The following is a 54740-nucleotide window of genomic DNA, read 5'->3' on the forward strand; positions in this document are numbered from 1 at the left end:
CGAAGTTCGACCTCAAGGCCTACCACGACGCCGTGCTGCTCTCGGGGGCCATGCCGCTGACGGTGCTGGAACGCCACGTCGCCGACTGGGCCGCGTCGCAGGCCTAGCCGCCCGGCGCCTCAGAACCACCCTGCCGCCTTCAGCGCCGCGGCCTGGCCGCGGCTGATCGGGACCATCAGTCCGCATTTCAGCCGCGCCTCGCCCCGGCCGCGCAGCCATTTCACCTCGTCGATGGCCTCGGCGGCCACCCACCAGGAGCGGTGGGTCCGGAAGCCGGGCGCTGCCGCCAGCTCGGCCAGGGCGTCGCTGAAGCGCGCGGTGACGAGTTCCTCCCCCGCGTCCGTATGGACCCGCAGGTAGTGGTCCTCGGCCTCGACGGCGATCAGCGTCGCCGCCCGGCGCCTCGCCGACAGGCGCTGACGGAAGGCGGCGAGGGGGTCGATCTCCGGCTCGGGCGCCGCGGCTGGCGCTACGGCCGTCTGCGCCCACGCGAGCTGGCGGAAGAGCATGGTGGCGAAGCAGACGACGAACACCTGGAACCAGGGTTCGGCCACGTTGCCCAAGTGCAGCCGCATCCCCCCCAGCCAGTGGTTGGTCAGCCCGACCAGCACCGTCACGAAGGGCGTCATCAGCATGCTGGCCAGGGTGACGCGCAGCCAGAAGTGGCCGATCCGCCGCCGCAGTGGATCGTCGATCGCGACCCCGATCATGCCGCCGCCGACCATGCAGATCTGCCAGTAGACCAGCCGCTCGAGCAGACTGCGTTCCGACGATCCGAACGGCCCCAAGAGGGCCATCACCACGCCGATCGCCACCCACAGGGCCACGTCGGCCGCCAGCCGGCGCATCCAGGGTTCCGTCAGTCTCGGCATTGGTGGTCCGGTCGGCAGAGTCGTTCGCGCAAGTCTGCCACGATTGGCGAACCGTCCGCATCCGTTCGCGAAGCCCTGGCGCCGTTCGCGCAAACGCCCCTGGCGTAGGGGCATGCCGCCCGGCGATCTGGCCCGGACGCCACGGAGCCTTCCCGCATGAACAATCGCCTGTCCTTCGCGCTCTGGAGCCTCGCCGCCGTTCTCAGCGTGGGCGTGGCGATCTTCTCGTATCGCTTCATTCCGCGCGTCGGGCCGATGTCGCCCGAGATCCTGGGAAACCTCTACGCCAATCCCTGGCTCACCCTGCATGCGGCCGGGGCCGGTACGGCGCTGCTGACGGGTCCCTTCCAATTCCTGCCGGCCCTACGCCGTCGGCGGAGCGTGCATCGCTGGGTTGGCCGCACCTACGCCACGAGCTGCCTCGTCGGCGGCGCGGCGGGCTTCGCCCTGGCGTTCGGCACCACGGCCGGTCCCGTTGCGGGCCTCGGCTTCGGCCTCCTGGCGCCGGCCTGGATCTACACCACGACCCAGGGCTGGCGCACCGCCCGCGCCGGCCGCTTCGACGAGCACCGCCGCTGGATGATCCGCTCGTTCGCGCTGACCTTCGCGGCTGTCACCCTGCGCCTCTACCTGCCGCTCGGGGTGATCGCCGGCCTGACGTTCGAGCAGATCTACGTCGCCACCGCCTGGATCTCGTGGATCCCCAACCTGCTTGTCGCCGAGCTCTATCTGCTGCGCGAACGGAGCCGCCTGCAGCCGGCGTAGTCTTCGCGACTGCTGACATGCCCCTGTCAGCAGTCCGGGCGTTGAATGCCCGGACAACCTCGAAGGAGCCCCCCGATGTCCGACGACCTCGTCTTCTACACCAACCCCATGTCGCGCGGCCGGATCATCCGCTGGATGCTGGAGGAAGTGGGCCGGCCCTATCGCGCGGAGGTGCTGGCCTGGGGCGCGCACAAGTCGCCGGAGTTCCTGGCGATCAATCCGATGGGCAAGGTGCCGACCATCGTCCACGGCGGCACGGTGGTGACGGAGTGCGCGGCGATCTGCGCCTACCTCGCCGATGTCTTCCCGGAGAAGGGCCTGGCGCCGCCACACGGCAGCCGGCTGCGCGGTCCGTACTACCGGTGGCTCTTCTTCGGCGCCGGTCCCATCGAGCAGGCCGTGGGCGCCAAGTCCATGGGCTGGGAGGCCCCGGCCGACCGCGAGATGATGCTGGGCTTCGGCAACATCGACACCGTGTTCGACACGTTGGAGAAGGCGCTGAAAGGACGAGACTATCTGGTCGGTGACAGCTTTACCGCCGCCGACCTCTACATCGCTTCGCACCTGGGCTGGGGCATGCAGTTCGGCACGATCGACAAGCGGCCGGTCTTCGAGACCTACGTCCAGCGGATGGACTCTCGTCCCGCTGCCGTACGGGCCGCGGAGATCGACGACGCGCTGATCCCTGCCGACCAGCGGCCGCCCGTGCCGGCCTAGCGAGCCGCAGGCTGAATGAGGTCCCAGCGGTTCCCGTAGAGGTCTTCGAACACCGCCACAGTCCCATATGGCTCGTGGCGCGGGGCCTCCAGGAACCGGACGCCGGCCGCGACCATCCTCCCCTGGTCGCGGCCGAAGTCGTCGGTCTCCAGGAACAGGAAGACCCGCCCGTCGGCCTGCCGGCCCACCGCCTCGACCTGATTGCCCGTGGCCAGCGCCAGCAGCAGGCCCGCGTCCGAGCCCGGCGGCCGAACCACGACCCAGCGCTTTGCCCCGCCCATGTCGGTGTCCTCGGAGAGATCGAAGCCGACCTTTCGGACGTAGAAGTCGATCGCCTCGTCGTAGTCGCGGACGAGGAGGGCGGTGAGGGAGAGTCGCTGGGACATTCTTGCTGGGTATCCTGCGGGATCACCCCGGCGAAGCCCGTTCTCCTCGCGTATCAGGCTTGGCTGTTTCCCCTCAGGCGTGCGCGCCCTTGTAGGTGAACGCCGATCAGCCAATAAGGCGGACTGAGGCGCGTCCGGGGGGACGCTCGCAAGTCGGCGAAGGGGCTGTTGTGTTCAAGATCCAATCGATGAAGGTCGGGCCCAAGGCCCTGGCGGGCGCGGCGGCGGCCGTGGCGGCCACGGTTCTAGGCGCGGCGATGCCCGCTTCGGCCGCGCAGAACATCTACGTCGAGTATGCGACGATGAACACGACGTTCCGCGCCAATATCTCTGGCGTCGGTCAGGTCTATTCGAACGGCGTGACATTCCGGGTGAACGACTACGGAACGGCGGCGCAGTACAATGCCAACGATTACTACATCTATGGCTTCTGCATCGACATCTTCCATAACATCTCGATCAACCAGACGCTGAACTACACCTATACGTCCACCTACGGCGATCCTGGTCAGCCGCTCTACACCAACTATGGCCCCGTCGCCCCGGCGAACCAGCTCAGCAACGCGCAGATCGATGCGCTCACCAATCTGGTGGATACGGGCTGGCTGCTGCACCAAGCTCAGCCGAACGACTATGACACCGCGATGCGGACGGCGGCGATCCAGGCGGCCATCTGGCAGGTGGCCAACCCGAACCGCACGATCTCGGTGCTGAGCAACAACCTGAACGCATCGCAGTTCGCGACGTATCAGGGCTACTTCAACGCCTATAAGACGGGGAACTACACCAGCCTGGCCGACGCCAACGACCGCGTCTACACGATCACCGACCAGGCGCGGAACCCGCAGCACCAGACCTTCGCCATCGGCTGGCCGATCGAGAACACGGCGGTGCCGGAGCCGGGCACATGGGCCCTCCTGATCGCCGGGTTCGGTGCGGCCGGCACGGCCCTGCGGCGCCAGCGTCGGGCGGTCCTGGCCGGCTGATCCACCACGCCGACGCACAGTTGGCGCGGCACGAACACAGGGGTTCCGGACGCTGGTCCGGAACCCCTTTTCGTTATTGAGCAGCCCTGGAACCCTGAGCCGCCTCCTCGGCAAGGCGCCCATGGAGTTCGCTCATGTGGTCGAAGTCGGCCTCGAAGGCGCCCAGGCCCTGGGTAAGCCCGCGCAACTCCGCGATCAGGTCCTGGCGCTCGCTCTGTGGCAGGTAGGCCTCGATGCGCTCCCAGCCTCGCCAATCCTCGCGCGGGCCCAGGCCCAGGATCTGTCCACGACGGGCCGTGAGCGCCGAGGTGACGTGGCTCGCGCTGGGAGACGGCGAATAGACCGTCAGCTTCTCGATCGGCTCCAGCAGGACCGTGCCCAGCGCCTTCAACGCCTCGTCTATGGCCAGCCGCCCCACGGTCCTGAAGGCCATTTCGGAGGAGTCGACGCTGTGTGTCATCCCATCGACCAGCGTGACCTCTAGGTCGGTGACGGGGAAGCCGAGCGGCCCCTTCTGCAGGCCGTCGCGGACGCCCATCTCCACGGCCGGCACCCATTGCCTCGGCACCGCGCCGCCTACCACCTTCGACTGGAACACGAAGCCCGACCCGCGGGGCAGGGGGCGGACCTCGATGCTCACATCTGCGAACTGGCCATGGCCGCCGGATTGCTTCTTGTGTCTCGCCCTGTGCGTGGTCCCGCGACCGATCGTTTCCCGGTAGGGGGTCTTCGGCTGGACGGTGTCGATCTCGACGCCGAACCGTCGCTTCAGTCGCTCGAGCGCGAGCCGCACGTGGCCCTCACCCTGGCCGGCCAGCAACACCTGCCGCTGCTCGGCGTCGTGGGTGAGCGACAGGCCAGGATCCTCCTCGACCAGCTTGCCAAGGGCGCCCGAGAGGCGAACGTCGTCATTGCGGTTCCGGGCCATCAGGGCGACGGCGAACAGCGGCCGGCGCGGCCTGGCGGCGGCCTTGACCGCCTGGGGCTGGCCGGTGGTGGAGAGGATCTGGCCGGCGGCGGCGGCCTCGACCTTCCCGATGGCGCATATGTCGCCCACCGACGCTTCCGAGATTTTCTTCAGCGCCGCCCCCTGCACTTGCGAGAGCCCGCCCGCGCGGCTCTTCGCGCCGTCGGGGAGGGTGAGTTCCGCGCCATCCGTGAGTTTCGCGCCGAAGACCCGCGCATAGGCGAGCTTCCCCGACTGGCCGGCATAGGCCGTTTTCAGCACATATGCGCCCCGGGTGACGCCGAGGCGGTCCGCGGCCTTTGACGCCGCCGGCGTCTCGTGGCGAAGGGCTTTCAGCAGCCGGCGGACGCCGAAACCGTTCTGGGCCGAGCCGAAGAACACCGGCACGATGGCTCCATCGTTCAGCTCCTTCACCAGGTCGGCGAAGACGGCGTCACGGCTGGGCGTCACGTCCGACAGAAGCTGTTCCATCAGCTCGTCGTCGAAATCGGCCATTTGCTCCAGCATGTGGAACCGGGCCTGCGCCTCTTCCTGCTGCAGCTCGCCGGGGATTTCGACCTGCTCCGACGGCTTGCCTGGCCGATAGACGAAGCACCGCTCCAGCGCGAGGTCGATGTAGCCGGCGACGCGGTCGCCCTTCCACGTGGGGATCTGGCGGGCCACGAGGGGAGCGGACGAGACGGGCGCCAGGGCGTCCAGCAGGTCCTGGAGGCCGCCCCGGGCCTGGTCCATCTTGTTGATGAACAGGGCGTGCGGCACGCCCAACCGCTCCAGCTCCCGAAGGGTTGGTTGCAGCAGCGCGGCCTTCGCCGGGTCCGGTTCGGCGACAACGATGGCGAGGTCCATGGCCGGCAGGGCAGGATCGATCTCGGCGCAGAACTCCAGCGATCCGGGGCAGTCGACGACCACGTAGCGATCGCCCAGGAATTCGAACCCGGCGAGGTTCAGCTCGACGGAATGGCCGCGCGCCCGGGCTTCCGGGCTGGAGTCCCCGACCTCTCCGGGGCGGACGGCCTGGCCGGTGGCCGCCTCCAGCAGGGCTTCCATTAGGGCGGTCTTGCCGGCGCTGGTGGGGCCGACGAGCGCTAGCGCCCGAACCGACCCCGCATCTCGGATTGCCATGGAGTTTCTCCCATCACCGCTGGCGCTCAAGGCGCCCGAGATCGGGAGAGACGAGCGCCGGAAGCGCGGTTATGGGCGGCCAGAGACCGGATACAGGGCCGGTCGACGCCGCCCTTCTGACAGAACCCTACGCCCGGGTGCGGGGACCGGGATGCTCAAGAAGTCGTGAGCGTCGAGCGAAGGTTCAGCCCCAGGGCGCCTGGCGGTCATGGGCCGTCCGGATCGACAGCGCGCCCTCACGGAAGCGCCGGCCGACCGCGGCGTCGAGGGTGGGGGTCGGCTTCTCGGTGGCGCGTCCGTAGAGCCAGCCCTGAGCGTAGTGGACCCCGGCCTTGCGGACCGCCTCCTCGGCCTCGGGCGTCTCCACCATCTCGGCGAGGGTGCGGACCTTCAGCTCGCCGCACATGTTCACGAGGTGCTTCACGAACGTCGCCTCCCGACCGCCGTGCTGCAGGTCGCGGATGTAGCGGCCGTCGATCTTCAGGAGGTCGAGGGTGAGTTGCTGCAGGTAGGCGAGCGACGCCGCGCCGGCGCCGAAATCGTCCAGGCACACCTCGCAGCCCGCCGCGCGCAGGGCCTGAATATGACGGTCGGCCAGCCCGAGGTCTTCGACGGCGGCGCTCTCGGTGAGCTCGAACATGAGCCGCCCCTTGATCGACGGACTCTTTCGGAGGAGATCCACGACCCGGCTGACATAGGCTTCGCTCATCACGCTGCGGCCGGATACGTTCACCGCCAGGGTCAGGGTCGGATCGCTCGCCAGCACCTTCAGCGTCTCTTCGAGCACCGCCACGTCGAGCGGCTCGATCAGGTCCAATTCCTCAGCCATGCGGATCGTCGGGAAGGGACTGCCCTGGGCGCCGAAGCGGACCAGAACCTCGTGGTGGTGCAGAGCGCCGTCGCTGAGGTTGACGACCGGCTGATAGGCGAGACTGAAGCGCCGCTGTCGGATGGCGGCTCCCAGCGCGCCGGCATTGCTCAAGGTGGATTGCAGGGCCTGCTCCAGCGCGTTCGAGAGGCTGCTGGGCAGAGGCTTCTTCAAGCCCTCGCGGAGCACCTGGTTCAAGGCGAAGCGCAGCGCCTGCGCGACCTGCTTGGGCCGCACGGATCCCGTCAGCGGCATGGCGGCGGACGTGGGCGCGATCTTCTCCAGTCCGACGTCGCTTAGGACCCGGCTGATCCGCGAGATCAGCGCCGCGGCGGGCTCATCGGCGGCCCGGACCAGGGCGTACCGATCCGGTCCGACCTCGGTGGCGGCTTCTCCCCGGTAAGCCTGCGCCCTGAGGGCGCCGGCGAGCAGCGCATCCACGCGCGCGGCGTCAGGCGATCCCGCCTTCTGTTGCGAAAGGCCCACGACGTCCACGAAGGCCAGTTCGAGCTCCTGGGTCGCGCCCGCCAGCAGCTCGGCGGCCCGGGCCTCGAAGTCTTCGCGGCTCTGCAGCCCGGCGGCCCCACGCTGCGCGGCCTTCGACAGCGCGCAGGAGATCGCGCCCTTGTTCTGGGGCAGGCGGATGGCCGTGAGATTGGCGGACCGTTCCTCGTCGCCCGCGACCTTCAGCACGACCGGCCCGGCTCGGGCGCCATCGTCGAGTCCGCGGAACATCGCCTCGACCATCGGGTGGTCGTCGACATCGAAGAGCGACTGCCAGGTTCGGCCGGCCAGAGCCCGGTCCGGCGCGCCAAGCACCGACTCGCCGGCTCCCAGCGCGAACGTGACCTTCCCATCGTCTCCGATCTCCAGCAGGAGGTCGGCGGCGGCGAAGCCAAAGCCCAGAAACCGATGCGGCGACAAAGAACGTTTCTCCCTGCGGGCCAATCTGCGCCGGCCGCCCTTAAAAACCCGTGTCACTCTAACGGCTTGGCCGGCTCGGATACCCATTTCGAGCTTGCGGCCCAGTCGGGAGCGCGAGTGGGTTGACGGCATGCCGGGCGCGTCATTCGATCGTCGCCCCGGGGGAGGTAGAATCAGCCGATGATCGCCATCATTCTCGCCGTCGCCGCCGTCTCCTCGGCCTGCGACCTGGAGGCGCCGTCGGGCCGGTCGGACTGCACGCGCGCCGCAGTCGATGCGCTGCCGATGAACGCCATTCAGGCTGTCGGCACCCACAACAGCTACAAGATGGCCATCGCGCCGAACGAGATGGCGCTGCTGCGGGCCGCCAATCCGAAGGCCGCGGACTCGCTGGACTACGCCCACCCGCCCCTTCGCGAGCAACTCGACGCCGGGGCGCGCCAGCTCGAGCTGGATCTGGTCAACGATCCGACCGGCGGCGCGTTCGCTACACCCCTCGGGCGCCGCATGGCCGGCGCGGCGGCGGTTCCCTACGACACGGCTGCGCTGGCGCGGCCCGGGCTCAAGGTGCTCCACGTTCCCGACGTCGACTATCGATCGACCTGCCAGACCTTCGTCGCATGTCTCGATGATCTCCGCGCCTGGTCGCGCGCCCACAGGGATCATCTGCCGATCCTGATCCTCCTCAATCTGAAGGAAGAGGGGGTGAAACTGCCCGGCGCCGTGACGCCGCCCGCGTTCGACGCAACCGCCATGGACGCCATCGACACCGAAATCCGTTCGGTCTTCCGAGAGGGCGAGTTGATCACACCCGACCAGGTGCAGGGCCGCTACGCGACGCTGCGCGAGGCGGTGGCGGCCGGTGGCTGGCCGAGCCTGAAGGCTGCCCGAGGGCGGATCATGTTCGCCTGCGATTGCACGCCCGAGCAGGTGGCCCGCTACCGGGGGGATCGGCGGTCGCTCGAGGGGCGGGTGGCCTTTGTGAACACCGAGGAGGGCTCGCCGGCGGCCGCATACATCACCCTGAATGAGCCGGCGGAGCAGGCCCAGCGGATCGCGGCGGCGGTGAGGGCGGGGCTGATCGTTCGAACCCGAGCGGACGCGGATACGGTCGAGGCGCGGTCGAACGACACGGGCCGGCAGGAGGCCGCCTTCGCCTCCGGCGCGCAATACGTATCAACCGATTACATGCGGCCGGACCTCCGCTTCGGGGGCTATTCCGTGAGCCTGCCTGGCGGCGGTGTGGCTCGGCGTTCCCCGTCCGGCAGGCCAATGTGGCGCGCGGGCAACTAGAGCGTAGCGTCCCCCTTGCGGGTAGCCGACGGTGCGAGGGGCGGGGCGGTCGCCGGTGAGGCCACGGCCGGCCGAGCGGCCGTGTCCGCGGATGGCGCGGCCTCGGCCACCGAGACCTCCGGGACGCCGTCCTTGCCGCCGCCGAAGAGGCCCTTGGCCAGTTTCTTGCCGAGGAAGCCGCCGGCGAACTTCCCCACGGGCCCCGCTACGGCGGCTCCAGCCGCGCCGCCGGCGACACCGCCGACCACCGTGCCGACCTTTTCGCCCAGGCCTTCCTTCTCAGGCTTTTCCACCAGCACCGGCGCGACCAACGTCGGCGCCTCGGTCGCGACAGGTTCGGCGGCGCTCTGAACCGGAGCAGGCGGCGGCTTGGCCGTCAGGGGAGCGGGGGCAGGGGCCGTGGGTTCGATCGCCGGCAGGGGCGCCAAGCCAGGCGAGTCCTGCGCCAAAGCGGCCGCAGGCGCGGCGACTGCGCTGCACAGCAGGAGGGGCAACAGGATACGCATTGGTGACGCTCCTCGAGGTCCGTCCTCGATCAAGCGTCCTCAACGCCCCGCACGCACGCGGGTTGCCCCGAAAGAAACAAGGGCCCGCCGAAGCGGGCCCTCCAGGTCTCTTAGCCGGTGACCTTCAGGTTGGTCGCCGAGGTCTTGCCGCTGCGGCGATCCTGTTCGAGGTCGAAGTTGACCGTCTGGCCTTCATTCAGGCCAGACAGGCCGGCCTGCTCGACCGCGGAGATGTGGACGAAGATGTCCTGGCCGCCGCCATCAGGCTTGATGAAGCCGAAGCCCTTGGTGGGGTTGAACCACTTCACCTGGCCGGAGCCGGAGCCCGCGACCGTACCGCGGGGGCGATCGCCGCCGCCGCCGCCGAAGCCACGGTCGCGACCGCCGCCGAAGCCGCCGCCGCCGCCATAGCCACCACCGCCGCCGCCGTAGCCGCCGCCACCGCCGCCGTAGCCACCGCCACCGCCGTAGCCGCCGCGATCACCACGCTCGAAGCCGCCGCCGCCGCTGCGACGCGGCTGAGGGACGCCTTGCTCGGTGACGACGATCTGGGTCGCCGCCAGCTTGCCGGAGCGACGATCCTGCTCCAGCTCGTATTCCACCTTGTCGCCTTCACCCAGGGCGTCGAGCCCCGCCTGGTTCAGGGCCGAGATGTGAACGAAGACGTCCGCGCCGCCGTCGTCCGGTTGGATGAATCCAAACCCCTTAGCCGTGTTGAACCACTTAACCGTGCCGCTCGCCATTTCGTCGTAACCCAACCGAGAATCGAAGTGTACGTCGCCCACAGGCCGACGCCCGGCCAATCTGCCTGACGAGCCGTGAACGAAGTTGTAGCGAGGGAATTCGAGCAAGACTAGCGCTCGTGACACGGGAACCCGTTCGGACTATGGGAGCGCCCCTTCGACGGCATGCGCGGCAGGACTCCCCGTGAACAGCATCTGCGTCTTCTGCGGCTCGTCTCCCGGCGCCGATCCGAGGTTCATGGACGAGGCGATCCGCTGCGGAACCCTCATCGCCGAGGCGGGCCTGACGCTGGTGTACGGCGGCGGCAAGGTGGGACTGATGGGCGCTGTGGCGGATGCGGCGCTGGCGGCCGGCGGCCGGGTGACGGGCGTGATGCCGCAGGATCTGGTGAACCAGGAGATCGCTCACCGCGGCTTGACCGACTTGCGTGTGGTGAACTCAATGCACGAGCGCAAGCTGGCCATGGCCGAGCTCTCCGACGCGTTCCTTTGCCTGCCGGGCGGCCCCGGAACTTTCGAGGAGATCTTCGAGCAGTGGACGTGGGCGCTGCTCGGCATCCACGCCAAGCCCTGCGGCTTCGTGAACGTCGCCGGCTACTACGATCTGATGCGTCGGACCATCCAGCACATGGCCGACAATGGGTTCATCGCCCAGCCCTACGTCGACATGCTCGTGTATGCGGACGGCACGGCGGAAGCGCTGGAGCGCTTCCGGGGCTATGTCGCGCCGCCGCCGAAGTGGTCGACCAACAAGCCCTGATCAGATGTCGAGGCGGTAGACCCGCTTGGCCGTCTGGGAGAACAGCGCCGACTTTTCCTCCGCCGAGGCGCCCGCGGCCAGCCGCTTGAAGGCGTTCCAGAGCGTGGCGTAGTCGCAGCTGCCCATGTCGACGGGGAAGTTCGATTCGAACATGCAGCGGTCTGGGCCGAAAGCCTCGATGCAGGTCTCGATATAGGGCCGCCACTCGTTGGCGAGCTGTTCGGACGACGCCCGGGGTTCGGCGAGGAATGAGGGGAAGTTGCAGAACGCCATGGCCAGCCCCCCCAGCTTCACCATCACGTTGGGAGATTTCGCGAGCTCCCTGATGTCGGCTCGCCACAGCGGGAACCGCTCGGCCCGCGTTCCCTCGTAGCTCGCACGGCCGAGTGGCGTTCCGACGTGGTCGAGAACGATGGTCGTCTCGGGGAACGCCTGCGCCAGGTCGATGACGTCCGCCAGCTGCGGCTCCAGCAGCCAGGCGTCGAAGGACAGCCCCAGCGGAGCGAGGTGCTTGAAGCCCGCCCGGAAGTCGGCGCGTCGGTAGAGGCCGGCCTCGACGCGGTGAAGGGGGCCCAGCACTTCCGTGTCGGCGTCCCAGGAGGCGCTGTTGCGGATCCCGCGGAAACGGCCGCCGCCGGCCGCGATATGGGCCTCCAGCACCGGCTTGACCGCGTCTCCCATCAGCAGGTCGGTGCGGCCGACGATGCCGGCGCACGCGCGGAATGAGCCATAGAGGCCGCTGGCGCTCATGGCCGCGACACCGTTCACGAACTCGGTCTCGCCGACAGGGCGCAGCTCGACGGGCCCGTCGGCCTTGTAGAAGGCTCCGCACTCGACGAAGACCGTGGCGACCACGTTGTGCCCGGATCCGGTGTCCGCCATCAGCTCGTCGAGCAGATAGCGTTTCGCAGGCTCGATGGCCGTCATGAATGGATGCTCTTCCCCGCCCGGGCTGACGTAGCTGCGCCGGTCCCACAGGTGATGATGCGGGTCGACGATCGGCAGCTCAGGATCGAGAATGGCTTCCGGCATGACATTTCCTCTTGTCGTTGACGACAAGCTAGCGGCCTGACGGTGCGGCGCTCAACCCAGCTATCGCGAATGGCCCCATGCGCCGGAGAGGGCGTTCTCGCCCCGGGGCGCGCCAAGTCGCGCTTGGTCGCCGATGGTCCAGCCCGTCGGGCACGCGCCCTGCCGCACGAAGCGACGGACCTGACGCGCGCCGAGGCCTGAGCCGTCAAGGGCCGTTACGGCGATGGTGGCGGTGAAGTTCCGCTCGGGATCGCCGGTCCGGTTGACCGTGACGCCGTAACGCCGGCCCGCGATCTGGCAGCGCACGGCGTACAGGCCCTGCCGCTCGACGCCGCCCCTGAGGTTGACGCATGGCTGGCCGTTCACTTCCGGCCCGACCCGGCCAAAGCCTTCGCGCACCGTGCGGTCGGCGCAGACTTGGAGCACGCCCGAGACCCGGCCATAGTGATCGTAGCTCTCGATCTTCCAGAGCGCTGGCGGATCGACCAACTGCTGATGGGCGGCGATCCGGCGCTCCCGAGGTTCCCCGTCGCATCCGGTCAGGACGAGAAGCAGGAGCAGGGCGGGCGCAAGCCCTCGCGCCCGCGTCGGCGGGTTGCCCATGACAGGCTCCTTCCTTGGGTCGTCAGGGCCGGATGGCCTCGACGGGCGGCGCAACCACGACCCCGCCCTCGGTCCGCGCCGCGGCCTGGCCTGGCCGCGGCTTCAGGAGGCCGATCCGCACCTCGAGCGGATGCTGGCCGCGGGCCGGCCAGTAACAGCCGAAGGGCAGTGGCAGGGGCGCGAGCTGGCTCTTGAGCAAGGTCCGGGCATAGAGCGCGCGGGCGTGCGGGCGCCTGATGATCACGGCAGCGTCGCAGGCCAGCTCCTGATCCAGCCGCATCACGAACGCGCCGAGGTGAGCGAGCGGGTTGAACCAGCACAGGCACTGGAAGAACGCGGCGACGGCCGCCGAGCGCGGGTCCTTGCGCGCCACGTGGGCGCGCTCGTGGGCGCGGATCAGTTCGCGCTCCTCGGCAGTGTATCGGCCGTCGTCGGAGGGCAGCACGATCCGCGGCGAGATCAGGCCGACGACCGCAGGTCCGGCCCGCCCTGCGCGGACCTCGGCCTGGAAGCGGGCCTGCGCGATCGCGAGGCGTAGCGCCATCACGAGCGCACCCGCCGCCCAGGTGGCCGCAACCGGTGTCAGGTCGGGCAGTCGCAGCGCAAGGCCCGCCGCGGCGGACCGGCTTTCGGAGTCGCCGGGGATCAGCGCAATCAGGAAAACCAGCGCGAAGGACAGCGGCGGCGCGATCCAGAGATCGGAGACGGCGGCCGCTCCGAACACGCGCCGCGTCACTCCGCGGACAGCCAGAACGACGATCACGGCTCCAGCCGCCGCGAGGTTCGCCCCAATGAAGGCGACGGTGAGCGCCGAGGCCGGCGTCAGCCCCAGGGCCGCGTGCAGCAAGTCAGCCATCGCCTGCAATCTCCCCCAGTGTGACGCGGCTTCGAAGATTTCGCCGATTTGCCCGCCGCAGTCAGATTACAATTGTAAGATTATATGTCAATCGCCAGCCGCCGTCCTAGCGGTCGGCCTGCCGGGGTGCGTCGATGAGCAGGACCGACATGGTGGGGCCCCCGGCATTGACGCGCCAATGCTCCACGAGGGCGGCGGGACGAGGCACGGGCGGCTGCGCGCGCCAGCCGGCGTAGGCGCACAGGGCCAGGGTGGTGGCGATGAGCAGCGGTCCAACCAGTCCATCGTGGACACGGGCGTCGCGCATCATGCCGATCCGCACCTCCAGCGGATGCAGGCCCCTCGATGGCCAGTAGCAGCCGAAGGGCAGGGCCTGACTGGCGAGCTGGGTCTTGAGCAGCGTGCGGGCGTAGAGGGCGCGAGCCGACGGCCGGCAGCGGAGCACCGCCGCGTCGCAGGCCAGTTCCTGGTCCAGACGCATCACATGCGCGGCGACGTGCGCCAGGGGATTGAACCAGCAGAGCGCCTGCAGCAGCGACGCCAGGGCGCCGGCCCTCGGGTCCTGGCGGCTTACGTGCGCCCGCTCATGGGCGCGGATCAGCGCCCGCTCCTCGTCATCGTAGGTCCCGTCGTCGGCGGGCATCACTATGCGTGGGGAGATCACGCCCACCACCGCCGGACCGCCACACCCGGCGTGCATCGACGCCATGAACCGGAGCTGCGCCCGTACCAGCAGCGTGACGACCACCGCGGCGCCAAGGGTCCAGGCGAGCAACGCGGGCGCGGAAACGGGGTCGACTGCGGCGGCCAGAGCGTTGCGGGCCGCGGCGCCATCTTCCGTCCGCGGCGGCAGCAGGGTCGCAAACGCGGCCAGTGGCGGCGCGCACCACAGCCAATAGGCCACCTCCGGCCCGAAAAGCCGTCGGATCGGCAGGCGCAGGAGGAGGACCGCGAGGATCGCCGCGGCCCCAACGAGGTTCGCGCGCAGGATCGCCGACAGGACCTCAGTCGTCATCGGGCTCGAACTCCGCGATGAGCTTCTTCAGGCGCTCCACCTCGTCCGCCGACAGCGCCCGGTGACGGGCGTAGTGCGCCACGAGGGGCGCGACCTGGCCGCCGAACAGTCGGTCCAGCAGGCCCTGGCTTTCTCCGGTGACGTAGTCCTCGCGGGTGACCAGGGGGCGATAGAGCGCGCGGCCGCCGGTGCGCTCGGACGCGAGGGCCTTCTTCTTGAGCAGCCGGTTGATCAGCGTCTTGACCGTGGCCTCGCCCCAGCCCTGGGCCGGCCCGACCGTCTGCACCAGCTCCTCGGCCGTCAGCGGCCCCCGGTCCCAGAGGGCTTCCATGATCTGGCTCTCGGCGCCGGAGATCTTCGACATCTTACACCCGTAGCTCTCTGCGGACGTTACGCCTGTAATCCCAGAGGTCAAGCGCAACAGCGTGGACGTTCCAGCGACACCGTGGCTAGCGTGTGGCGAGGGGGCGGAAAATGACCGAGTCGACGACGGGTGCGGCGCCTGCGGCAGCGCGCCATGGCTCCATCGGCGTCTTCGGCGCGGCCGCCATCGTGATGGGCTCCATGGTGGGCTCGGGCGTCTATCTCTTGCCCGCGACCATGGGGGCGATCGGCTCCATTTCGATCCTCGGCTGGCTGGTGGCCACCCTGGCTGCGCTGGCGATCGCCGGGGTCTTCGTCGGCCTGGGGCGCATCGTCTCCGACGCGGAAGGCCTGCCGGGCTATGTCGAGGCGGGGCTCGGCCGGTTGGCCGGGGTGCAGTCCGCGGTGCTCTACTGGACGTCGCTATGGGTCGGCACGGTTGCGATCGCGGTGGCGGCGACGGGCGCCCTGGGCTTCCTGATCCCGGGACTATCGTCTCCATCCGCCCGCCTCGCCGTCACGGTGGCGGTCATCTGGGTGGCGGTGGCGCTGAGCTGGATCGGTCCCCGAGTCGTGGCGCGGACCGAGGCGCTCACCCTCGCGCTGGGCCTGCTGCCGGTGGTGCTCGCCGCGACGGCCGGCTGGTGGTTCTTCCGGGCGGACGTATTCCTCGCGTCGTGGAATCCGACGGGTCAGGACCTTGGCGAGGCGGTCGGCGCTTCGGCGCTGAACGCGTTCTGGGCGTTCCTGGGCATGGAGTGCGCGGCGGCGACGGCGGGCGTCGTCCGTGACCCGACGCGAAACGTGCCGCGCGCGACCCTGCTGGGCGTCGGCGGCGCCGCTGTCCTCTACATCTCGGCCACGACCGTCATGATGGGGATCCTGCCGGCACGGGAGCTGGCGGCCTCGACGGCGCCGTTCGCGGATGTCGCCCGCGCGACGCTGGGCGCGGCGCTGGGCGCGGCGATCGCGCTGTGCACCTTCCTCCGCACCGCCGGCGGGGTCACCGGCTGGACGCTGGTCATGGCCGAGACGTCCCGCGGCGCCGCGGACCAGGGCCTTTTCTGGCGCGCGTTCCGCACCCGTCCGGGCGAGCGGACCTCACCCGCCAGCCTGCTCGGGGCGGGCGGCCTGATGACGGTGGTGGCGGTCGTAACCGCCAGCCCGGACCTGGGCCAGCAGTTCACGACGATCATCAACGCCGTCTCGCTCCTGTGCCTCTACACCTACATCCTTGCGGCGGGGTCGCTGCTGCGGCTGAGCCGAAGGCTGTCGATGCGGGGACGGATCGCCGCCGTCGCCGTGGCGCTCCTCGCCATCGCCTTCAGCCTGGCGCTCATCGCCCAAGGGAAGCCGGTGGAGCTGGGCCTGTCTCTGTTGCCGGTCGTCGCGGCGGGGCTGCTTCACGCGCGCCTGCGGCGGGGCTAGGTTCCGGACGGATCAGCGGAGGAACGGATGCTGCCCGTCGAACTCTACCGGGGCGAGGACGCCCTGCGCCGCGACCGTGAGGCCGTCCTTCGGCGAAGCTGGCAATTCGTGGGCCACGTGCAGATGCTGGCCGGCGCCGGCGACTACATCGCCGACGTCGTCGGTGGCGCGCCGGTGGTGGTGGTCCGCAAGACGGACGGTGAGCTCTCGGCCTTCCACAACGTCTGCCGCCACCGGGCCGGCGCGCTGGTGGCCGACGGCCAGGGCAACTGCGGTGAGGCGTTCACCTGCCGCTATCACGGCTGGCGCTATGCGCTGGATGGGCGGCTGCGCAGCGCGGTCGACTTCGGCAAGGCCGCCGGCTTCGATCCGCGGCAGTACGGGCTGTTTCCCATCCGGGTGGAGACGTGGCGCGGGCTGGTCTTCGTGAACCTGGACCTGGCCGCCGAGCCGCTGTCCGATCTGGTGGCCCCGCTCGCCGCGCGCTGGCCCGAGGACCAGTCGGCGCTGCCGCTCGTCGAGAAGCGGACCCATCAGATCGCCTGCAACTGGAAGACCTACGTCGAGAACTATCTTGAGGGCTACCACATCGAGCGGGTGCATCCCGAGTTCGACAGCGACGTGGTGGTGGCCGAGTACCGGACCGAGGTGGTCGGCGAGGTGGTCTTCGCGGCCGCGCCGCCGCGGGACGCCAGCGTCTATGGCGGGGTCTGGGGATGGCTGTGGCCGAACCTGGGAGTCAACGTCTACCGGCACGGCTACATGATGGAACGGATGACGGCCCTGGGCCCGTCGATGACGCGCCTGGACTATTTCTATTTCTACAAGCCAGAGCGGAAGGCCGAGCTGGTCGACATGCTTAAGTTCTCGGACCTCGTCACCGCCCAGGACCTGCAGGTCTGCGAGGAGGTGCAGCGCAACCTCGAAGTGGGCGTCTACCAGGGCGGGGTGCTGTCGCCGAAGCACGAGGTCGGCGTGGCCTGGTTCCAGGATCGGATCGCCGAGCGCCTCGGCCTTCCGACGCCGCCGAAGCTGACGGCGGTGGCGTAGTGGGCGATCTGGCCGAGCGCCGTCTCCAGACCGTCCGCGACCACATGCGGCTGGAGTGCGAGAACGACTGGGACGCGGTGATCGCCACCTTCGCCCACCCACGCTACGAGATGTACGGTTCGGGTGCGGTGTTCGACGGCGAGGAGGCGGTGCGCCGGTACTTCGCCGCGTCGCGCACGCCGTTTCCGGACCAGGGCAACGAGATCATCGCCATCGCCCACGACGGGGACACCGTGCTGGTGGAGTTCTGGCTGACGGGAACCCATCTCGGGCCGCTGCGCCTGCCGACTGGGACGGTGGAGCCGACCGGCCGCAGCTTCCGGGTGCGGATGGCCGCCAGCTTCGAGTTCGCGCCCGGCTCGGACAGGATCGTCTGCGAGCGGCCCTATTTCGACCAGGGCGCCGTCGCCCGCGCCCTCGGCCTCGCCTGATCAGGCGCCCAGGTTCTGCGGTCCGGCCTGCAGGGTTCCGGTGAGCAGAAGGTCCCGAGCGCTGCGGCCCACGGCGACCTCGTAGGCGCCGCCGCGCACGAGATAGGCGTGGGCCGCAGCGTCCCAGTCCGCCAGCAGGCGCGGGTCGGCCGTGATCGTCACCCGCTGGCTTTCGCCCGCCGCCAGGTTCACGCGCGCCCAGCCCAGCAGCCGCTGCTGCGTCCGGCCCGGCGCTGCCGTGAGGTAGAGCTGGGCTACCTCCGTCCCCGCGCGGTCGCCGGTGTTGGCGAGGTCGAAGCTGACGCCCAGACCGTCGGCCGCGAGGTCGGCGTAGGCGAAGGTCGTGTAGGTGAGCCCGTGGCCGAACGGGAACAGCGGCTCGGCGCCGTTGCGGGCGAACCAGCGGTAGCCGACGTCGGCCCCCTCCGCATAGTCGATGTCGAAGGGCGGGGTGTCGCCGCGCTCGTTGACGATCGGCAGGTCCGAGCCGGGCAGCATCGGGTGAGGAAGCTGGTCGGTCGAAGCCGGGAAGGTGATGGGCAGGCGGCCTGAAGGGTTCGCGTCGCCGAACAGGAGGGCCGCGATGGCCTTGCCGCCTTCCGAGCCTGGGTACCAGGCCTCCAGCACCGCGGGTACGGCGTCCAACCAGGGCATGAACACCGGGTTGCCGGTCTCCAGCACGACGATGGTGGCCGGCTGGGCGGCGGCCACGGTCGCGATCAGGTCGTCCTGGCCGTCGGGGAGGGCGAGGGTCGTGTCCAGCGCCTCGGTCGCCCATTCCACGGCGAACAGGACGGCGACGTCGGCGGTCGCGGCCACGGCGGCGGCGCGGGCGGGATCGGTCCCGTCGTCGAAGATCACCTCCGCGCCCTTTGCACGATCGCGGATGGCGGCGAGCGGCGGGTCGGGATGGTAGATGACGCCGGCCGACCAGCGCGGCGCGTTGGCGGGCGGATCGAACCGCGTCGAGCCTTTCGGGATCACCTGCGAGGAGCCGCCGCCCGACAGCACGCCGACATCCGCGTGACCGCCGATCACGGCGATCCGCTTCGGCGAGGTGAGCGGCAGCAGGCCGCCGTCGTTCTTCAGCAGCACGATCCCCGCCTCGGCGGCCTTGCGCGCGATCTGGGCGCCGAACGCGAGATCAGGCTCGCCCGGAGACACCGGGTGGTCGAAGAGTCCGCAGGCGTACATGGCCCGCAGGGTGCGGTGCGCCATCTCACGCACCCGGCCCTGGCCGATGTCGCCGGCGACCACCGCGTCCTTGAGCGGCTCGTCGAAGAACACCTCGGGGTCGAGCTCCTGGCCGGACTGCTGGTCCAGGCCCGCGCCCGCGGCGGCCAGGCTGTGGACCGCGCCCCAGTCCGACATCACCCAGCCCTTGTAGCCCCAGTCGCCGCGCAGCACGTCGGTGAGCAGCCAGGCGTGTTCGGACGCGTAGGTCCCGCCGACGCGGTTGTAGGCGCACATGACCGAGCCGGGATCGCCGATCTCGATGGCGATGCGGAAGGCCAGCAGATCGGACTCCCGGAACGCCGCCTCGTCGATATTGGCCGACAGCACCATCCGCCCCGTCTCCTGGCTGTTCAGGGCGAAGTGCTTGATGGTCGAGACGATATGCCGGCTCTGGATCCCCCGGATCGAGGCGCCGCAGAGCACGCCCGCGAGCAGCGGATCCTCGCCCAGGTATTCGAAGTTGCGGCCGCAGCGCGGCTCGCGGGTCAGGTTCACGCCGCCCGCCAGCAGCACGTTGAAGCCCTTGGCGCGCGCCTCGCCGGCGATCATGGCGCCGGCCTCCTCCGCCAGTTCCGGGCTCCAGGCGGCGGCGAGGGCGAGGCCGCCGGGAAGGGCGGTGGCTGGGTCGTCGCGCCGGCCGGCGGCCGAGACGCCGAGGCTGGCGTCGGTCTCGTGCAGCGCCGGGATGCCGGTGCGGTCCTGGCCGGGCACCCAGCCGGCGCTCTTCTGCACCCCCTGCGGACGCGGCTTCATCACCAGCGGCATGTGGCCGTGGAGCAGGGCGATCTGCTCATCCAGGCTCATCCGGTCCAGCAGCGCCGCGGCGCGGGCGTCGGGATCACCGGCCATTGATCTTCCCCCCTGTTTGTTCGTTGACGCTACTCTGCCACCCGGCCGCGACGGCTGCTATGGTCGTCGGGTCAGCCACGGAGCCTGCCATGAAGCTCTCCGACGAAGACCGCGATCGTCTCGCCCTCCACACAGCCTTCGCCGTGCACCAGATCGCCCGCTGGATGGCGACACGCGCGGACGTGCCGCCCGATATCCGTGAGCGGCTGAAGGGCCACATCAGCGCGCTGGAAGGCGTGATGGTCACCACCGGCCACGACTGGATCCAGGGCGAGATGGAAGCGACCGAGACAGCCCTGCGCGCCTGAGCGCGGCCGTCTCAAACCGCTTGCCTACCCCCACGGCGCCGCCGCACGCTCCCCGAAATTCGAAAGAGCAGTAGGGAGGCTAAGCCGTGGCCATCGACTTCGAGATTCCGGAAGAGGCGAAGAAGATCCGCGAGCGGGTCCGCCAGTGGGTGCATGACGAGTGCATCCCGGCCGAGAAGCGCCTGGTCGACAAGGAGAGCTACAAGACTGTCCTGGCCGAGCTGCGCGCCAAGGCCCGGGCCCAGGGCCTGTGGCTTCCCTTCGTGCCGAAGGAATACGGCGGCATGGGCCTGGGCCCGCTGGCCAACGCCCTGGTGCAGATGGAGTTGGGCCAGAGCCACCTCGGCGCGCTCAGCATGAACAGCCAGGGGCCGGACGACGCCACGATCCTGACGCTGCTGGCGCACGGCACCGAGTACCAGAAGGAGAAGTTCCTCAAGCCGCTGCTGAACGGTGAGAAGCGCGTCTGCTACTCGATGACCGAGAAGGCCGCCGGCGCCGACGCCACGGGCATGCGGACCGTCGCGGTCAAGGACGGCAACGAGAACTACGTCCTGAACGGCGAGAAGTGGTTCTCGTCGGCCGCCACGGCGGCCGACATCGCCGTCGTCATGGCCCGCACCGACCCGGACGCGCCGCGCCACCAGCAGTTCTCGACCTTCATCGTCGAGCTGCCGAACCCCGGCTACCGCATCGTGCGCGACATCCCGACCATGGCGGCCGAGAGCCCGCTGTCGCACATAATGGGCGGTGGCCATGCCGAGGTGGAGATCAAGGACCTGGTCGTGCCCGCCGACAACCTGCTGGGCGGCGAGGGGCGGGGCTTCGACATGGGCCAGCACCGGCTGGCCTACGGCCGCCTGCGCCACGGCATGCACAATATCGCCATGGCCCAGCGCGCGCTCGACATGGCCGCCGAGCATGTCACCAGCCGCGAGACCTTCGGCAAGGCGCTGGCCGAGCGTCAGGCCGTCCAGTTCATGCTCGCCGAGTGCGCGAGCCAGCTCTACATCTCGCGCCTGATGCTGCTGCACATCGCGTTCAAGGCCGAGAAGGGCCTGGACATGCGGCAGGAGAATTCGATCGCCAAGGTCTACCTGGCTCACATGGTCCACCACGTGGTCGACACGGCCATCCAGCTGCACGGCGCCCTGGGCTACAGCCGCGATACCCCGCTGGCGGCCTGGTACACCCACATCCGGTCGCAGCGACTGGTGGATGGGCCGGACGAGGTGCACCGCTGGACGGTCGGCCGCAACGTGCTGAAGGCGTTCAAGGCCACCGGCACCACGGCCGGCGCGGCGGGCGGCGACCTGCTCTGACCTGAGTCGCCCGCTGAGCGTCGCGTAACGCGCGCAGGTCGCAAACCTGCGCGAATACGTTGTGTGCCACCCAAACCTCTGGCACCGTTCGCCGAGCGGCGTTCGGGGACAGGGCCGTGGAAGAGCGGACACCTGGCGAGGCGCGCTATCGCGCCTTCGTCAGCTACAGCCATAGAGACCAGGCCTTCGGCCGGCGGCTTCACCGCTGGCTGGAACGCTATGCCGTGCCGCGGCGGCTCGTGGGGCGGGTCACCGCGAGAGGGACAACGCCGAAGCGGGTGGCGCCCGTATTCCGCGACCGCGAGGAGCTGTCCGCCGCCCACGACCTGACGGCCGAGATCCGCGAAGCGCTGGCGAACTCCGGAGCCCTGATCGTCGTCTGTACGCCCAACGCGGCCGCCTCGCCCTGGGTCGCGCGCGAGATAGAGCTGTTCCGCGAACTGCATCCTGACCGTCCCGTCCTGGCGGCGCTGGCGGACGGAGAGCCGGCCGAGGCGTTCCCCGCCCCGCTGACCATGACCGGCGACGCCCGTGCCGAACCCCTGGCGGCCGACTTCCGGCAGACCGGCGACGGGCCGCGCCTGGCCCTGCTGAAGCTGGTGGCCGGGGTCCTGGGCCTTGGCCTCGACGAATTGATCCAGCGCGACGCCCAGCGCCGCCTGCGCGGCGTGATGGCCGTCACGGGGGCGGCGGTGGCGGCCGGCGTAGTCCTGTCCGCATTGACGACATACGCGCTGATCGCCCGGGCGGAGGCCCAGCGCCAGCGCGCCGAGGCGGAGGCTCTGGTCGAGTTCATGCTCACCGATCTCAGAGACCGGCTGAAAGGCGTGGGGCGGCTGGATGTGCTCACAGCGGTCAACGAGCGGACGCTGGAGTACTACGCACGGCAGAATGTGGAGCGCCTCTCTGGCGAGGGGCAGGCCCGTTATGCGCGTATCCTCATGGCGATGGGCGAAGATGACCTGTCGAGGGGTGATGACGAGGCCGCGTTCGGCAAATTCAGAACTGCGGGGAGCATCACCGAGGCGCAGCTGGATGCCGCACCGAAGGATCCAGCTCGAATCTGGGCGCATGGCCAGAGTGAATATTGGCTTGGATACCATGCCTACCGCAGGGATGATCGAGTAGCAGCTAACGCATCGTGGCGACGCTACAGGCTGATGGCGATACAACTGGTCAGCGTAGCCAGCCAAAATCCTAAGTACCTTCGAGAACTTGCCTATGCAGAGGGCAACCTGTGCACGCTCGCATTGAAGAAGCCCGCTGTTGTCGCAGACGCCTTGAAACACTGCGAGGCTGCACTGGCTGTGATGAAGCGGGTGGCGGATCTGTCACCTGCCGATCGGACGGTGGCGCGAGATCTGATTAATCGTCACGCGTGGATGGCACAGGCGTTTTCAGCTTCTGGCAATCTCCAGAACGCGCTTGCTGAGCGATCCGAGCAAGAGCGCCTCCTGAAGGCTGCGCTAGACTCAGATCCAAACAATATGCGCCTCGAGTCGACTTGGTTGGTTTTGCAGCGCGAGCTCTCCAGCCTGGAGGTTCGGCTGGGAGAGCGGCAACGAGCTCACAGGCGCGTACTAGCAGCGCGACAGGAAATCGATGCTCTACTTGCCCATGATCCTGCAAACGCGGACTGGGCCGAGCAACGCGATCGCCTTGAGGTCGCGCTGCAGTACTTCGAAAATACATCGAAAGACAGGTCTGCGCGAAAGAAGTCTGCGCCGCTAAGCAATAGATATGTGTCGCAAAAATAGGAGAGCACAATGAGCGAGAATTGTGAAATCGCCGGCGAAGTTTTCTATCATCTAGAACGAAAAGCTGACTTCGTCCCAGATTATACGATTCTAGTTAGATTGTCGTTTTTCAACGAAGGAAATATATGGAATATAAATCTGTCTGACGCAGAAATTCATCATGAAAATGATATCAGAAAATTCCTCAAAAATCTTCTGAAAGACCCTCATCCGAAGCCCGTAACAATAAAGAAGCCTAGCGATGAGCGACCGCGCGCGCTGGGCATTCCGGTGGACGCACCTGCAAATGTTGTGATCGTACTTGATACCGACACGGCTTGGCGCTTTCGTAAGGGAAAGCCGGCGATCACAGCCAAGGGCGACTACGGCGATTCAAACTGGGGTTCCTGGCACGTAGATGAAGACGGCGAGCCCGTCGATATCTTTCCCGCTGGGTGCAAAATCGCGTACTTCTCTGTCGCAAATCGCCCCGCGCTTCCGAATCCACACGCCGTCCAGAGTTTCAACTTCCATCTCGAGCTGCAACAAGAAGACCGGCGCTGGGTCGAAATAATCATAGATCCAGATGTTCCTGAGGTGGGAGGTGAAGACTTTCCTTCGAAGTTGCGTATTTTGCAGAAGGCCTCGCGCCCAAATTCGGTCGTGCGTGTCATCTAATATTTTTGAAAGTGCCGCCACAGCCCATCCTTCCCCTCGTCCTCGCCCACGCGAATGCTGGTGCGCTTGCCGAAGCGCGGCGACTGCTACGTGAGGCGGGCCTGGAGACGTCTCGCAGCGATCCTGCAGTCCTGGCGATCCGGGGCCGGTTGCTGAAGGAGGAAGCCCGCGCTGCGCAGCCTGCGGCGCGGGCTCCGATCTATGCAAAGGCGGCAGAGGCCTATGCGGCGGCCGGCGCGCTTTCCGGCGCCACCCATCACCTCATCAACGCCGCCAGCCTCTGGCGGCTGGCGGGCGACGGAAGTGCGTCCGAGGCGATGGCGCGTCGGGTCCTGGTCTCCATCGATGGCGATCCGGATGAGCCGGAAACGCCGTACTGGCGCGGAGCGACGCGGGCCGAGGCTCTGCTTCTGACAGGTCGTCCGGCCGAGGCGCGGACAGCGCTGGCCGAGGCGGTGGCGGTCGCGCCCCGCGCCTACGAAGACCACGCCCCCACGCTGCGCCAGTTTCGGCTTCTGTGCGCCGCGCTTGGCGAGCCGACGGACTGGCTCGAGGCCCTTGCGCCGCCGCGCAGCCTGCACTTCGCCGGACATATGAGCGTCCGCGCAGACGATGCCGACGTGCGCGCGGCGGTTCGGGCGCTGGTGACCACAGAGCGGATCGGCTTCGCTTTCGGCGCCCTCGCGGCGGGTGCGGATATCGTCGTAGCGGAGGAACTGCTCGAGGCCGGCGTCGAGGTGGATCTTGTGCTGCCTTGCGACCCCGAACGGTTCAGGGCGTTGTCGGTCACGGGGCTGGGGGCGGACTGGGCCAGGCGCTATGACGCGGTGCTGGCGGGCGGCGTCGTCGCGAAGGTCGTGGGCGACGGCGCCCCGCCGACCCCGGCCGCGCTCCAGCTTGCGGCGGAGGCGGCCATGGGGCTCGCGATCCTCCGCGCCCAGGCCTTGCAGTCCGAAGCGTTGCAGCTCGTCGTGCTGGACCCGGCGGACGGGCAGGGAGCCAGGGAGCCTGGCGGCGCGGACTGGGCCAGCACGCGCTGGGCCGCTGGCGACCGGCGACAGCTTGTGATCCCCGCAGCCCGTGAAGGCGGACCTCCGCCTGAGGCGCCGTCGGACCCGTCTCACCTTCTCGCGGCGCTGCTGACGGTCGAGGTCGATCCGGAGTTGCTGGAGAGTGTCGCCGAGGCGCTGGTGCAGGCTCCAGCGACGCTCGCTCCGTCGGCCTGGATGGAAGGATCGCTGCGGCTGGCGTTTGCCGATCCCGTGGCCGCGGCGGACGCTGCGCGGCGGCTCCGGGCCGTCGTCGGGGACGCCGCCCGCATGGCGGCCCACTATGGGGTCGTGACCCGCGTCGAGGCCGCCCGTCTCGGCGCGCCGATCCTCGCGGGGGTGGCGCTGGACCTGCCGCGGGCGATCCTCGCCGGCATGCCGCCGGGGGCATGGCACGTCAGCGAGACGTTCGCGGCCGGTCTGGCCGCGGCGCGAACCGGCGATCGTCCGATCGTGGTCGGCGAGCTTGCTGGCCTGCCGATCCTCGCGCTCTAGACGACCAGGTCCTCGAGCCGGGTGCGGGCGACGATGACCATCGTCTCGCCCTCGCGGCGGACAATGCCGCGACGCTCAAGGGCGTTCACCGTCCGCGAGGCCGTCTCGCGGGTGGTCTGGACACGCTGGGCCAGGGCCGCCAGCACCGGTGCGGGGCGGATGCTGCGCCCGTCGGCGAGGTCAGCCAGGCGGAGCAGCTCCGCATGGATACGTCCGGCGGCCGTGAGGGTGGTCCGGGCGACCATGCGCTCCGTCGCGGCGCGGAGCTGTCGTGTGAGGCTGCGCGCGAGGGCCAGGCCCACACAGGCGTGCTGCTCGGCCAGGGTGATGAACTCCACGGCGAGGAATACAGCAGTCCGGCTGTCCTCGATCGCGACGACGTCGGCTGCGCTCGCCGGATCAAGCGGACCGGTCAGGGCGCCGAAGAGATCGCCGGGGTGGAACTCCTGGAGGAGGACGAGCTGTCCCTCGCGTGCATACGCGACCGCGCGCGCGCGGCCGAGCCAGAGCAAGTGGGCTTCGCTGACCTCATCTCCCTGTCGGATGATCACTGCGCGGGACGGGTGGCCGCGCATCGCGGCGCGGGCCGCGATGACGCCGGCGGTCTCGGGCGAACAGGCGAACGCCTGCGCGAGAAATCGCGTGAAATCCGTATCGCTCTGCGTGCCTTGCGCCATCCCCGCTCCCCAGGGTGGAGCCTGCCCGGCGCGGAGCGGCGCCGCAAGGCGCCGTCAGGAGTCTCAGTTGGCGGGCATCACGCGCGCGCGGACCTTGCGCAGGCCGTCGAGCACGGAATCGGCCCCGGCCGCAGTGGCCTTTTCCCCCAGCGTGGCAAGAAGCCGGATGCCGTCCACGTGCACGTCGATGGCGGGCCAGTTGGCCTCCTCGCCGCTGCGGAAGTGGTCCGTCAGGTCGCACAGGCTGAAGGCCGCTTCGGCCAGACCCTTGAGGCCAAAGGCGCCCGCCACGCCGTAGATGGCGTTGGAGAGGTCGTAGACCGGTCCGAAAGCCTCGGATTCGCCGGATGCGCGCGCTTCCGCGGCGAGAACGCCGAGCTGCTCAGCCTTCTCGATGAGCGAGGCGAGGGACACATCCTTCACGCCATCGATGCGGAGCTCGGCGGCCTTCACGGCCGCCTCGGCGTTCCGACCGCCCGGCTCACGGGCCATCTTGGCGAGGGTGTTCTCGACGACGAAGACTCTGGGCGCACTCATCAGATCACGGCTCTCGGCTTGAACAGGGCGTCGATCTCGTCCTGCTCGAGGTTGGGTGTGGACGCCGCTCCGACTTGCGCCGAAAGGTCGTCATGGCGACGCCCCTTGGATCCCACGGGCGGGCCCAGGGCCTTCACGCGCCGGTCCGGCCCACAATAGCCGGGCGACGTCACAAATTTACGTTGGTCGTTCAGCAGCCAGATGATCCGCTGCATCATGATCAGCGGCGCCACGGGCTTGCGCACCACGAAGCTGGCGCCGGCGTCTCGGCCGCGGAAGATCTGCGAGGGTCGGGTGTGACCCGTGATCAGGATGACCGGCGCGTAGCAGTTGGGCGTGATCTCACTGCGCCGCAGCCAGCTGATGAAATCGTAGCCTTCGCCGTCCGCCAGGGCGCTGTCGACCACCATCAGGTTCAGGATCCGCTCCTGCACCGAGGTCTGGGCGTCCGCCATGGTGAGGCACCTGCGGGGCGTGTGGACGCCAAAGCCCGCGAACATCTCGCCCATGATGTTGAGCCCTTCCGGGTCGCCACAGGCCAGCAGCACCTCGGCGGTGGAGAGGTTGACGCGTTCGGTCTTGCTGAACGGCAGGCTCACGGCTCAGTCCCAGAACGTCACGGGGTCGACGGGTTCGATCGGCCGCGGCGGCGGCGCGCCCGCCAGGCGACGGGCCTGCTCGGCGAGGGTGAGGGCGCTGACCGCGGCCTCGATCTCGGCATAGTCCGCGCTACGCTCCGCCTCGGCCAGGGCGCGGACAAAGGCGGTCAGGCCGGTCAGCCGCTGGCTGAGCAGGTCCGAAACCTGAGCGTCGACCAGCGTCACGCCGTCTCGCGGGGCGGCGGCGGCCAGGCGGGAGATCACGCACTGCACGCGGTCGCCCAGTTCGACGAGTTCGGCGATCTCCTCGGCCACCAGGTCGAGGGATGCGGCGAGCGGTCGGACGGGCGCCACGGCGTTCATCAGAAGAGCTCCAGGGCGCCGATGTCCTCCACCGGCTTGACGACCGGTTGACGGCGTTCGGTGGCGAAGACCTTGGATTCCGTCGGGGCCAGCAGGATCTGGCGCGCCCGGCCGCTGACCGGCCAGAACTGGATCCTGCGGGCGCGGTCGCCGCGGAGCGAGCCGCCGACGTAGACGAGGCCTTCGTCGCGGACAAAGCGCTCGGCGAAGGCCGAATTCTGCCCGCCGACGTCCGACAATCCATCGAACAGATGCGCGCCGCCGAACAGCTTCACCTCGAGGCGCTCGCGGCGCGCGCCCTTTCGCAGCAGGGCGTTCACCAGCAGTTCCATCGACTGCACGCCGTAGCGGAGGCCCGCGTCGCCGGTCTCCCCTGGCAGCAGGAAGTGGTTCATTCCCCCGACGCCGGCGATCGGGTCGCGCATGCACGCAGCCACGCACGATCCAAGGATCGTGGTCAGCACCACATCATCGTCGTCCGCGACGTGGAACTCTCCCTGGATCACGTGGATCTTGCGAGGTTCCGCGGCGTACGCGTGGTCGTGAGCGGCGGGGGTTCGGTTCACGCGAGGACGCCGAAGATCGCTTCGATCTTCTCCTTGAGGGTTCCGACCGTGAAGGGCTTCACGAGGTAGTTGTTGACCCCGAACTGGACGGCCCGCTGCACCAGCTCCTTGTCGGCTCGGCCGGTGAGCATGATGAAGGCCGTCTTCTGGATCGGCGGGTGCGAGCGGATGGCGCGCAGCAGGCCCAGGCCGTCCAGCTTCGGCATGTTGTAGTCCGAGATCACGAGGTGGATCGGCCGGGCCAGCATGTGACGCAGGCCTTCTTCGCCGTCGGGGGCCTCGTAGATCGTGCGGAAGCCGAGCTGTTGCAGGCCGCTGCGCACCAGCGACCGCATCGTCTGTTGGTCGTCGACAACCAGGCAGGTGAGGGAGGAGGGCGCCGGCATCAGCGTTCCGTTTCTTTGTTCGTGAGGTTGCGGATGGCGGGGCCGAGCTTTTCCAGCGGAAGCTGGCGCTCGACCGCGCCGAGTTCGAAAGCAGCCCTGGGCATGCCGTAGACGACGCAGGTCGCCTCGTCCTGGCCCAGGGTCCTGGCGCCGGCTTGCCGCATGGCAAGCAGGCCCTGCGCCCCGTCGCGGCCCATCCCGGTCAGGATCACGCCGACGGCGCGGTCCTTGGCGGTGCGGGCGACCGACGAGAACAAGACATCCACCGACGGACAGTGGCCGCTGACCGGCTCGCCGCGGGTCACGCGGCACCGCAGGTGCTTCGTGCCCTCGACTTCCAGGTGGAAGTCTCCGCCCGGCGCGACATAGACGCGGCCGGGGAGGAGGGGGTCGCCATCGCGCGCCTCGCTGACCTGGGCGGCGCTGACGCGGTTCAGGCGTTCGGCGAAGCTCTTGGTGAAGCTTGCCGGCATGTGCTGTGTGATGACCGTCGGCGCGCAGTTGGCCGGGAGGCGTTGTACGACATTGATCAGCGCTTCCACGCCGCCGGTGGACGAGCCGATCGCCACGATCTTGTCGGCCGGCGTGAAGCTGCCGGTGCATGCCGGCTCCTCCCGCTTGACGCGATCGCGAACGCGGGCGCGCGCGGCCTGCTTCACCTTTTCGGCGATCTGACGGAAGCCGTCCCTGTCGGAGCCCCGAGGCTTCTCGATGCAGTCGACGGCGCCCAGTTCCAGCGCCTGCAGCGTGGCCTCGGTGCCGCGCGCGGTGAGGGTGGAGACCATCACCACCGGCATCGGCCGCAGCCGCATCAGCCGCTCCAGGAATTCGAGGCCGTTCATGTTCGGCATCTCGACGTCGAGGGTGATGACGTCCGGGTTCAGAGCCTTGATGGCCTCCCGCGCCTGCAACGGATCGCAGGCTTCGCCCACGACCTCGAGCTCGGGATCGGCCGAGAGGGCCGCGCCGATGAGCTGGCGCATCACGGTGGAGTCGTCGACGACCAGGACCCGGGTCATGCGCGAGCCCCTTCGATCTTGCGGTAGGTGGTGACGCCATCCGGACGGAAGGCGGCGGCGGCCGGCCCCTGGATCCGTTCGGAGTGACCGATGTAGAGGGCGCCGTCGTTGTTCACGAGCGGAGCGAAGCGGCTCCAGAGGCGCGCCTGGGTGTCGTCTTCGAAGTAGATCGCGACGTTCCGGCAGAAGATGGCGTCGAACTTCCCCTTCATCGGCCAGTCGCCGATGAGGTTCAGTTCGTTGAAGGTCACCAGCGCGCGCACGTCATCGGCCATCCGCACCCCGCCGCGGGCCGCCGCGACCGTGTATTTCTTCCGATAGTCCGGCGGGATGCCCTCCAGCAGGTGGGGAGCGTATTCCGCGGCCCGGCCCTCGGCGACCATGTTGGGGTCGATGTCGGTGGCGAGCACCCTCACGTCCCGGTCGGCGGCATCCGGCATCAGCGACAGTATGGTCATGGCGATGGAGAACGGCTCCTGCCCGCTCGAACAGGCGGCGGACCAGATCCGCACCCGCCCGCCACGACGCGCGGCGTCGAGCAGCGGCGGGAGCACCTTGTCGCGAAGGTGGTCGAAATGATGCGGTTCGCGGAAGAACCGGGTCACGTTGGTGGTCAGCGCGGCCAGCATTTTCTGGCGCTCGTCGAGGCCGTCGGAGCCGGCGACGAGGGCGCAGTAGTCCTTGAAGCTGGTCAGGCCCAGGGCGCGCAGGCGCTTGGCCAGGCGCGAATAGACCAGCGTGGCCTTGGCTTCCGGCAGGTGGATGCCGGCGTCGCCGTGCACCATGGCCGAGATCTTGCGGAAATCGGCTTCGGTGAAGGCGAACTCGCCTTCGACCATGTTGGCGCCCGGTCGCGCGGATGTCGGCGCGTTCACACTCATCAGGCGGCTTCCAGCTCCAGGTCGGGCAGAACGCGCTCAAGGCCGATCAGGCTGATCATGCGGCCGTCCATGGCGATCAGGCCACGCACGAAGGTCTTGGCGGTGTCGGACGCGACGTCCGGGGTCGGCTGGATCACGTCGTCGGTGACGGTCAGGATGTCGGAGACCGCGTCGACCAGCAGCCCGACCACCTGGCCGCCGATGTCGGCCACGATGATGACGTTGCGGTCGCTGGCGTCGGTGCTCTCGAAGCCGAGGCGGAGGGCCAGGTCGACGATCGGAAGCACCGCGCCGCGCAGGTTGATCACGCCCTTCACGAAGGACGGGGATTGCGGCAGCGCGGTCGCCGGGGTCCAGCCGCGGATCTCGCGGATGGCCATGATGTCCACGCAGAATTCCTGGGCGCCGATGCGGAACGAGATCAGTTCCTTCATGCCGCCGGGATTATTTTGGCCGTTCTGGCTAATGACCTGGTTCATTTTCAACCCGCCTTGCGCATCTCGCCGCGGGAAACGGCGACGATGGTGTCGATATCGAGGATGAGGGCGACGCGGCCGTCGCCCAGGATCGTGGCGGCGGCCACGCCCGGCACCTGCCGGTAGTTCGCCTCCAGCGACTTGATCACCACCTGGCGCTGGCCCTGGATGGCGTCGACGAAGAGGGCCGCGCGGGCGCCGCCTTCGCCTTCGATCAGCAGGGCGACGCCGTCCGAGGCCGCCAGCGGCGTGGCGCGGTAGCCGAGCGCCATGCCGACGTCGATCAGGGGCACGAAGCCGCCGCGGATCGAGATCACCCGGGCGTGGCCGCCCAGGCTGTGGACGTCCTCGGCCTTGGGCTGCAGCGTCTCGATGATGGCGGTGATCGGGGCGACCAGGGTCTGGCCTTCCACCGAAACCACCATCCCGTCCAGAACCGCCAGGGTCAGCGGCAGGCTCATGGTGAAGGTCGAGCCCTTGCCGGGCTTGGAGGTGATGTTGATCCGCCCGCCCAGGGCCTGGATCGAGCGACGGACCACGTCCATGCCCACGCCGCGGCCCGAGATGTCAGAGACCTCGGCGGCCGTGGAGAACCCGGGCATGAAGATCAGGTTGTCGATCTCTTCGTCCGAAAGCGTGGCGTCGGCGGCGATCAGGCCCTTCTCGATGGCGATGCCCTTGACGCGTTCGCGGTTGATGCCGCCGCCGTCGTCGGACACCTCGATCACGATCCGGCCCGAGCGGTGCATGGCGGCCAGCTTGACCACGCCCTCGGCGGGCTTTCCGGCCGCGGCGCGCTTCTCGGGGCTTTCCAGCCCATGGTCGATGGCGTTGCGGATCATGTGCGTCAGCGGATCGGCCAGACGCTCGATGACGGTCTTGTCGACTTCCGTCGCCTCACCCTCGGTGACCAGGCGAACCGGCTTGCCGGTCATGGCGGCCACTTCGCGCACCAGGCGCGGCATCCGCTGGAAGACCGACTTCACGGGCTGGGCCCGGATGGCCATCACGCTGTCCTGGATCTCGCGGGTCAGCTGTTCCAGCTCGTCCAGGCCCATGGCGACGGCCGAGGCGCGGGCAAGCCCCGCCTCCATCACCCGCTGCGCCAGCACAGCCTGGTTGATCACGAGTTCGCCGACCAGGTCGATCAGCCGGTCGACGCGGTCCAGATCCACGCGGATCGTGGCGCCGGCTTCGGTCTTGCGCGCCTGGTTGGCGGCCAGAGGTTCGGGGTGGACCTCCGCAGCCGGAGACACGACCGAGAGCGGAGGCGGGGCGACGGGCGCCAGGTCCGCCACGGGCGGCGGGGCAGGGGCCTCGAGCTCGAAGGGCTCATCGGGCGCCGTCTCGATCGTCGGGATGGCGTCGGCCTGGACGCGCGCCAGCAGGGCGCCGATGTCGAGGCCGGTCTCGCCGGCGCCTTCCGAGGCGCCTTGCGCCTCGACGCTCAGCTCGCAGTCGCCGTCGACGAACTCGAAGACCTCACGGATCGCCAGTTCGTCGGTGTCGCCCGATACGGTCACCGTCCAGGTGAGATAGGCCGCCTCAGGGTCGATGTCGGTCAGGAGCGGCACCTCGCTGGTGTCCAGCTCGACATTGGAGTCGCCGAGGCGCGTCAGTTCGCGCAGCAGCAGCGCAGCCTCGTTGGCCTTGGCGTAGAGATCGGCGCGCGGCTTGAAGCGCACCACGAACGCGCGGGCCGGCGGCGTATCCGCGGGCAGGTCCACGGCCGCGCTCATGGGCTGGAATTCGAAATCGCCCCAGTCTTCCTCGCCGCCGTCGTCGTCCGCGCCGGCGGCGCCGCTCATCGCCTTGAGTTCGTCCGAAAGCGCGGCCTGCTGGGGATGTCCTCCCTCCTGGCCGGCGCGCGCCGAGCTCACCAGGTCGGCCAGCACATCGGCGGCGCGCAGCATGGTCTTCAGCACGTCGGCCGAGGCCGCGAGGCGACCCGAGCGCATCTCGTCCAGCGCCGTCTCGAAGACGTGCGCGAAGCGGATCAGGGACTCGAGCTGAAATGCGCCTGCGCCGCCCTTGATCGAGTGCACCGCCCGGAAGACGGCGTTGATGGTCTCGGGATCCTGATCCCCGCCTTCCATGGCGAGCAGACCGGATTCCAGCTCAGCGAGCTGCTCCTCGCACTCTTGGAAGAAGGTATCCCGGATGGCGGCTAAAGGATCCACTGGCGCGTTCTCTTCTGCTCGTCGTTCAGCTCAGGCGTCGTTCAGCGGGGGCTCAGGCGGCGACGCGGCGGATGGCGTCGACGAGCTTGTCGGGATTGAAGGGCTTCACGATCCAGCCGGTCGCGCCGGCCATGCGGGCGCGGTTCTTCTTCTCGGCGTCGCTCTCAGTGGTGAGCACGAGGATCGGGATGGCGCGGTGCTTGGGGTCACCGCGGACTTCCTCGATGAAGCCGAAACCGTCCATGCGCGGCATGTTGATGTCGGTGACGATCACCTGCGGCGCCTCGGCCTGCAGGACCTCGAGGCCGTGGATGCCGTCCTCGGCCTGCACGACGCGGAATCCAGCGTCGGCGAGGGCGAGGCGAAGCATCTCGCGCATTGTGCGGGAGTCATCGACGGTGAGGACAGTCATGCTCATTGGGTGAGGTCCTGGACAGTGGATTGGGCGGCGAGCTGGGAGGCGCCCATGAGGGCGATCCCGTCGGTGAACTCGGGGGAGGCTTCTGCGATCTCGAAAGGCTGGCCGTCGGTGGCCCACGTGGCCTGCGCCGACAGCAGCACCTGGAGGCACTGACCGCCCAGGCGGCGCACCTGCGAGGCGTCCACCGACAGGGGCTTGCCGCGCTTGTCCTTCAGGGCCTGGAGAAGCGGCGCGGCCGCGTTCATGTCCAGGCTCTCGGCCAGGGTGAGGGTGGTGTTGCTCATGCTCAGAACTCGTCCCAGGCGTCTTCTTCGATGGCGGGAGCCGGCTTGGGCGCGGCGCCGCCTCGGCCCATGGTCTTCATCGCCACGGCGGCGGCGGGCCGATGGGCGGCGCGGGGCTGGACCGGCGCGACCGGCGCGGCGACCGGGGCGCCGGCGCCCAGGTCGAAGCGGCCGATCAGCCGGCTCAGGGCTTCGGCCTCGGCGGCCAGCGAGTGGCTGGCGGCGGTGGCTTGCTCGACCATCGCCGCGTTCTGCTGGGTCACCTGGTCCATCTGATTGATGGCGGTGTTCACCTCGTGGAGGCCGGTGGCCTGTTCCTGCGCGGAGGCGGCGATCTCCGTCACCGCGCCGTTGATCTGGGTGACCTGGACGAGGATGCGTTCCAGCACCTTGCCGGTCTCACCGACCAGGCCGACGCCGCGTTCCACCTGCTGCGACGACGCCGAGATCAGGGCCTTGATCTCCTTGGCGGCCTCGGCCGAACGCTGGGCCAGGGCCCGGACTTCCGAGGCGACGACCGCGAAGCCCTTGCCGGCGTCCCCGGCGCGGGCCGCTTCGACGCCAGCGTTCAGGGCCAGCAGGTTGGTCTGGAAGGCGATTTCGTCGATCACGCCGATGATCTGGCTGATCTGGCTGGACGAATTCTCGATCTCGCTCATCGCCGCGACGGCGTCGCGAACGACCACGCCCGAACGCTCGGCGTCGGACTTGGCCGCGCCCACGGCCTCACGGCTCTGGGCGGCGCCTTCGGCGGTCTTCCGCACGGTGGCGGTGATCTGGTCCAGGGCCGCAGCGGTCTCTTCGAGGCTCGCCGCCTGCTGTTCGGTGCGGCGCGAGAGGTCATCCGACGCCGAGGTGATCTCGCCGGAGCCCGAGCGGACGGCCGTGGCGTTGATGGCCACCTCGCGCAGGGTGTCCTGCAGCGTGTCCATGGCGCGGTTGAAGTCGGCGCGCAGCTGTTCGTAGTGCGGCGCGAAGGCCTCGTTGAGGCGGAAGGTCATCGCGCCCGCGGCCAGGCGGTCCAGCCCCATGGCGAGGTCGTCGACGACCTTCTGTTGTTCGGCGGCCGTGGCGGCGCGCTCGGCCTCGGCCTGGCGGCGGGCCTCGTCGGCGGCGCGGCGGGCCTCGGTGGTCTCGCCCTCCAGTCGGGCCTTCTCGATCGCGGCGTCCTTGAAGGACTGCACGGCGACGGCCATGCGGCCCACTTCGTCCTTGCGACCCTGGGCCGGAACCGCCACGTCGAGCTCGCCCCCGGCCAGCTTGGTCATGGCGTCGGTCATGGCGCGAACCGGCTTGCCGATCGCCGCCGAAAGCATGGCGCCCATCAGGATCGACAGGGCGACGGCCAGCAGGCTGCCGACCGCCATGAGCGTGACGGCGAAAGCCTGGGCGGACTCCTGGTCGGCCGCGCGCTTCTTCAGCAGCGCCTGTTCCTGGTCGGTGAACGCCTTCAGCGCCGCGCGGACTTCATTGAGGCGCCCGGCGGTCCCGAGCTGCATCATCGCCTCGGCCTGGCGGGTCATATCCTGCCCGGCCGCGATCAGGGGCTCTTCCTCGCCGGTGACCTTGGCGGCGGCGCGCTCGATGGCCTCCAGCATGGCGCCGTCCTCGGGCGCTTCAGCCTTCAGCTTGGCCATCGTCGCTTCGTAGTCGGCCTTGCTCTGCTTGATCGTCTCCAGGAAGGCCGGGTCGCCGCTCGCCACCAGGCCGCGGATGGCGTTCTGGCGCGCCACCCGGGCGGCCAGGGCATCCTTCGCGAGGTCGATCTGAACGACGCTCTCGTCATTGAGCCGCACGGCGGTCTTGATGCTCAACAGGCTGCCGAACACGGCGGCGCACATGACTGCGACCACGGTGACGACCACCGCGAAGCCGACGGCCAGCTTCTTCGAGATGTTCAGGTTGTTCAGGAACGACATAAGGCTGGTTTCGCGGCTCGTCAGGAGTGGCACGGGTGTACGGCGACGCCCCCCTTGGCTCCGCCTTCGTGCCGAACTTGCCCAGTCCGGGTTTGATTATTGGTAAATCGCTGGAACCTGAGCGGTATGGCGGGCGCATTGATGAGCTCGAACCCCCGCGACATTTCGCCACCCGGCCGCCGGCAAGCCGGAAAAGAACGTCTTGCGAACATGGAACAAAGCCGGTACGACTTGAGTCCTCTCGTGGAGCCCGCTGACGGGCCGAGCGGTTGGCGGAATCGTGGGATAGAGAGGGCTTGGCATGTCGCAGTCGGCGTTGAGGCTCGTGGGCAAAGAAGATTCGGATAAGCAGCGCGCGCTTGAAGCCGCGCTAGCGCAGATCGACCGGGCGTTCGGCAAGGGCTCGGTCATGAAGCTGGGCGACAAGGGCAAGGTCGTGGAGATCGAGGCGGTCTCCACGGGCTCGCTAGGTCTCGACCTGGCCCTGGGCATCGGCGGCCTGCCCAAGGGGCGGATCGTCGAGATCTACGGGCCTGAGAGCTCGGGCAAGACCACCCTGGCCCTGCACGTGGTGGCGGAAGTGCAGAAGGCGGGAGGCACCGCGGCCTTCGTGGACGCCGAGCATGCGCTGGACCCGTCCTACGCGCACAAACTTGGGGTGAACCTGGACGATCTGCTGGTCGCCCAGCCCGACACTGGCGAGCAGGCGCTGGAGATCACCGACACCCTCGTGCGTTCCAACGCCGTGGACGTGATCGTGATCGACTCGGTCGCGGCTCTGACGCCGCGGGCCGAGATCGAGGGCGATATGGGCGATTCCTTGCCCGGCCTGCAGGCGCGCCTGATGAGCCAGGCGCTGCGCAAGCTCACCGCGTCGATCTCCAAGGCCAAGACCCTCGTGATCTTCATCAACCAGATCCGCATGAAGATCGGGGTGATGTACGGCAGTCCCGAGACGACCACGGGCGGCAACGCGCTGAAGTTCTACGCCTCGGTGCGCCTCGACATCCGTCGGACCGGCTCGGTGAAGCAGCGGGACGAGATCGTCGGGAACAACGTCCGCGTGAAAGTGGTGAAGAACAAGGTCGCGCCACCGTTCCGGGAGGTCGAATTCGACATCATGTACGGCGAGGGGATCTCCAAGCTGGGTGAGATCATCGACCTGGGCGTGAAGGCCGGGGTGATCGAGAAGTCCGGTTCTTGGTTCTCCTGGAACAGCCAGCGTATCGGCCAGGGGCGCGACAACGTCCGTGAGTTCCTGAAGCAGAACCGGGACATCGCCGAGCAGATCGAAAAGCAGGTGCGCGGCGCCAAGGAGACGGTCGAGGAACAGCTTCTGGTGGGTCCGCCCGAGGGCGCGGACGACGAGGACGGCTCCCTCTGAGGCGACGCCGGCGCCGCCGCGCGCCGGGCGGGCCTCCCCGCCAACCAGGTCCGCCCCGGCGAGCCACCCAGCGTGGCGTTGGTCGGGTCGCTTCAGAGGCTGGACGCCTGGGCGCGCGCCCCAGGCGTCCTTCTTCGTTTCAGCTTCCGCTTCGTGCGCGTGGTTTTCCTTTGGCGGGCCCCGCGAGGTTTCGTAAGAGGTCGCCGGTTCCCGACTTGCGCGGGAGCGTAAAGTCCAACCGTTTGACGATTGCAGACCGATGCCGAGCCTGAACGAGATCCGCACCCACTTCCTCGAGTACTTCCGGAAGCAGGATCACGCCGTCGTGCCGTCGGCTCCGCTGGTCCCGCAGAACGACCCGACGCTGCTGTTCGTCAACGCCGGCATGGTGCCGTTCAAGAACTACTTCACGGGCGCCGAGACCCCGCCCTGGCCGCGGGCCGCCAGCTCGCAGAAGTCGGTCCGCGCCGGCGGCAAGCACAACGACCTGGACAACGTCGGCTATACCGCGCGCCACCACACCTTCTTCGAGATGCTGGGCAATTTCTCGTTCGGTGACTACTTCAAGGAACGCGCGATCACGCATGCCTGGGAGCTGCTGACCAAGGAGTTCGGACTCCCGGCCGAGAAGCTTACGGTCACGGTCTACCACACCGACGACGAGGCCCACGCGCTCTGGAAGAAGATCGCCGGCCTGTCCGACCACAAGATCATCCGGATCCCGACCAGCGACAACTTCTGGTCCATGGGCGACACGGGGCCGTGCGGGCCGTGCTCCGAGATCTTCTATGATCATGGCGACCACATCGCCGGCGGCCCGCCCGGCAGTCCGGACGAGGACGGCGACCGCTTCGTCGAGGTGTGGAACCTCGTCTTCATGCAGTTCGAGCAGTTCGCCGACGGCACGCGAACCGCGCTGCCCAGGCCGTCGATCGACACCGGGATGGGCCTGGAGCGGATCGCCGCGGTCCTGCAGGGCGTCCACGACAACTATGACGTCGACCTGTTCAAGACGCTGATCGCCGCGTCAAAGCGCGAGCTGCACGCCGACGGCGCCGAGACGACGCCCTCGCACCGGGTGATCGCCGACCACCTGCGCTCGTCCAGCTTCCTGATCGCCGACGGGGTCATGCCGTCCAACGAGGGGCGGGGCTATGTCCTGCGCCGGATCATGCGGCGCGCCATGCGGCACGCGCACCTGCTGGGCGCGGAGGAACCCCTGATGCACCGCGTCGCGCCGACGCTGGTGAGCGAGATGGGGCAGGCCTATCCCGAACTGAAGCGCGCCGAGGATGCGATCGTCGACACCCTGCGCCAGGAGGAGGAACGCTTCCGGGTCACGCTCGGCCGCGGCCTCGCGCTCCTCGACGAGGCGACCGCAGGGCTGGGCGATGGCGATATCCTGTCCGGGGAGACCGCGTTCAAGCTCTACGACACCTACGGCTTCCCGCTCGACCTGACGCAGGACGCCGTGCGGGCCAAGGGGCTGACGGTGAACCTCGACGAGTACGACGCCGCCATGGCCCGCCAGCGCGAGATGGCGCGCGGCGCGTGGAAGGGCTCGGGCCAGGTGGCGGCGGCGGCCGAGTGGTTCTCGATCCGCGACCGCCTGGGGCCGACCGTCTTCACCGGCTACGAGGAGACCGAGGGCACGGGCGAGTTGCTCACCCTCGTCGAGGACGGGCACGAGGTGGAGGGCGCTGCCGCGGGCGCGACCGTCCAGGCGTTGTTCGACCGTACGCCGTTCTACGCCGAAAGCGGCGGCCAGGCCGGCGACCGTGGCGAAGTGGACTGGCAGGGGGGGCGCGCCCGCGTCACCGACGTCCAGAAGCAGGCCGGCGACCTTCACGTGCACCACCTCGAGATCCTCGAGGGCACATTGACCGCCGGCGCCCGCGTTCGACTGGCGGTCGACGCCGAATGCCGCGCGTCGACCCGGGCCAACCATTCGGCGACCCACCTCTTGCACGCCGCGCTCCGCAACGTGCTCGGCCGACATGTCACGCAGAAGGGCCAGATGGTCGACGGGGAGCGCATCCGCTTCGACTTCAGCCATGGCCAGCCGCTGACGCCGGATGAGATCGACAGGATCGAGGCCGAGGTGAACGCCGTGGTGCGCCAGAACCGGGCGGCCGAGACCAAGATCATGCAGGCGCAGGAGGCCATCGAGGCCGGCGCCATGGCGCTGTTCGGCGAGAAGTATGGCGACAGCGTGCGCGTCCTCACCCTGGGCCAGGCGCTGGGCGGGGAGGGGACCTATTCGGTCGAACTGTGCGGCGGCACCCATGTGGCGCGTACGGGCGACATCGCCCTCTTCAAGATCGTCTCCGAACAGGGCGTGGCGGCAGGTGTGCGCCGGATCGAGGCCCTGACCGGCGAGAGCGCGCGCCGCTGGCTGCTGGAGCAGGCCCAGGTCGCCAAGGCGCTGGCCGAGCAGTTCAAGACGCCGGTGTCCGAGGTGGGTGGCCGGGTGGAGGCGCTGCAGGTCCAGGTCCGCAAGCTGGAGAAGGAGCTCGCCGAGGCGAAGCGCCAGCTCGCCATGGGCGGGGGCGGCGGTGCGGCCGCGGGTCCTGAAGAGATCGGCGGCGTGCAGGTTATGGCGCGCATCATGGAGGGTGTCGGCGGCAAGGACCTGCGCCCCATCGCCGAGGAGTTCAAGAAGCAGCTTCCGGACGGTGTCATCGCGCTCATCGGCACCGCCGACGGCAAGGCGGCGGCGACCGTGGCGGTGACCGGCGCGGCGCAGGCGCGGTTCAACGCGGTGGAGCTGGCCAAAGCGGCGGTCCAGGCCATGGGCGGACAGGGAGCCGGCGGGCGTCCCGATTTCGCCCAGGGCGGCGCCCCAGACGCCGCCAAGGCCGAAGAAGGCCTCGCGGCGGTCAAGGCCGCCCTCGGCGGGTGAGCTGAATTCTCCCCCAGGTTGTTCGTCGTAGAACGGCATCCACGGCGACGCTACAAGCGAGTCGAGTTCAGCTCGAAATCGGGGATTGGGGTAGTCATGCGTATGAATTTCGTTGCGGCCGTGGCCGCCGTCGGCGGTCTGCTCGCCGCTACCCAGGCTCAGGCGACGGTGTTTGCCGGCACGTGGCAGCTCACCAGCTACAATTCTGCTGATCCCGGCCTCGTGCTGAACGTGCAAACGCTCAGCAGCCCGAACTTCAACATTGATCTCGGCGCGGCGAATCCAGACCAGTTCGATCTGTTCAAACTTTACACCAACGAGACGACGGTCAATCCGGACGATATCGTCGCCTCGCCGATCTCCCTGCGCTTCACCTTTACGGCCCCGACGCCCAACAACGGCCCGATCGATGTGGGCGGCACGACCCAGGGGTACGCGGAGTTTTTCGGGATCATCCAGGGCGGACAGCTGACCTGGAACAACGGCGGGTCCGCCCTGTTCGTCTGGGGCGAGGGTCTGCCCGGTCTGGTCGATCCCGGGCGGATGACGATCAGCGTGAATGGTGGCCAGTTCAATGAGGGCTTCTTCGGCGTGCACGAGGGCAAGCGGCATGGCCTGAAGGTCTCGGCCACGTTCGACTGGGACAATGATCCGACGTTTGCCGCCGTCCCCGAGCCCGCGACCTGGGCGCTGATAATCGGCGGCTTCGGCATGGCGGGAGCGACCCTGCGCCGTCGCCGGGCGCTAGCGTTGGCCTGAGCCAATACGATCAGGAACACAGCGGACGGCCGGGAGTGATCCCGGCCGTCTTCGTTTGCGTCACTCGGCGATGAAGGCGCAGAACTTGTTGCCCACCGGGTCGCGGAAGTAGGCGGCATAGAATCCGCTGGTGGCTTCAGCGGGGCGGTATCCGGGGCCGCCCTCGTCCGATCCTCCGGCGTCGATAGCGGCGGCATGGACCGCCTTCACCTGCGCCTGGTCGCGGGCCTTGAGCGCCACCATGATCCCGTTACCCGCGCGCGGCGCCTCTCCGTCGTAGGGCTTGCAGATGCCGAGGCAGGGCTCACCCCCCTTGGGCCCATAGAACGCCCAGCCGGGGAAAGGCTGGCTACGCTCCCAGTCCAGGGCGCCGAGGACGGCGTCGAAGAAGGGCAGGGCGGCGTCCACGTCGTGCGCGCCGATCGTCACATAGCCGATGGTCATCCTGGTCTCCTGAAGGCCTGACCAGAGGCTAGCGCCAAAAGCGAACAAAGCAAGAACATAGTTGACGCGGAGTTCGCGTGGGTGTCCTCTCGCATAACGCCAGTTTTTCGGAGGCCGAGATGGATACTCGCGAGCACTTTGGCGACCAGACCCCCGATGTCGTCGCCCATGAGCGGACCTATCACGCGTTCAGCCTGCTCACGCGCTGGGCGATGCTTGTGCTTGGGGACCTGATCCTGTGGCTGACGCTATGGTTCGCGTCGCCGGCCGGGTTCCTGGGCGGGACGCTGATTGCCATCGTGGCGTTCGTCGTGGGCTATCAGATCCTGATCCGCCACGAAGAGAAGCAGCCCCTCGACGTCTGGGCGCAGGGGCGCTGAAACGGAAAACGCCGCCCGCGGGGTTCGCGGACGGCGCTGTCGTTCACGTCGGGCGTGGACTCAGGTTGGGCGTGACCTCAGGCGGCCAGCGCCTTTTCCAGGTTCGCCGCCACCTTGTCGATGAAGCCCTCGGTGGTGAGCCAGCCTTGGGTGTCGCCGACCAGAAGCGCCAGGTCCTTGGTCATCGAGCCGCTTTCGACCGTCGCCACGCAGACCTTTTCGAGGGTGTCGCAGAAGTGGGTCAGCTCGGCGTTGCCGTCGAGCTTGGCGCGGTGCTTCAGGCCCTGAGTCCAGGCGAAGATCGAGGCGATGGAGTTCGTGGAGGTCGACTCGCCGCGCTGGTGCTGGCGGTAGTGGCGGGTGACGGTGCCGTGAGCGGCTTCCGCCTCCATGATCTTGCCGTCGGGCGTGATCAGCACCGAGGTCATCAAGCCCAGCGAGCCGAAGCCCTGGGCGACCTGGTCGGACTGCACGTCGCCGTCGTAGTTCTTGCAGGCCCAGATGAAGCCGCCGGACCACTTGAGGGCCGAGGCCACCATGTCGTCGATCAGGCGGTGCTCGTAGACGAGGCCGGCTTCCTTGAACTGGGCGGCGAACTCGGCCTCGTAGACCTCGGCGAAGATGTCCTTGAAGCGCCCGTCATAGGCCTTGAGGATCGTGTTCTTCGTCGACAGGTAGACCGGGTAGTTGCGGGCGAGGCCGTAGGCCAGGCTGGCCCGGGCGAACTCGCGGATCGACTCGTCGAGGTTGTACATCCCCATGGCGACGCCGCTGCTGGGGAAGTCGAACACCTCGTGCTCGATCGTCTCGCCGTTCTCGCCGACCCACTTGATGCTGAGCTTGCCCTTGCCGGGCACCTTGAAGTCGGTGGCCTTGTACTGGTCGCCGAAGGCGTGGCGGCCGACGATGATCGGCTGGGTCCAGCCCGGGATCAGCCGCGGCACGTTCTTGCAGATGATCGGCTCGCGGAAGACCACGCCGCCGAGGATGTTGCGGATCGTGCCGTTCGGCGACTTCCACATCTTCTTGAGGTTGAATTCCTTCACCCGGGCTTCGTCCGGCGTGATGGTGGCGCACTTGATGCCGACGCCGTGGCGCTTGATGGCTTCAGCCGCCTCGACGGTCACCTTGTCGTCGGTGGCGTCGCGGTGCTCCATCCCCAGGTCGTAGTAGTCGATCTCGAGGTCGAGGAAGGGGAAGATCAGCTTGTCCTTGATCAGCTTCCAGATGATGCGGGTCATCTCGTCCCCGTCGAGATCCACGACAGGGTTGGCGACTTTGATCTTGGCCATGAGGGGCGGACGCTCCGGGCGGAATTTTCGTTTGGGGCCGTATAGCCGTCAGGAGCGCCGACGCAAAGGCTAGCCGCTGCGTCAGGGGCCTCAGAATCCGCAGATGCTCTCTCGAAGGGAGCATGACACGAGGCTTTTGGCGCCCCGAACGGCCGACCCGGACGGCAAAAGGCGCCTCGACTGCGGCGCGTGGGCGTGCGCGTCGACTCGGGCGGGGTTGCCATTCGTCGGCCGGGCGCCTCTAAACGCGTCATGGCCGACGCCGCTCCCTCCGCACCCGTCATCATCCTGAATGCGCCCCAGCTGGCCGAGAACATCGGCGCGGTGGCCCGCGTCATGGCCAACTTCGGCTTGGCCGACCTCCGGCTCGTGAACCCCCGCGACGGCTGGCCCCAGGAGCGCGCCTGGGCGCTGGCGTCGGGTGCGGAGTGGCCCCTGAACGCCGCGCGCGTGTTCGACACGGTCGCCGAGGCCATCGCCGACCTGCAACTCGTCTTCGCCACGACGGCGCGGCCGCGCGAGCTGACCCTGCCGGTCCTGACCCCGCGCGCGGCGGCGTCCGAGCTGCTCCAGGCCGCGCAACGTGGCGAGCGGATCGGGTTGCTGTTCGGCGGCGAACGCGCGGGGCTGGAGACCTCGGACATCGCGCTCTGCCAGGGTATCGTGACCATCCCGATCGACCCGCGCTTCCGATCCCTGAACCTGGGGCAGGCGGTGGCGATCAACGCCTATGAGTGGCGCGCGACCCTGCTGGACGCCGCCCCGCCCAACTTCCGGCCCGGCCCGGGTCCTGCCACCGGCGAAGCGCTGCTGGGGCTCTACGAGCACCTGGAGCGGGAGCTGGAGACCGCTGGCTTCTTCCATCCGCCGGAGAAGACCCCGAACATGATCCAGAACCTGCGATCGGCGCTGGGCAAGGCGCGCTTCACCGATCAGGAGGTGCGCACCCTTCGCGGCGTGATCACGGCGCTGAGTCGCGGCCGCGGCAAGGTGCTGGAGAAGATCGCCAGGAAGAAGGGCGAGGCGGGCGGATGAGCCTGCGGGCGCTCCTGGACGGGCTGGAGATTCCGATCCTCCAGGCTCCCATGGTGGGCGCCTCTGCGGGCGAACTGGCGGTGGCGGTCAACGGCGCGGGCGGCATGGGCTCGCTCGCGGCCGGCGCCCTGGAGCCGCAAGACCTCGGTCGCGCCGTCGAGGCCCTGAGAGCCGTCACAGACGGTCCATTCGGGGTCAACCTGCTGATGGCGCAGGCCGCCGAGCCGGACAGGGGCGAACTCGAGGCGGCGCTGTCGCGACTGGCGCCCTGGTACGCGGAGCTGGGACAGCCCCTGCCGACCCTCCCCAACCAGTTCGCTCCCGACTTCGAGGCCCAGTTTGACGCGCTGACCGCCGCAGCGCCGCCGGTGGCGTCGTTCACGTTCGGAATTCTCAGCGGGGATCAGGTGGACGCCCTGCATGCCGCCGGGACGCTCGTCGTGGGCACGGCGACCACTGTGGCGGAGGCGCGGGCCTGGGCCGAGGTCGGCGCCGACGGGATCTGCGCCCAGGGCTTCGAGGCCGGCGGTCATCGGGGCCATTTCCTTGCGGACGCCGAGGCGAGCCTTGTGGGGACCATGGCCCTGGTCGGAACGATCCGCGCGGCCGTGGACCTGCCGGTGATCGCCGCCGGAGGGATCATGGACGGGCGCGGCGTGGCGGCCGCGCTGGCGCTGGGCGCATCGGCCGTGCAGATGGGCACCGCGTTCCTGCTGGCCGACGAAGCGGTGACGTCGGCCCCGTGGCGGCGCGCCCTGGCCGAGGCGGGAGACGATCCCACGCGGCTCACCCGGGCGTTCACGGGCCGCTTCGCCCGCGGAATCGAGAACAGGTTCATGCGTCTGATGCATGGGGTGCAGGACGACGTCCCGGCCTATCCTGTGCAGAACCGGCTGACCCAGCCGCTGCGCGCCGCCGCGACCCAGGCCGACGCTCCGGAGCTGATCTCACTCTGGGCCGGGCAGGCCGTCGCCCTCGCGCAGCCGGGCCACGCCGGAGACCTGATGCGCAAATGGTGGGCCGAGGCCCGCGAAGCGGCGGTCGGGCTGGCGGACCGGACGGCCCGAAGGGGGGATAGGTGAGCGATCTGAGGACTGCTGCGCGGGAAGCCTACGCCTACGCCCTGCCGCTCATCGAGGTGGCGACCACGCGCCAGCGCGGACAGGCCCTGGGCCAGCGAATGGGGGTCTTCGCCCACGTCCGGAGCCTGGCCAACCACAAGCACCGCGCGGTCACCACGCCCAACACCGACACGCTCTATTCCACCGCCCAGGTCGACCTGTCCGCCGGGCCTGTGACGATCACCCTGCCGCCGGCCGGCGACCGCTATCTCTCGGTCGCGCTGATGGACGCCTACACCAACAACTTCGCGGTCCTGGGCACGCGGACCACGGGTCCGGACGGCGGAACTTTCCGACTGGTCGGGCCGGGCGAGGCCGTCGAGGGCTGGAACGTCGTCCGGTCGCCTACCCATCACGTCTGGGTGCTGGCCCGCGTGCTTGTGGAGGGGCCTCACGATCTGGAGGCGGCGCGCGAAGTCCAGGCCGGGTTGTCCATGCAGGGGCCGCCCTGCGAGGCGCCTGGGCCCTACGCGGATCGGAACGCAGGCTGGCGCGACTACTTCGCCAGCGCAGCGGCCCTGATGGCGGCCAACCCGCCGCCGGTCACCGACCTGGCGATCCTGCGCCGCATGGCGCCGCTGGGCCTCCTGGAAGGGTTTGATGCCGATCGGTTCAGTGAGGCGGAGGCCGCGGAGATGGAGGCCGGCGTCGCGGAGGCGCGCGAGGCCGTGCGCGGGGGCGGCGGGCTGGGCGGCACGCAGTTCGTCGACGGCTGGTCCTATCCCGACGCCCGCCTCGGCGACTTCGACCAGGACTACGCGCTGCGGGCGGCCGTCGCGCTCGGCGGCTTGGCCGCCCTGCCGCCAGCCGAGGCGATGTACATGCAGGCCGAGGGGCCGGGCCCGCGCCGCCTCTTCGACGGGACGAAGGCGTGGCGCCTGCACTTCCCGGCCGACCGCCATCTGCCCGTGGACTCGTTCTGGTCGCTCAGCCTCTATGAGGCGATGCCGGACGGGCAGTTCTTCTTCTGCGACAATCCGTTGGACCGCTACGCCATCGGCGACCGGACGCCGGGACTCACCCGCAACGCCGATGGTTCGCTCGACATCTGGATCGGCCACGACAGCCCGGGGACCGAACGGGAGGGCAACTGGCTGCCGGCGCCTGCGGGGCCCTTTGCGCTGTTCATGCGCGCCTATCTGCCGAGGCCCGAGTTGCTTCGGGGCTATTACCGTATGCCTCCCGTCGAGCTTGCCTGAGGCCGGCGCGGTCGCCAGGGTCCACGGCCTCGACGGAGGGTGTGACGGGTGAACAGGCGTCAGTTACTGGCCGCTGCGGCGGCGTTCGGGGTGGTTCCGGCAGGCCAGTCGGCGGCCGCGCAGGGTGACCTGCGGCGCGCGGCCAGCGAGGCCTGGCTCTACGGCCTGCCGCTCATCGAGATGGCGACGACCCGGACCCGCGCGCTGTCGGGCAAAGGCGGCCAGCCGGCGGGACTCAACCGGTTCGGCCACACCCGGGCCCTGGCCGGTCCGCAGTCGCGGGCGGTCACCGCGCCGAACAACGACACCCTGTATTCCAGCGCCTGGCTCGACCTGACCAAGGGGCCGGTGACCCTGACCGTGCCGCCGACGGGCGAGCGCTACATCTCGGTGGCTGGGATGAGCATGTTCACGGACAACGACTTCGTCCTGGGGACACGGACCAGCGGCGGGGCGGGCGGCCGCTACACGATCGTCGGACCGGGCCAGCCGGGGTCCGGCCCCGACGTCGTGCGCCTCACCACGCCCCATGGCTGGCTGCTGGCGCGCATTCTCGTCGAAGGCGAAGCCGACCTGCCTGCGGTCCACGCCCTCCAGGACCAGTTGCAGCTCGCGGGCCCGGCAGGCCTGGCGCCGCCGCCTGCCTATGCGACGCGCCAGTCGCCGCCGTTGGCCTATTTCACGGCGGTCGCGCAGTTGCTGAAGGCCAACCCGCCGCCGGCGACGGACGGCGCCCTGTTCGCTCGGATCGCAGCGCTGGGGCTCGGTCCTGCCGGCGACTTCGATCCCGGCAGATTCGATGCCGCCGCGGTGGCCGCGATCGACGCGGGCGTCGAGGACGCGCGGCAGGCGCTGAAGAGCATGCGGCCGGGCAGTGCGGTCGATGGCTGGAGCTATCCGCGATCGACCTTGGGCTTCTATAATCAGGACTACCTGTTCCGGGCCGGCGTGGCGCTGTCCGGGCTGGCGGCGCTTCCACCGGCCGAGGCGATGTACCTCCAGCCCGCACTGGCCCAGGGCGGTCGGATGATCGATGGTCCCGGACCGTGGAAGCTTCACTTCCCTGCGGGGCGGCTGCCGGCCGTGGACGCCTTCTGGTCCCTGACCATGTACGAGGCCACCCGAGAGGGGCAGTTCTTCCTCGTGGACAATCCGATCGGCCGGTATTCGATCGGCGATCGGACACCGGGGTTGAAGGCGAACGCCGACGGGTCGCTCACCATCTGGATCGCAAGACAGGATCCGGGAGGCGACCGCTCGTCGAACTGGCTCCCGGCTCCGGCCACCGGTCCGTTCAGCCTCAGCCTGCGGGCCTACCTGCCCAAGGAGGAGATGCGGGACGGTCGCTACCGCCTGCCGCCGCTCGCGGCTGGTTGACCTGGGCCCGCGGGGGCCGTTCTGTCGCATGACAGTGTTCAGTTGGCTCCCGCATGGATTCCACCAAGGCTACCGACATGACAGGACCGGCCGGCGCGCATGACCAGGGCGCCGGCGTGGCGGCGCCGACTCCATCCAGCGTCCTGACGGCGCTCACGCAGGCGCCGATCGGCATCGCGATCTTCGACCGGGCCATGCGGTACCTGGCGGCGTCGCGGCAGTTCCTGACCGACCAGGGCCTCCCCGGCGACACGCCGCTCGCCGGACGCCTGCACTACGATGTGTTTCCCGACGTCCCGCAGCGTTGGCGAGACCTGCATGCGCGGGCGCTGGCGGAGGGCGTCGAGCTCAGCCATGACGGCGAGCCCTTCGAGCGCGAAACCGGGCGCACGGAATGGATCCGCTGGTCGGTGGCGCCGTGGCGAACGGACGACGGCGAGATCGGCGGCCTGGTCCTCTATACGGAAGTGGTGACGGCGGCCGTGACGGCGCGGCTGAATCTGCAAGCGGCCGAAGCGCGATACCGGGCGGTCTTCGACCACACACCCGTCGGCGTGGCCCGGATCTCGCCCGAAGGCCGGTTCCTGGAAGTCAACGAGCGCATGTGCGCCATCACCCGCTATTCCCGCGATCTGCTGATGGCGCGGACGTTTGTCGACATCACGCATCCCGAAGACCTCGCGGTCGACCTCGCGCTCGTGCGGAGCGTCATCGATGGAGAACGCGACACCTACACGCTGGAGAAACGGTACCTGACGCCATCCAGCGAGGTCGTCTGGGTCCACCTCACGGTCGCGCTTGTTCGAACGGCGAACGGTGATCCCGACTACTTCATCGCGACGGTCGAGGACATCACCGACCGGAAGCACGCCGAGACCGCCCAGCAGCGCTATCAGGCCCAGTTGCGGCTGCTGATCAACGAACTGAACCACCGGGTGAAAAACACGCTGGCGACCGTCCAGTCGATGGCCGCCCAGACGCTGCGCGGCGACTATGACCCGGCGACGGCGTACGAGGCGTTCGAGTCCCGGCTGCTGGGCCTGTCGGCGGCGCATGAGGTGCTGACCCGCGAACGCTGGCACGGCGCCTTGCTGCGGGAGCTGGCCGAACGCGCGCTCCGCCCGTTCTGCGGCGAGGATCCGACCCGCGTGAGCCTTGCAGGCGGCGAGGTCTGGCTGCCGCCCGGCGCGGCGCTCACCCTCGCGCTCGTCTTCCACGAGCTGGCCACCAACGCCGTGAAGTACGGCGCGCTGTCGTCCGCGACTGGCCAGGTCACCCTCTCGTGGACCCATGATGCGGACAGCGGCGCCCTCGATGTGTGCTGGAGCGAAACGGGCGGGCCGCCGGCTTCGCCCCCGCTGCGGAAGGGCTTCGGATCGCGCCTCATAGAGCGCGGCCTACGCGGGGAACTCGGGGGCAAGGTCGCCATGCGCTACCTGCCCAGCGGCCTCGTCTGCGAGATGCGGGCGAACGTCCGGAGTCCGTCACGGGCGCTGGGACTGCTGGGCGACATCTGAAGGCAAGCCGTCCTTGACTCGGTGCGGCCCGACCGTCATACACCGCGCCTTCCAGCCGCCGGGCTCGCCCGCGCGGCCGGAAGTCTATGACGGGTTGATGCAGTGCCGCCGTTGAGATCGCGATCTCCGCTTCGAGAGGTCGCCGGCCGCGTCGAACAGAGAGTGGAATATGTCCAAGCGCCATAGCGCCAAGTACAAACTCGACCGCCGGATGGGCGAAAACGTCTGGGGTCGTCCGAAGTCTCCGATCAATGCCCGCGCCTACGGCCCCGGCCAGCACGGCCAGCGTCGCAAGTCCAAGGTGTCGGACTTCGGCCTCCAGCTCCGCGCCAAGCAGAAGCTGAAGGGCTACTACGGCAACATCACCGAGAAGCAGTTCGTCCGGATCTACGAGGAAGCCGCCCGCCGCAAGGGCAACACCTCCGAGAACCTGATCGCCCTGCTGGAATCGCGCCTGGACGCGGTGGTCTATCGCGCCAAGTTCGTGCCGACTCCGTTCGCAGCCCGTCAGTTCGTCAACCACGGCCACGTGCTGGTGAACGGCAAGCGCGTGAACATCGCGTCGTACCGCGTGAAGCCGGGCGACGTGGTCCAGGTGCGCGAGCGTTCGCGCAACATGGCCCTGGTGCTGGAAGCGCTGGGCTCGTCCGAGCGTGAGACCCCCGACTACATCACGGTCGAGGCGAAGAGCATGTCCGCCACGTTCGTGCGTGCGCCGGAGCTGGCCGAGGTGCCGTATCCGGTGAAGATGGAACCGAACCTCGTGATCGAGTTCTACGCGTCGTAAGCTGACGCCGAGTACCGATGACTTCGCGAAGGCCCCGGAGCGATCCGGGGCCTTTTGCTTTGCCGGGGCCTTTCGCTCTCGGAAAGGCTGTGGCGGAGTGGCGTCATGAATCGCAGGGTCTTCATCTTGGCGGCGCTGGCGCTGGGGGGGTGCGCCGGGGCGGTGCGGGTGATCGCCCCGCCGGGTGGACCGCTGGCCGAACTCGAGCCGCTGTATGGCGCCCAGGCCGGACGCGACGCGCTGACGGTCACCGTGGCGTCCAGCGGCTGTACGGCGAAGGCGGATTTCGCGGTCTATGTGGAGAAGAAGGGGGAGGCCGTGACCCTCGCCCTTGGCCGCAGGCGCCTCGACACCTGCAGATCGTTCGCCGCCGGCCGGGCGGACCTGCGCTTTACCTGGGAAGAGCTGGGGCTTCCGCCACGGACGCCGGTGTTCCTGCTGAATCCACTGGTGGCCTGGCGCGGTCCCGGCGCCTGACCCTCGGTCCATCGTCGAACGCGACGTCGAAGCGCTCGCGGGGCAGGGCGTGGGGGTGGTCGGCGTTGAGCCACGCGATCATCCTCTCGCGGATCTCGCATCGCAGGTCGAAGGCGGCGCCGGAGTCGCGTGCGCTTGCCAGGATCCGGACCTCCATGGTCCGCTCCCGGGCGTCCGTCACCTGGACCACGGCGGTCTTGCCGTCCCAATGCGGCGAGCCGGCGAGGATGTCCTCCAGCTTCTCGCGGATGGCCGGAACCGGCGTGCTGTAGTCGAGGTACAGCATCACGGTTCCCAAGAGGTCGGCGGACTCCCGCGTCCAGTTCTGGAAAGGGTTCTCCAGGAAGTATTTGAGCGGCACGACCAGCCGACGGAGATCCCAGATCTTCACCACCACATAGGTGGATGTGATCTCCTCCACGCGACCCCATTCGCCCTCCACGATGACGGCGTCGTCGATGCGGATGGGCTGGGTCAGGGCGATCTGAACCCCCGCCAGCAGGTTGGACAGGACAGGCTGCAGCGCGAGGCCCACGATGATGCCCGCGGCGCCGCCTGCGGCCAGCAGGCTCACGCCGAGTTGCCGGACTCCGGGAATGGTCATCAGAACGAACGCGCAGGTGAGGATGATCACCAGTGTCGCCAAGGCCCGCCGTAGGATCCTCACCTGCGTCAGATGCTTGCGGGCGAGCAGGTTGTCCGAAACGTCCACCCGGAACCGCCTGAGGTAGAGCGCCGAGCCGATGTCGAGCGCGGTCATCAGCGCCATCCCCACCAGCACGATGAAGCCGATCAGCAGGGCGTGCTGGACGAGCGTGGCCTCCCGCGCCGGCAGGGGGGCCACATGCACGGCCCAGCTGATGGCGCCGATGCAGATTGCGAGCCGTGCAGGTCTGCGGGTGCGGAGGAGAAGCGGGCGCCAGAAGGAGTCCTTCCGGGTCAGTCGGCGTCGCAGGACGCTCACCACACCACCATAGGCCGCGAGCGCCGCGGCGAGGGCGAGACCGATGAGCACCAGGCTGAAGGCCCATGCAGGCGCCCAGTCGAGGCGCGCCTCCAGCGCGCGAGTGAAGCTCTGGATATCCATTCCGACCTGTCGCTGCTCGCCCCCGGGCCAAACGGAGACAGGTCAGGAAGGTTCAGCCTCGATCATGTCAGTAGGGCTGGGATCCAGTCGGGTACGCGGCGGGGCCGGCCGGTCGCCTGCTCGATCAGCACCCAGGTCGTCCGGATCTGGGCGCACATGGCGCCGTCCGGGCCGTCGATCCGGATGAAGCGGTCGAACCGGGGGCCCTGGGGAGCTTCGGCCACCCAGGTCCGGCCCTGGGCGATCTCGCCCAGCTTGAGCTCGCGCCGGTAGTCGATCTCATGGCGAAGCGCGACCCAGGCCCAGGTCGCCTGGGCGTCGGCGGGCGCGCGGCTGCGCCAGTGGGCGACGCCCATGTCCTGCGCCCAGCGCAGGTAGACCACGTTGTTCACGTGGCCGTTGTCGTCGATATCCGCGGGCGTCGGCTCGAACGTCAGCCGGAAGACCTGCCGGCCCTCCGGCGGTTCGAGCAGCCTGGTCACGCTTCCAGCAGGCCCTTTTCCGACAGCAGGGTCTTGAGCTCGCCTGACTGGAACATCTCGCGGACGATGTCGCAGCCGCCGACGAACTCGCCCTTCACGTAGAGCTGCGGGATGGTCGGCCAGTCGGAAAACGACTTGATGCCTTCGCGCAGCGCGTCGCTCTGCAGCACGTCGACGCCGACGAATTCGACGCCCAGGTGGTCGAGGATCTGCACCGTCACGGCCGAGAAGCCGCAGCGGGGCTGTTCCGGCTCGCCCTTCATGAAGAGGATCACGGGGTTCTCGGCGACGGACTTGGCGATCCAGTCGTGAACGGGATTGGCGGCGGCTTCGGACATGGGTGTCGCCCTTTCGGCGCGGAATGTTCGGGCAAGAGCTAGGGACGGCGGCCCCGAGGGTCAAGCGTCGCTGGGGAGCCGCGTCAGGCTGGCGCGGACGTCTCCAGGGCCAGGGCATGCAACTCGCCGCCCATCTTGCCCTTCAGCGCCGCGTACACGAGCTGGTGCTGGCGAACGCGGGGCAGGCCTTGGAAGGCGGCGGAGACGATCCGGGCCTTGTAGTGGTCGCCGTCGCCGGCGAGGTCGTGCACCTCGATCTCGGCGTCGGGGAACCCCTCGCGGAGGGCGGCTTCCAGGTCGGGCTGGGACATCGGCATGGCGCCGACTTAGGCGCGTGTCAGCCGGACGTCCAGAGCAGGCTGAGGCCGAAGAGGCCCATGAGGCCGGCGGCCCCGCGGTCCAGCGGCTTCTGGGCGCGCGCATAGGCCTGGGCGGCGCGGGCGGCGGAAAAGGCCAGCGCCAGTCCCGCCTGCCAGATGAGGCAGGTGATCGTGACGACCAGGACGGCCGCGAAGTGGAGCCAATCGGGAGTATCCGGCCCCACGTAGGCCGAGAACACGCTGGCGAAGAACAGCACCGACTTCGGGTTGGTCAGGCAGATCGCCAAGCCCTGGGCGAAGGCGGCCTTCGCGGCGCCCGGCGGGGGCTCGGTGAGGGCCGGCTCAGGCCTCGACCGCCAGAGCGCGACGGCGAACCAGACCAGATAGAGCCCGCCGGCGATCCGCATGGCCTTGTAGAGCCAGGGCGCGGCGGCCAGCAGAGCCGCAAGGCCCACCAGCGCCGCCACGCACCAGATCAGAACCCCCAGTGTCGCGCCGAACGCGGTGGCGACGGCGGGCCCGCGGCCCCGGCGCATGGCGATACGCATCGTGAGGAAGTTGCTGGGCCCCGGCACGACCGACGTTGCCAGCGTCAGCAGGAACAGGGAGGCCAGGGAAACGACGTGCTCGGTCATGCTGTCCGCGTGAAGTCCATGGTCCAGTTGGTCTCCCACGTCTCGCCGTCGTCATAGGAGAAGGCCTGGCTCCAGCGCGCCGTGGATCCCGTGATTCCGTCCCACCGATAGGCGACCTTCACGGGCCGGTCGCCGTCCAGATCCTCGCCATGGAACAGGCCAATCCCATCCTCGAACCGGCCATGCACGGGAGCCTGCAAAAGGCCCGAGGCGCTGCTGACCCAGTAGATCGACCACCGCCGGTTCTCGATGTCGAAGGTGCGGATCGCCACGCCCTGGGCGCGGAGCTCGGGGAAGTCGTTGTCCTCGACATTCACCAGGCCGCCCATGAGGCCCTGCGTGAAACTGGCGCCGGCGAAGACGTCCCACTCATCGCAACCCGCGCCACGCGCCTTCAGTCGCCGATGCTGCACCGACCAGCGGCCATAGAGAAAATGGAAGTCCCGCCGTCCGTCGTCATGCACTGTGTCGTAGGCCATGGCCTGTCCCTCCCGCATCGAGGGACAGGCTTAGCGACAGCCTGCTGACAGCCGTGTGGCAGCAGCGGTCAGTCGATGATCGCCGAATAGATGATGTTCTTGAGCTGGCCGCGGAAGTTGAAGGTGGCCGAGGGCATGAGCTGGGTCATGAACACGACCGAGAGGTCCTCCTTCGGATCCACCCAGAAGATCGTCGAGGCCGCGCCGCCCCAGTAGTAGTCGCCCTGGCCGTAGCCGCCCGACTCCACCTGGCCGAGGGTCGAGGCGAAGCCCAGGCCAAAGCCGACGCCGTCATAGGCCGTCTCCGAGAAGGCGCCGATGGCGAGGTCGGTCAGGGTCTTGCCGCCGGGCAGGTGGTTCATGTGCATCAGTTCGATGGTTCGCGGGCCCAGCACCCTGTGGCCGTCGAGCTCGCCGCCCCGGCGCAGCATCTCGCAGAAGCGCATGTAGTCGGCGCTGGTCCCGGTCAGACCTCCGCCGCCCGACTTGAAGCCGGGCTCGCGCGTAAAGTCCGAGGTCTCGGGATCGTCGATCAGCTTGAGCTGCTTGTCAGCGCCGCGCTGGTAGTTGGCGGCGAACCGCTCCTTCTTCTCCGGGGCCACCCAGAAGGCGGTGTCCTTCATGCCGAGGGGCTCGAAGATCGTCTCCGAGAGATACTGGGCGAGCGGCTTGCCGGAGATGATCTCGACCAGGGCGCCCACCACGTCGGTGGCGAGGGAATACATCCAGGCCTGGCCGGGCTGATAGCGCAGGGGCACCTGGCCCATCTTGTCCATGAATTCCATCATGGTGTCCGATCCGCCCACCGAGCGCACCTTCAGCGCGCGATAGACTTTGTCGATCGGATGCTGGATGCCGACGCCCGGCAGGCCGCCGCCGTAGGTGAAGCCGGCGGTGTGGCTGAGCACGTCGCGGAAGGTGACCGGCCGTTGCGGCCGCTCGGTCTCCATCGCCTCGCCTTCACCCGAGATCCAGACTCGATGGTTCCGCCACGACGGCACGAAACGGTGCACCGGGTCGTTGAGCTGGAAATGGCCCTGCTCGAACAGGGTCATCA

59 protein-coding genes and 1 pseudogene (2 of these 60 running past the window's edge) are annotated in these 54740 nt (G+C 68.9%); 25 read left to right on the forward strand and 35 right to left on the reverse strand.

Translation table 11 applies throughout. From position 1 onward, the window contains the following. On the forward strand, window positions 1–107 hold the end of the coding sequence (locus DJ019_RS15805; protein ID WP_111277026.1) for a DUF885 domain-containing protein. It extends 1720 nt beyond the left edge of the window; 107 of the gene's 1827 nt are visible here — the last part of the coding sequence; its start codon lies off the left edge, out of view; it ends in the stop codon at window positions 105–107. Window positions 108–119: 12 nt separating this feature from the next. On the opposite strand, the gene DJ019_RS15810 is transcribed toward DJ019_RS15805, so the two are convergent. Next, window positions 120–872, reverse strand: a complete 753-nt coding sequence (locus tag DJ019_RS15810) for a LytTR family DNA-binding domain-containing protein (protein ID WP_205854181.1) — start codon at window positions 870–872, stop codon at window positions 120–122. Window positions 873–1028: 156 nt separating this feature from the next. On the opposite strand from DJ019_RS15810, the gene DJ019_RS15815 reads away from it, so the two are divergent. Together DJ019_RS15815 and DJ019_RS15820 are read left to right on the forward strand one after the other, a co-directional pair. Beyond that, a complete protein-coding gene (locus tag DJ019_RS15815) occupies window positions 1029–1637 on the forward strand; it encodes a DUF2306 domain-containing protein (protein ID WP_111277028.1) in 609 nt (202 codons plus the stop codon). Between the two features lie 75 nt (window positions 1638–1712). After that, the gene (locus tag DJ019_RS15820) at window positions 1713–2354 is read left to right on the forward strand and encodes a glutathione S-transferase family protein (RefSeq protein WP_111277029.1); all 642 of its coding nucleotides are present in this window, start codon (window positions 1713–1715) and stop codon (window positions 2352–2354) included. Here the strand turns inward: DJ019_RS15820 and DJ019_RS15825 are convergent. Further along, the gene (locus DJ019_RS15825; RefSeq protein ID WP_111277030.1) at window positions 2351–2740 is read right to left on the reverse strand and encodes a VOC family protein; all 390 of its coding nucleotides are present in this window, start codon (window positions 2738–2740) and stop codon (window positions 2351–2353) included. The genes DJ019_RS15820 and DJ019_RS15825 overlap by 4 nt on opposite strands. Window positions 2741–2910: 170 nt before the next feature. On the opposite strand from DJ019_RS15825, the gene DJ019_RS21235 reads away from it, so the two are divergent. Then, the gene (locus DJ019_RS21235; protein WP_205854182.1) at window positions 2911–3726 is read left to right on the forward strand and encodes a PEPxxWA-CTERM sorting domain-containing protein; all 816 of its coding nucleotides are present in this window, start codon (window positions 2911–2913) and stop codon (window positions 3724–3726) included. A gap of 73 nt (window positions 3727–3799) precedes the next feature. Here DJ019_RS21235 and DJ019_RS15835 read toward each other — a convergent pair whose 3' ends face one another. Both DJ019_RS15835 and DJ019_RS15840 read right to left on the reverse strand, forming a co-directional pair. Next, window positions 3800–5815 (reverse strand): elongation factor G, encoded by a 2016-nt coding sequence (locus tag DJ019_RS15835; RefSeq protein ID WP_111277031.1) that lies wholly within the window; start codon window positions 5813–5815, stop codon window positions 3800–3802. Between the two features lie 184 nt (window positions 5816–5999). Beyond that, a complete protein-coding gene (locus tag DJ019_RS15840; RefSeq protein WP_111277032.1) occupies window positions 6000–7607 on the reverse strand; it encodes an EAL domain-containing protein in 1608 nt (535 codons plus the stop codon). A gap of 180 nt (window positions 7608–7787) precedes the next feature. Between DJ019_RS15840 and DJ019_RS15845 the strand changes: the two genes are divergently transcribed. Next, entirely contained in the window at window positions 7788–8900 is a 1113-nt protein-coding gene (locus tag DJ019_RS15845; protein WP_111277033.1) for a phosphatidylinositol-specific phospholipase C1-like protein, read from the forward strand. Here the strand turns inward: DJ019_RS15845 and DJ019_RS15850 are convergent. The 3 genes and pseudogenes from DJ019_RS15850 to DJ019_RS21425 form a co-directional block, all read right to left on the reverse strand. Next, complete coding sequence (locus DJ019_RS15850) at window positions 8897–9406, reverse strand: hypothetical protein (protein ID WP_111277034.1); 510 nt, start codon at window positions 9404–9406, stop codon at window positions 8897–8899. The genes DJ019_RS15845 and DJ019_RS15850 overlap by 4 nt on opposite strands. 110 nt (window positions 9407–9516) lie before the next feature. Then, entirely contained in the window at window positions 9517–9714 is a 198-nt protein-coding gene (locus DJ019_RS21420; RefSeq protein ID WP_240606517.1) for a cold-shock protein, read from the reverse strand. Window positions 9715–9951: 237 nt separating this feature from the next. After that, window positions 9952–10149 (reverse strand): annotated as a pseudogene (locus DJ019_RS21425) (cold-shock protein); the annotation flags it as partial. Window positions 10150–10333: 184 nt separating this feature from the next. Here DJ019_RS21425 and DJ019_RS15860 point away from each other — a divergent pair. Further along, window positions 10334–10909 carry an LOG family protein gene (locus DJ019_RS15860; RefSeq protein ID WP_111277036.1) on the forward strand — a complete coding sequence of 192 codons (576 nt, stop codon included), beginning with the start codon at window positions 10334–10336 and terminating at the stop codon, window positions 10907–10909. Here DJ019_RS15860 and DJ019_RS15865 read toward each other — a convergent pair whose 3' ends face one another. The 5 genes from DJ019_RS15865 to DJ019_RS15885 form a co-directional block, all read right to left on the reverse strand. Then, complete coding sequence (locus DJ019_RS15865; protein ID WP_111277037.1) at window positions 10910–11941, reverse strand: amidohydrolase family protein; 1032 nt, start codon at window positions 11939–11941, stop codon at window positions 10910–10912. It lies immediately after the preceding gene. A 60-nt stretch (window positions 11942–12001) separates the two neighbouring features. Further along, on the reverse strand, window positions 12002–12544 hold the full coding sequence (locus tag DJ019_RS15870; RefSeq protein ID WP_111277038.1) for a hypothetical protein: 543 nt from the start codon (window positions 12542–12544) through the stop codon (window positions 12002–12004). A 22-nt stretch (window positions 12545–12566) separates the two neighbouring features. After that, window positions 12567–13400: a M56 family metallopeptidase gene (locus tag DJ019_RS15875; RefSeq protein WP_111277039.1), complete on the reverse strand. Its 834-nt coding sequence runs from the start codon at window positions 13398–13400 to the stop codon at window positions 12567–12569. Window positions 13401–13506: 106 nt separating this feature from the next. Beyond that, window positions 13507–14415, reverse strand: a complete 909-nt coding sequence (locus tag DJ019_RS15880) for a M56 family metallopeptidase (protein ID WP_111277040.1) — start codon at window positions 14413–14415, stop codon at window positions 13507–13509. Continuing rightward, window positions 14405–14779: a BlaI/MecI/CopY family transcriptional regulator gene (locus DJ019_RS15885; RefSeq protein ID WP_111277041.1), complete on the reverse strand. Its 375-nt coding sequence runs from the start codon at window positions 14777–14779 to the stop codon at window positions 14405–14407. The genes DJ019_RS15880 and DJ019_RS15885 overlap by 11 nt, the downstream gene beginning before the upstream one ends. A gap of 110 nt (window positions 14780–14889) precedes the next feature. On the opposite strand from DJ019_RS15885, the gene DJ019_RS15890 reads away from it, so the two are divergent. The 3 genes from DJ019_RS15890 to DJ019_RS15900 are packed head-to-tail and all read left to right on the forward strand — an operon-like array spanning window position 14890 to window position 17687. Beyond that, complete coding sequence (locus DJ019_RS15890; RefSeq protein ID WP_111277042.1) at window positions 14890–16206, forward strand: amino acid permease; 1317 nt, start codon at window positions 14890–14892, stop codon at window positions 16204–16206. A 27-nt stretch (window positions 16207–16233) separates the two neighbouring features. Then, window positions 16234–17256: an aromatic ring-hydroxylating oxygenase subunit alpha gene (locus DJ019_RS15895; RefSeq protein WP_111277043.1), complete on the forward strand. Its 1023-nt coding sequence runs from the start codon at window positions 16234–16236 to the stop codon at window positions 17254–17256. Further along, window positions 17256–17687: an ester cyclase gene (locus tag DJ019_RS15900; protein WP_111277044.1), complete on the forward strand. Its 432-nt coding sequence runs from the start codon at window positions 17256–17258 to the stop codon at window positions 17685–17687. Before DJ019_RS15895 ends, DJ019_RS15900 begins: the two co-directional genes overlap by 1 nt. On the opposite strand, the gene DJ019_RS15905 is transcribed toward DJ019_RS15900, so the two are convergent. After that, on the reverse strand, window positions 17688–19772 hold the full coding sequence (locus tag DJ019_RS15905; RefSeq protein ID WP_111277045.1) for a beta-glucosidase: 2085 nt from the start codon (window positions 19770–19772) through the stop codon (window positions 17688–17690). Window positions 19773–19861: 89 nt separating this feature from the next. On the opposite strand from DJ019_RS15905, the gene DJ019_RS15910 reads away from it, so the two are divergent. From DJ019_RS15910 to DJ019_RS15925, 5 genes are all read left to right on the forward strand, one after another. Continuing rightward, window positions 19862–20080, forward strand: a complete 219-nt coding sequence (locus tag DJ019_RS15910; protein WP_111277046.1) for a hypothetical protein — start codon at window positions 19862–19864, stop codon at window positions 20078–20080. 86 nt (window positions 20081–20166) lie between these two features. Next, window positions 20167–21402, forward strand: coding sequence for an acyl-CoA dehydrogenase family protein (locus DJ019_RS15915; protein ID WP_111277047.1), 1236 nt, complete (start codon window positions 20167–20169; stop codon window positions 21400–21402). 116 nt (window positions 21403–21518) lie between these two features. After that, on the forward strand, window positions 21519–23159 hold the full coding sequence (locus tag DJ019_RS15920) for a toll/interleukin-1 receptor domain-containing protein (RefSeq protein WP_111277048.1): 1641 nt from the start codon (window positions 21519–21521) through the stop codon (window positions 23157–23159). Between the two features lie 9 nt (window positions 23160–23168). Then, entirely contained in the window at window positions 23169–23816 is a 648-nt protein-coding gene (locus DJ019_RS20790) for a nucleotide synthetase (protein ID WP_133255317.1), read from the forward strand. Window positions 23817–23827: 11 nt separating this feature from the next. Continuing rightward, entirely contained in the window at window positions 23828–25360 is a 1533-nt protein-coding gene (locus tag DJ019_RS15925) for a tetratricopeptide repeat-containing protein (RefSeq protein WP_133255318.1), read from the forward strand. Here the strand turns inward: DJ019_RS15925 and DJ019_RS15930 are convergent. The 13 genes from DJ019_RS15930 to DJ019_RS15990 form a co-directional block, all read right to left on the reverse strand. Next, window positions 25357–26037 carry a Crp/Fnr family transcriptional regulator gene (locus DJ019_RS15930; protein WP_111277050.1) on the reverse strand — a complete coding sequence of 227 codons (681 nt, stop codon included), beginning with the start codon at window positions 26035–26037 and terminating at the stop codon, window positions 25357–25359. The two genes, DJ019_RS15925 and DJ019_RS15930, sit on opposite strands and share 4 nt — an antisense overlap. A gap of 63 nt (window positions 26038–26100) precedes the next feature. Next, window positions 26101–26574: a hypothetical protein gene (locus DJ019_RS15935; protein WP_111277051.1), complete on the reverse strand. Its 474-nt coding sequence runs from the start codon at window positions 26572–26574 to the stop codon at window positions 26101–26103. Further along, window positions 26574–27173 (reverse strand): response regulator, encoded by a 600-nt coding sequence (locus DJ019_RS15940; RefSeq protein ID WP_111277052.1) that lies wholly within the window; start codon window positions 27171–27173, stop codon window positions 26574–26576. Before DJ019_RS15940 ends, DJ019_RS15935 begins: the two co-directional genes overlap by 1 nt. A 3-nt stretch (window positions 27174–27176) precedes the next feature. Next, window positions 27177–27536, reverse strand: a complete 360-nt coding sequence (locus tag DJ019_RS15945; protein WP_111277053.1) for a hypothetical protein — start codon at window positions 27534–27536, stop codon at window positions 27177–27179. Then, on the reverse strand, window positions 27536–28102 hold the full coding sequence (locus DJ019_RS15950; RefSeq protein WP_338066103.1) for a chemotaxis protein CheD: 567 nt from the start codon (window positions 28100–28102) through the stop codon (window positions 27536–27538). Before DJ019_RS15950 ends, DJ019_RS15945 begins: the two co-directional genes overlap by 1 nt. After that, a complete protein-coding gene (locus DJ019_RS15955; RefSeq protein ID WP_111277054.1) occupies window positions 28099–28488 on the reverse strand; it encodes a response regulator in 390 nt (129 codons plus the stop codon). Before DJ019_RS15955 ends, DJ019_RS15950 begins: the two co-directional genes overlap by 4 nt. Next, entirely contained in the window at window positions 28488–29507 is a 1020-nt protein-coding gene (locus DJ019_RS15960) for a protein-glutamate methylesterase/protein-glutamine glutaminase (RefSeq protein ID WP_111277055.1), read from the reverse strand. Before DJ019_RS15960 ends, DJ019_RS15955 begins: the two co-directional genes overlap by 1 nt. Continuing rightward, window positions 29504–30388 carry a CheR family methyltransferase gene (locus DJ019_RS15965; protein WP_205854183.1) on the reverse strand — a complete coding sequence of 295 codons (885 nt, stop codon included), beginning with the start codon at window positions 30386–30388 and terminating at the stop codon, window positions 29504–29506. The genes DJ019_RS15960 and DJ019_RS15965 overlap by 4 nt, the downstream gene beginning before the upstream one ends. After that, the gene (locus DJ019_RS15970) at window positions 30388–30867 is read right to left on the reverse strand and encodes a chemotaxis protein CheW (protein WP_420849882.1); all 480 of its coding nucleotides are present in this window, start codon (window positions 30865–30867) and stop codon (window positions 30388–30390) included. Before DJ019_RS15970 ends, DJ019_RS15965 begins: the two co-directional genes overlap by 1 nt. 2 nt (window positions 30868–30869) lie before the next feature. Beyond that, on the reverse strand, window positions 30870–33044 hold the full coding sequence (locus DJ019_RS15975; RefSeq protein WP_111277056.1) for a chemotaxis protein CheA: 2175 nt from the start codon (window positions 33042–33044) through the stop codon (window positions 30870–30872). Window positions 33045–33096: 52 nt separating this feature from the next. After that, complete coding sequence (locus tag DJ019_RS15980) at window positions 33097–33462, reverse strand: response regulator (protein ID WP_111277057.1); 366 nt, start codon at window positions 33460–33462, stop codon at window positions 33097–33099. Beyond that, a complete protein-coding gene (locus DJ019_RS15985) occupies window positions 33459–33749 on the reverse strand; it encodes an STAS domain-containing protein (RefSeq protein ID WP_111277058.1) in 291 nt (96 codons plus the stop codon). Before DJ019_RS15985 ends, DJ019_RS15980 begins: the two co-directional genes overlap by 4 nt. 2 nt (window positions 33750–33751) lie before the next feature. After that, on the reverse strand, window positions 33752–35668 hold the full coding sequence (locus DJ019_RS15990; protein ID WP_111277059.1) for a methyl-accepting chemotaxis protein: 1917 nt from the start codon (window positions 35666–35668) through the stop codon (window positions 33752–33754). Between the two features lie 301 nt (window positions 35669–35969). Here DJ019_RS15990 and recA point away from each other — a divergent pair, with 301 nt between their 5' ends. The 3 genes from recA (at window position 35970) to DJ019_RS21240 (ending at window position 40713) form a co-directional block, all read left to right on the forward strand. Beyond that, entirely contained in the window at window positions 35970–37052 is a 1083-nt protein-coding gene (recA, locus tag DJ019_RS15995; protein ID WP_111277060.1) for a recombinase RecA, read from the forward strand. A 259-nt stretch (window positions 37053–37311) separates the two neighbouring features. Further along, window positions 37312–39954, forward strand: coding sequence for an alanine--tRNA ligase (gene alaS, locus DJ019_RS16000; protein ID WP_111277061.1), 2643 nt, complete (start codon window positions 37312–37314; stop codon window positions 39952–39954). Between the two features lie 120 nt (window positions 39955–40074). Next, window positions 40075–40713 carry a PEPxxWA-CTERM sorting domain-containing protein gene (locus DJ019_RS21240; RefSeq protein ID WP_205854184.1) on the forward strand — a complete coding sequence of 213 codons (639 nt, stop codon included), beginning with the start codon at window positions 40075–40077 and terminating at the stop codon, window positions 40711–40713. 60 nt (window positions 40714–40773) lie between these two features. On the opposite strand, the gene DJ019_RS16010 is transcribed toward DJ019_RS21240, so the two are convergent. Then, window positions 40774–41157: a VOC family protein gene (locus DJ019_RS16010; RefSeq protein WP_111277062.1), complete on the reverse strand. Its 384-nt coding sequence runs from the start codon at window positions 41155–41157 to the stop codon at window positions 40774–40776. Window positions 41158–41276: 119 nt separating this feature from the next. On the opposite strand from DJ019_RS16010, the gene DJ019_RS16015 reads away from it, so the two are divergent. Further along, a complete protein-coding gene (locus tag DJ019_RS16015; protein ID WP_111277063.1) occupies window positions 41277–41537 on the forward strand; it encodes an aa3-type cytochrome c oxidase subunit IV in 261 nt (86 codons plus the stop codon). Between the two features lie 77 nt (window positions 41538–41614). On the opposite strand, the gene DJ019_RS16020 is transcribed toward DJ019_RS16015, so the two are convergent. Then, window positions 41615–42829: an NADP-dependent isocitrate dehydrogenase gene (locus DJ019_RS16020; RefSeq protein ID WP_111277064.1), complete on the reverse strand. Its 1215-nt coding sequence runs from the start codon at window positions 42827–42829 to the stop codon at window positions 41615–41617. A 252-nt stretch (window positions 42830–43081) separates the two neighbouring features. On the opposite strand from DJ019_RS16020, the gene DJ019_RS16025 reads away from it, so the two are divergent. The 7 genes from DJ019_RS16025 to DJ019_RS16055 all read left to right on the forward strand — a co-directional run bounded on the left by DJ019_RS16025 (window position 43082) and on the right by DJ019_RS16055 (window position 50342). Beyond that, window positions 43082–43864: an RNA methyltransferase gene (locus DJ019_RS16025; protein WP_111277065.1), complete on the forward strand. Its 783-nt coding sequence runs from the start codon at window positions 43082–43084 to the stop codon at window positions 43862–43864. Next, complete coding sequence (locus tag DJ019_RS16030; RefSeq protein ID WP_111277066.1) at window positions 43861–44946, forward strand: NAD(P)H-dependent flavin oxidoreductase; 1086 nt, start codon at window positions 43861–43863, stop codon at window positions 44944–44946. Before DJ019_RS16025 ends, DJ019_RS16030 begins: the two co-directional genes overlap by 4 nt. Continuing rightward, complete coding sequence (locus DJ019_RS16035) at window positions 44943–46184, forward strand: DUF1254 domain-containing protein (RefSeq protein WP_111277067.1); 1242 nt, start codon at window positions 44943–44945, stop codon at window positions 46182–46184. Before DJ019_RS16030 ends, DJ019_RS16035 begins: the two co-directional genes overlap by 4 nt. Before the next feature lie 48 nt (window positions 46185–46232). Next, window positions 46233–47561, forward strand: a complete 1329-nt coding sequence (locus tag DJ019_RS16040; protein ID WP_111277068.1) for a DUF1254 domain-containing protein — start codon at window positions 46233–46235, stop codon at window positions 47559–47561. A 77-nt stretch (window positions 47562–47638) separates the two neighbouring features. Next, the gene (locus DJ019_RS16045) at window positions 47639–49078 is read left to right on the forward strand and encodes a sensor histidine kinase (protein WP_111277108.1); all 1440 of its coding nucleotides are present in this window, start codon (window positions 47639–47641) and stop codon (window positions 49076–49078) included. 169 nt (window positions 49079–49247) lie between these two features. After that, window positions 49248–49865, forward strand: coding sequence for a 30S ribosomal protein S4 (gene rpsD, locus DJ019_RS16050; protein ID WP_111277069.1), 618 nt, complete (start codon window positions 49248–49250; stop codon window positions 49863–49865). 105 nt (window positions 49866–49970) lie between these two features. Then, the gene (locus tag DJ019_RS16055) at window positions 49971–50342 is read left to right on the forward strand and encodes a hypothetical protein (RefSeq protein ID WP_111277070.1); all 372 of its coding nucleotides are present in this window, start codon (window positions 49971–49973) and stop codon (window positions 50340–50342) included. Here DJ019_RS16055 and DJ019_RS16060 read toward each other — a convergent pair. The 7 genes from DJ019_RS16060 to DJ019_RS16090 form a co-directional block, all read right to left on the reverse strand. Continuing rightward, the gene (locus DJ019_RS16060) at window positions 50257–51429 is read right to left on the reverse strand and encodes a mechanosensitive ion channel family protein (RefSeq protein WP_111277071.1); all 1173 of its coding nucleotides are present in this window, start codon (window positions 51427–51429) and stop codon (window positions 50257–50259) included. The genes DJ019_RS16055 and DJ019_RS16060 overlap by 86 nt on opposite strands. A 62-nt stretch (window positions 51430–51491) precedes the next feature. Continuing rightward, window positions 51492–51911, reverse strand: a complete 420-nt coding sequence (locus tag DJ019_RS16065; protein ID WP_111277072.1) for an acyl-CoA thioesterase — start codon at window positions 51909–51911, stop codon at window positions 51492–51494. Further along, the gene (grxD, locus tag DJ019_RS16070) at window positions 51908–52249 is read right to left on the reverse strand and encodes a Grx4 family monothiol glutaredoxin (protein ID WP_111277073.1); all 342 of its coding nucleotides are present in this window, start codon (window positions 52247–52249) and stop codon (window positions 51908–51910) included. The genes DJ019_RS16065 and grxD overlap by 4 nt, the downstream gene beginning before the upstream one ends. Before the next feature lie 83 nt (window positions 52250–52332). Continuing rightward, window positions 52333–52566, reverse strand: coding sequence for a BolA/IbaG family iron-sulfur metabolism protein (locus tag DJ019_RS16075; RefSeq protein ID WP_111277074.1), 234 nt, complete (start codon window positions 52564–52566; stop codon window positions 52333–52335). A gap of 20 nt (window positions 52567–52586) precedes the next feature. After that, a complete protein-coding gene (locus tag DJ019_RS16080) occupies window positions 52587–53204 on the reverse strand; it encodes a LysE family translocator (RefSeq protein ID WP_111277075.1) in 618 nt (205 codons plus the stop codon). Continuing rightward, window positions 53201–53683 (reverse strand): hypothetical protein, encoded by a 483-nt coding sequence (locus DJ019_RS16085; protein ID WP_111277076.1) that lies wholly within the window; start codon window positions 53681–53683, stop codon window positions 53201–53203. The genes DJ019_RS16080 and DJ019_RS16085 overlap by 4 nt, the downstream gene beginning before the upstream one ends. A 68-nt stretch (window positions 53684–53751) precedes the next feature. Then, a protein-coding gene (locus DJ019_RS16090; protein ID WP_111277077.1) for a serine hydrolase domain-containing protein crosses the window boundary here: on the reverse strand, window positions 53752–54740 show its 3' portion. The gene runs 244 nt beyond the window's last position; 989 of the gene's 1233 nt are visible here — the last part of the coding sequence; the start codon falls outside the window, past its right edge; its stop codon occupies window positions 53752–53754.

Source organism: Phenylobacterium kunshanense (assembly GCF_003254525.1).
Taxonomy (GTDB): Bacteria; Pseudomonadota; Alphaproteobacteria; order Caulobacterales; family Caulobacteraceae; genus Phenylobacterium; species Phenylobacterium kunshanense.

Coding starts and splice junctions, on each gene's coding strand:
- DJ019_RS15945 (WP_111277053.1), bottom strand. CDS start 27,536: ATGAACGCCGTGGCGCCCGTCCGACCGCTCGCCGCATCCCTCGACCTG.
- DJ019_RS16010 (WP_111277062.1), bottom strand. CDS start 41,157: ATGACCATCGGCTATGTGACGATCGGCGCGCACGACGTGGACGCCGCC.
- DJ019_RS15910 (WP_111277046.1), top strand. CDS start 19,862: ATGAAGCTCTCCGACGAAGACCGCGATCGTCTCGCCCTCCACACAGCC.
- DJ019_RS15980 (WP_111277057.1), bottom strand. CDS start 33,462: ATGAGCATGACTGTCCTCACCGTCGATGACTCCCGCACAATGCGCGAG.
- DJ019_RS15835 (WP_111277031.1), bottom strand. CDS start 5,815: ATGGCAATCCGAGATGCGGGGTCGGTTCGGGCGCTAGCGCTCGTCGGC.
- alaS (WP_111277061.1), top strand. CDS start 37,312: ATGCCGAGCCTGAACGAGATCCGCACCCACTTCCTCGAGTACTTCCGG.
- DJ019_RS15895 (WP_111277043.1), top strand. CDS start 16,234: ATGCTGCCCGTCGAACTCTACCGGGGCGAGGACGCCCTGCGCCGCGAC.
- DJ019_RS16030 (WP_111277066.1), top strand. CDS start 43,861: ATGAGCCTGCGGGCGCTCCTGGACGGGCTGGAGATTCCGATCCTCCAG.
- rpsD (WP_111277069.1), top strand. CDS start 49,248: ATGTCCAAGCGCCATAGCGCCAAGTACAAACTCGACCGCCGGATGGGC.
- DJ019_RS15815 (WP_111277028.1), top strand. CDS start 1,029: ATGAACAATCGCCTGTCCTTCGCGCTCTGGAGCCTCGCCGCCGTTCTC.
- DJ019_RS15870 (WP_111277038.1), bottom strand. CDS start 12,544: ATGGGCAACCCGCCGACGCGGGCGCGAGGGCTTGCGCCCGCCCTGCTC.
- DJ019_RS16055 (WP_111277070.1), top strand. CDS start 49,971: ATGAATCGCAGGGTCTTCATCTTGGCGGCGCTGGCGCTGGGGGGGTGC.
- DJ019_RS15990 (WP_111277059.1), bottom strand. CDS start 35,668: ATGTCGTTCCTGAACAACCTGAACATCTCGAAGAAGCTGGCCGTCGGC.
- DJ019_RS15850 (WP_111277034.1), bottom strand. CDS start 9,406: ATGCGTATCCTGTTGCCCCTCCTGCTGTGCAGCGCAGTCGCCGCGCCT.
- DJ019_RS15970 (WP_420849882.1), bottom strand. CDS start 30,867: ATGAACCAGGTCATTAGCCAGAACGGCCAAAATAATCCCGGCGGCATG.
- DJ019_RS16025 (WP_111277065.1), top strand. CDS start 43,082: ATGGCCGACGCCGCTCCCTCCGCACCCGTCATCATCCTGAATGCGCCC.
- DJ019_RS16075 (WP_111277074.1), bottom strand. CDS start 52,566: ATGCCGATGTCCCAGCCCGACCTGGAAGCCGCCCTCCGCGAGGGGTTC.
- DJ019_RS15825 (WP_111277030.1), bottom strand. CDS start 2,740: ATGTCCCAGCGACTCTCCCTCACCGCCCTCCTCGTCCGCGACTACGAC.
- DJ019_RS16020 (WP_111277064.1), bottom strand. CDS start 42,829: ATGGCCAAGATCAAAGTCGCCAACCCTGTCGTGGATCTCGACGGGGAC.
- DJ019_RS15935 (WP_111277051.1), bottom strand. CDS start 26,574: ATGAGTGCGCCCAGAGTCTTCGTCGTCGAGAACACCCTCGCCAAGATG.
- DJ019_RS16060 (WP_111277071.1), bottom strand. CDS start 51,429: ATGGATATCCAGAGCTTCACTCGCGCGCTGGAGGCGCGCCTCGACTGG.
- DJ019_RS15845 (WP_111277033.1), top strand. CDS start 7,788: ATGATCGCCATCATTCTCGCCGTCGCCGCCGTCTCCTCGGCCTGCGAC.
- DJ019_RS16015 (WP_111277063.1), top strand. CDS start 41,277: ATGGATACTCGCGAGCACTTTGGCGACCAGACCCCCGATGTCGTCGCC.
- DJ019_RS15820 (WP_111277029.1), top strand. CDS start 1,713: ATGTCCGACGACCTCGTCTTCTACACCAACCCCATGTCGCGCGGCCGG.
- DJ019_RS15875 (WP_111277039.1), bottom strand. CDS start 13,400: ATGGCTGACTTGCTGCACGCGGCCCTGGGGCTGACGCCGGCCTCGGCG.
- DJ019_RS15930 (WP_111277050.1), bottom strand. CDS start 26,037: ATGGCGCAAGGCACGCAGAGCGATACGGATTTCACGCGATTTCTCGCG.
- DJ019_RS15965 (WP_205854183.1), bottom strand. CDS start 30,388: ATGAGTGTGAACGCGCCGACATCCGCGCGACCGGGCGCCAACATGGTC.
- DJ019_RS20790 (WP_133255317.1), top strand. CDS start 23,169: ATGAGCGAGAATTGTGAAATCGCCGGCGAAGTTTTCTATCATCTAGAA.
- DJ019_RS15865 (WP_111277037.1), bottom strand. CDS start 11,941: ATGCCGGAAGCCATTCTCGATCCTGAGCTGCCGATCGTCGACCCGCAT.
- DJ019_RS15960 (WP_111277055.1), bottom strand. CDS start 29,507: ATGACCCGGGTCCTGGTCGTCGACGACTCCACCGTGATGCGCCAGCTC.
- DJ019_RS15890 (WP_111277042.1), top strand. CDS start 14,890: ATGACCGAGTCGACGACGGGTGCGGCGCCTGCGGCAGCGCGCCATGGC.
- DJ019_RS15985 (WP_111277058.1), bottom strand. CDS start 33,749: ATGAGCAACACCACCCTCACCCTGGCCGAGAGCCTGGACATGAACGCG.
- DJ019_RS16045 (WP_111277108.1), top strand. CDS start 47,639: ATGACAGGACCGGCCGGCGCGCATGACCAGGGCGCCGGCGTGGCGGCG.
- DJ019_RS15880 (WP_111277040.1), bottom strand. CDS start 14,415: ATGACGACTGAGGTCCTGTCGGCGATCCTGCGCGCGAACCTCGTTGGG.
- DJ019_RS16080 (WP_111277075.1), bottom strand. CDS start 53,204: ATGACCGAGCACGTCGTTTCCCTGGCCTCCCTGTTCCTGCTGACGCTG.
- DJ019_RS15955 (WP_111277054.1), bottom strand. CDS start 28,488: ATGCCGGCGCCCTCCTCCCTCACCTGCCTGGTTGTCGACGACCAACAG.
- DJ019_RS15885 (WP_111277041.1), bottom strand. CDS start 14,779: ATGTCGAAGATCTCCGGCGCCGAGAGCCAGATCATGGAAGCCCTCTGG.
- DJ019_RS15905 (WP_111277045.1), bottom strand. CDS start 19,772: ATGGCCGGTGATCCCGACGCCCGCGCCGCGGCGCTGCTGGACCGGATG.
- grxD (WP_111277073.1), bottom strand. CDS start 52,249: ATGTCCGAAGCCGCCGCCAATCCCGTTCACGACTGGATCGCCAAGTCC.
- recA (WP_111277060.1), top strand. CDS start 35,970: ATGTCGCAGTCGGCGTTGAGGCTCGTGGGCAAAGAAGATTCGGATAAG.
- DJ019_RS16085 (WP_111277076.1), bottom strand. CDS start 53,683: ATGGCCTACGACACAGTGCATGACGACGGACGGCGGGACTTCCATTTT.
- DJ019_RS15810 (WP_205854181.1), bottom strand. CDS start 872: ATGCCGAGACTGACGGAACCCTGGATGCGCCGGCTGGCGGCCGACGTG.